Origin of the sequence: Archangium sp., assembly GCF_036277355.1 — a bacterium.
Classification (GTDB): Bacteria; Myxococcota; Myxococcia; order Myxococcales; family Myxococcaceae; genus Archangium.
In genome coordinates this window covers 1-45,647 of sequence record NZ_DASUNC010000178.1, presented here as the reverse complement: position 1 = coordinate 45,647, position 45,647 = coordinate 1, and the positions used below count along the sequence as shown (strand labels likewise).

Sequence of the window (45,647 nt, the reverse complement as noted above, 5' to 3'; positions counted from 1 at the left end):
GGCTCGTGGCCATCCCATCAGCCAACGTGCCTCACCTTTCCAGTCTCGGTGATGGGATACCCCTGCTCACGGGGAGCCTGCCCATCACCCAGCTCGCTCATTCTGGCCCGCTTTTCCCTCATCCAGCGTGCTCGGTAACAGTACTCGGCATCTCCGGTCTTGAGGGTGCGCTTGCCTCTAACACGAAGGTTCACCCGCCCACCTGAGGACTCCAGCACGTTTTTGACCTGCCCCTCGTACTCTTCCCAAGGAAGCTTCGGGTTCCCTCGTAGGTAGTTCTTCGGGGCTCTCGGCATTGCGTGCCCTCTGCGTCGCTCGCGATTGGCGCATTATATCCGGGCTCCCCCTTGCTGCCCCTCCAGACTCTCCCAGGCGCCCCGCTGGGCCTCTTTCGGGGCCCCGGGGGTGGGGGGGTAGCGGGTCGGCCCTTCAGAGGCTCCTGGGGCCGTAGCAGTTGACACGGGTTTGAAGCCGATCAACAGTGAATCCTACGGGCGTCGCATCCACGCCTAACCCTTATTGGCTCCCCGTGCGGAGCCTACTCAAAGGGCTAAGGGGACTCTGTCCTCGGATGGTTGTTGCGGCCCCTGACGGGCGGCAGGCGCGGTGCACGGACCTCTGGCCTTGCCATGCCCGAAGGAGTCCAACTGTGAACGGAAATAAGAAAGCGAAGAAGCTGGCTCGTGAGCGTAAGGCTCGCAACGGTGGGTCGTACCACGATGCGCTGATGCACGTCCGCGCCAAGTCCACCCATTGTGAGGAGGCCCCCGCGAGTCCTCCACCACCTGGAACGAACCAGCTTCGGCCAAAGGAACTGCGCCATTTGAGCCCATCGCTCTCGGAAGCCATCGAGAGCATGACTGCGGTGTTTGAGTCCCCCGCCATGAAGCTGGTGAACCAGCTGGCGGAGTCCCCCGCCATGAAGCTGGCGAACCAGCTGGCGGAGTCCCCCGCCATGAAGCTGATGAACCAGCTGGCGGAGTCCCCCGCCATGAAGCTGATGAACCAGCTGGCGGAGTCCCCCGCCATGAAGCTGATGAACCGGATGGAGAAGCTCGCGGGTGGCCGTAACGGGCTCTGGTAGTTCGCCCATCAAGGCCCCTCCGGTGCCCCGGGGGAGCCCTTCACGGCTTCCCCTGGGGGAACGAAAAACCGGCCTCACCATGCCCACCCCACAAAGGGGAAGGGAGGGTGTAGGCCGGTCAGGGACTCCGGGTGATGCCCTATGAACTCGCCAGGGCCGCTGGAGAGAAACTAACGAGCTTCAGGGAATGAGGTGAATGCCCCCGGCCATGGCGAACGATCCTCTGCCGTTAGTCCTCCACCACACTACTCGTCCAAGCCATGCCGTGGTCAGCCCCCGTCCAGCGAACCTCTCTGGCGTCTTGGAGCGGTTCGAAGCGGAAGACGAACCGAACGGAGCGGGCATCGTCGGTGACCACGGGGCGGGCCATCTTGATCCTGCCGCCAAAGTAGGAACGCTCGGACTTCGTGTTGTGCAGGTAAATCATCCCTCCGATGAGCTTCTCGGCATCGGCTGCCGTGACACCCCAGTTCCCGCTTTCGTATTCGCCGTCATCGGAAACGCGGTGGAGGTTGAGTCGATCACGACAGATGAAATGGATGGAAGGCATGGCTCCATCTTCGGAAGTTTGACGGTCGGGTGGAAGTCCCCTCCAGTGGAGCCGACGCGGATGTACCGGGCGGATACCAGAGGGGAACCCGCGCCCTCCTCTACCGGCCCAGGAGTCCCGCCAGCACCTCGACGCCGCGCAGCACCACCTCGGGCGGCGAGCACGTGAAGCACAGCCGGATGTGGTGCGGAAACGGTCCGAAGCTGGGCCCCGGAGACACCAGCAGGTTGCGCTCGACGCACCGCTCCAGGAACCCCGGCAGGCCCTTCTCGTCCAGGTGCGCGGAGACGTCCAGGAAGAGGAAGGTGCTGCCCTGCGGAGGCGCAACCCCCAGGCGCGCGGCCGCCTTCCTCCCCGTGTCGAGGTAGCGCGCGGAGGCCATGGCCACCCAGGCGTCTCCCGGCCCTCGCAGCACGCGCTCCCCGGCCAGCTGCGCGGCGGTGGGCGCACTGTAGAAGGAGTGCGTGCTCACCTTGCGCAGCTGCGCCACGGCCTCCTCGGGCCCCACCACGTAGCCGCACCGGTTGCCCGCCATGCCGTAGGCCTTGCTGAACGAGTACGAGGACAGCGTCCGCTCCGGCGCCAACGCACGCGCGTACGTGTGTTCGCCTTCGTACACATAGTCCTCGTACACCTCGTCCGAGAGCAGCCACAGCCCCTCGCGCCGCGCCAGCTCCGCCAGCGCCTCCACCCACGCCCGCGGTAACACCCGCCCCGACGGGTTGTTGGGGGTGTTGAGGTAGAGCGCCACGCCGCGCTCCGTGAGCCGCTCGCGCACCGCCGCCACCAGCGCCTCCGGGCTTTCACAGTCCAGGAAGGGCACCGGCACCGGCCTCCCATGGAACGCCGTGACGATGCCCGAAATCAGCGGCCAGTACGGCGCGAGGATGAGCACCTCCTCGCCCGGCGCCACCAGCCCGCCGATGATCGCCCCCAGCGCCCCCGTGGCCCCCGTGGTGACGAGCACCTGCGAGCGCTCCGTGGCCACCCCCGTCTTCGCGCGCACCCGCTCGACGATGGCCTCCAGCAGCCCCGGCATCCCCTGCACCGGCGCGTAGCGGTGCATCCCGGGGTGCTCCGCCACCCGGAAGTCCTCCATCCGGCAGCCCTCGGGCGGCTCCATCCACGTGTCCCCCACGTGCAGCGGGTACACCTCCCCGGACCTGCTCGCCAGCCGCTCCGCCAGCGCGGAGTACAGCGAGCTCGACATGCCCGACACCGACGGGGCGTAGCGCGGATGGTGGGGCATTTTTCCCTCGTTCCTTGAGAAATTCTTGAAGTCCAATTATTTCTCGTGATACCAGGAATACTGGTTCACGACATGGATCGCACATCTACCAAAGTCGGCGTCCTGCTGGGCGCCGTGCTGCTCATCATCTTCGGGGCGGCGCTGCTGTCGGGCCGGTCCTCCTCGCCGCGCGAGGAGTCCTCGGCGTCCGCGAGCGCCACGTCCGCGGCCTCTGGCGCCCGGAGCGGCGCACGTCCCTCCGGGAGCGCCCCCACGGGCTCCGAGGAGCCCCGTCCCCCCGCGAAGGAGCTGCTGCCCATGCCCCTGTGCTGGAAGGGGCTGGGGGAGTTGGACAGGACGCTCTCGTTCGACAACTTCCGCCAGGCCCTGGAGGCCGCCGTCGCGGGGCCGGATCGCTACCTCGCGGGCTACCTCCAGGAGCGCCTCACGGAGCTGATCGGCGGCGACGTGAACCGCGCGCTCCAGGTGGTGGCCTGGGCCGAGGGCGCCCCGGCGCCGTACCTCGGGGTCTACATCGAGGCGCTCAAGGCCTCGGACGCGGTGCACAACCCGAAGGTGGTGGATGCCCTGCTGAAGATTGGCGAGGACAAGGGCGCGCTGCTCATCAACCGGGGCGCCGTGCTGGACGCGCTGGACACGCAGAAGCGCCTGGGCCCGGCCCAGCTGCAGCGGGTGAAGGCCCTCGCGCTGGACGAGTCGCTGGACTCCACGTCCTGGCTGGCCACGCGCACCATCGGCCGGGTGATGAAGGAGGACTTCGAGCGCACCGGCACCTTCGCCCCGTATTGGAAGGAGCTGATGGACCTGAGCGAGAAGTCCGACGACATGGCCGTGCGCCTGCTCGCGCTGGAGATGCCCAGCTACTCCAACCCCATCCTCGACGGGGACTCCATCGACCGGCTCAGTAAGATCATGACCACGGACCGGGAGCGGGACGTGCGGGAGATGGCCGCCTTCCGGCTCGCCGTCACCGAGGAGCCGGAGAAGGCGCTGGAGGCCTACCGCAACGCCTTCCCCACCGAGCAGGACGAGTGCGTGCGCTGGGCCCTCTTCCGCTTCGCCGTCCGGGCCGCCGGCCCCAACGCCCTGCCGCTGCTGCGGCAGTTCGCCGCGCAAGACCCGCGCTTCGCCGCGGACCTCCAGAACTTCCAGCGGCTCTACGCCGAGGGCACGGTGGACTTCGCCCGCATCTGGCTGGGGGTGGAGGAGCGCCACGACTGCCTGATGGAAGAAGGGGCGCCCCACTGATGCGCCCCGTGCACTCTCGAGGAACGACGTCCATGGCTCACGGATACCGCACTCCCACCTGGCGCATGGCGCTGCTGGCCGCCGCCGCCTGGCTGCTGCCCGCCCCCGCGGGCGCCCAGGACAAGCTCCCCATCGAGCGGGTGACGTGCTCGTTCAGCAACATGTTGGAGGACTTGCGCGCGGGGCTGAAGACGGGCTCGCCCGCCTACCGCAAGTACCTGCTGCAGCACCTGAAGGAGGCGGCCCGGGCCATGCCGCCGGAGGAGCTGCGCGCGGCGGTGGAGCAGGAGAGGGACCCGGCCGTGCTGGAGGCGCTGGGCGCGGCCCTGGCCACCCACGCGGGCTTCACCGAGGACCCCACCGCGCTGCAGCCCCTGCTGAAGCGGGCGTCGCAGGACGCCGACCCGGCCACGCGCGCGGCGGCGGTGCGCGGGCTGCGCGGCACCGGCTCGGTGGAGACGCTGGCGAGGAACGGCAACACGGTGACGTACGCACAGCTCATCCGCGACGCCTCGCCCGAGGTGCGCGAGGCGGTGGTGGGCAACCTCGTGGCGGAGGACGCCACGGTGTACTCCGGCCATGACCGCACCGTGTCCGAGACGGCGGTGGAGACCGCGCTGGCCTCGCCGGACCCGGAGGTGGCGGCGAAGCTCTTGCGCGAGGTGTCCATGGAGCAGGTGGGCTCCGAGACGGTGCGCAAGCTCACCGGCCAGCTCAAGGCGGAGAGCCCCACCCTGCGCGCGGCCTCGGCCAGCGCGCTCGGCGGCGTGCCGGGCGCCGAGGCCCCGGGCGCCACCAGCTCCCTCGTCGAGCTGTACCGCAATGAGAAGGACCCCGCGGTGCGCAAGGCCGCGCTGCAGGGCATCGCCCGGCTCGGCCTGAGCGGCGCGCTGCCCACCCTCGGCTCGCTGCGCGGTGTGGCGCCCGCGCTCGACCCGGAGATCGACGCCTGGGAGACCGTGCTGCGGCGCGGGCTCCAGGAGTGGACGCTGGTGCTCCGGGAGAAGGAACGGATCCGCAAGTAGCGGTCCGAGAACGCCCTCAACGCAGTACCCCCCGCAGTGAATCCCCCAGGAGGAAGCATGAACGTGAAGAACATGATGTATGCCGCCGCGGCGCTCGTCGCGGGCTTCGCTGGCGTGGCCAGCGCCGCCACCGCCAACGGTGCCATCTGCGACACCGCCGCTCGCGTGGGCTCCACCACGTACTACTCGTGCTCGGGCAGCAGCCACACCGCGCTCGACATGAGCAACGGCACCTGCAGCGAGTGGAACCACCGCGCGATGATCGCCGGCAGCCGCTACTACGCCTACTACGGCGGCTGTGCGGCCAACTGCAGCGGCGGCACCACGTGCAACGGCGGCGCCGGCAACTACTACGTCGTCACGGGCGCCAGCGGCTGGGACTTCCGTCAGCTGCACCTCAACGCCAACGCCAGCTCCGGCTCCAAGACGTGCGACGGCTGCGCGCTGGGCCTGGTCGGCTCCACCGGTAACTCCACGGGCGCGCACGTGCACGCGGACAACCGTCAGTACGGCACCCGCAAGTCCGCCTGGTACACCAGCAAGGGCACCACCTGCGGCTCCAGCGCCTACTGCGGCAACGTCGTCGGCTACCCCACGCTGTAATCCGCGGTCCCCACCGCCCCGCCCCCTGTCCTGTGAGAGGCGGGGCGGGGCGGTTGTCTCCCCGGGCCGTGGCCCGCCCTCCCCTCGAGGGCCCGAGGCCCGCCTGGATGTCCGCACTCCGGACGGGCCCGTCCGCTCCGCTCCCCACCCGCTTCCCCGTGGCCGCGCCCGCTCCGGCTGCCCACCTTGGAAGCATCGGCTTTGGGACACGTGAGGAGCGAATGGCCATGCACAAGGACCTGGCGGACCAGGAAATCTACGGCACGGTGACGAAGACGGCCCCCGGCAGCATGACGGTGCGGGACCGGGGCGGCACCACGATGACGCTCGTGCTGGACGACGACACGCGCTTCCTCCGCCAGGGCCAGCAGGCGGCCCGCACGCAGCTGCGCGAGGGCATGCAGGTGCGCGCCGCCTATGACGAGGACGAGGGCCACTACGAGGCCACCACCGTGGAGCTGTTCCCGGGGGCCGCCGCGCCCCAGGGCAAGTGAGTCCTCCCGCCTTCCGCCGAGGTGCGCCATGCAGCACACGCGAGAGATTCCCCGGGAGGGGTGGGCCGACTACCTCCTCCTGTTGAGCACCATCGAGCGCGACCAGCAGGTCCGCATCCACGCCGAGGGGCCGGAGCCAGGCGACCACACGGTGGCCTGGAACCTGCCGCTGGTGGAGATCTCCGTCGAGGAGAAGGGCAGCGACGCGGGCGCCATCGAGGTGACGGTGGGCCCTCCCGGCGAGGAGCTCACCCATCGGATTCTGCGCCCGGTGCACGTCTGGGCCGAGGAGAGCGACAGCGGGGAGCTCGCGTGCCTCGACATCGAGGACGAGGACCACGTGAAGACGTTCATCCACTTCGAGTCGCACGAGCTGCGCGAGGAGTCCTCCGCGCCCGCGTGAAAAACGAAGAGGCCGGAGACGCCCCGCCCCACGTGGAGGCGTGCATCCCCGGCCCTTCGTCAGCTCATGAGAGCGGAGGGATTACGGGTACAGCGCGCGGGCGCCCGTCTTGTCCAGGCTGGTGAGGACGAGGTCGCCCGTCTGCGTGCCGTTGCACTGGGGGTAGTGCATGACGGAGGCCGAGTCGTAGGACGTCAGGGCGCGCCAGGCGGAGTCCTCGTAGCAGCCCGTGGAGCTCAGGCGGGTGTGCTCGTGGCGGAAGCCGAGCGTGTGGCCCAGCTCGTGGCGGAGGATGCCCGTGAGGGTCCAGGGCGAGATGCTGCCGAAGGCGCTGGTGCTGATGAGGATGTTGCGGGCCGAGCGGCTGGAGTTCGGGAAGAACGCGCGCGCCAGGTAGCTGGTGACGGTGGTCTGGCGCACGTCGAAGAGCACGCCCGTCTGGGACGCGGTGCAGTTGGAGTCGTAGCTGCTCGAGTGGATGAAGTTGACGTTGGCGGTGGCCTCCCAGGCCGCGGCCGCGCTGTTCATCGCGTTCACGACGGTGCTGTAGCGGGTGCCGAAGGAGGAGGAGCTCACGCAGTAGGTGAGGTTGCGCGCGGTGGTGCTGCTCCACTTGATGTCGCCGCCGCTGTAGTACACGGCCAGGCCGCCCTCGGTGGCGCCCACGTCGCCGTTGGCCACGTAGTTGTCATAGTACGCGCGCAGGCCCTCGACGCCCTCGACGGCCTCGTCGCCGTTGACGACGAACACGTCGCCCTCGTCCTGGATGGCGGAGGCCTGGAACTCCTCGAACGTGGGGAGCTTCTGCTCGGAGGCCTCGGGACCACCGCAGCCAACGAGAGCCACACCAGCCAGCAACGCCATGGAAAGCTTACGCATGGGGGTTTCCTCTTTCGGGAACGACGTGGGGGTTTGACGTGGCCGCCTGGGCTACCAGCCGCGGCCTCGCTCCCCTCCCTTGAGCACCCGCCGTGCCAGGAAGGCAGACTCTTGTCATTTCAAGGACCTGGCTGGACTCTCACGAATTGAGTTGGTGCGGAAACACTCCAGGTGCGGCCTCACGATTGCCAAGGCGCGTTACACTTCGCGCTCAAACATTAAGCATTTCAACCATTTACGCCGCAACCACTTCACTGTCCGGGAATCGGACACGCACTGTCGCGGGACAGGGCACCCCGTGGGAGGCGCCCGCTGGGGCGGAGGGGCGCTCAGCCGTTGGCGGCCTCGGGCAGCGGCAGGGGCGTGGGCGGGGAGGAGGCGTCGCCCCCGGCGAAGTAGATGCGCTCGAGCAGCTTGCGGTGGTGGATGAGGGGCTTGTCGTACTTGCCCAGCCGCATGCCCTTGAGGCTGTAGGGGGTGTGAGCCACCAGGGGAATGAAGCGGGCGTCGTCGCGAATCTCGTACCAGCTCAGGACGAGCGCGGCGCGGCGCACCAGGGGCAGTAGCGGGCGCAGGCGCGCGTCGTGGAGCTGGCCGAAGGAGAAGGTGTGCAGGCGCGTGGTGGCCGCCGTCTCCGGCACGAAGAAGATGATGGCGCGGTTGGTGAAGGGGCGCTGCTCGCCGGCGGGGCCCGTCCAGGTGATGGTGTAGTCGGTGCGCACCGGATCGAAGCGCGTCACCCAGTGGTTGTGGAAGAAGTCGCCGTTGCGCAGCAGCAGCAGGGGAATGAGGAAGGAGGGCCGCTGGGGCGCGCGGTAGCGCACCTCGGTGCGGTCCTCGTGGTTGTGGGCCTCGAAGGAGATGTCCTTCGCCTGGGAGCGGTTCCACCCGAGGCGGGTGTGGACGAAGGGGGTGTGCTCGTCCTCGCTGAAGTTGTCGAGCGTCACGTGCAGCGGCGCGCGGAAGAGCATGGAGAAGGCGCCGTTGAAGTCGAAGCCCTCGGGGGCGAAGTCGGGGAAGGCGGACAGGGGCGTGTCGCGCGCGGAGAGCCACAGGTAGCCGAAGCGCTCGACGAGCTGGAAGGCGCGCGCGTCACACTTCTTGAGGTCGGGCTGGCTGGGGCTGCGGCCGTGGCCGTCGGCGTCGAAGCGCCAGCCGTGGTAGGGGCACTCGAGCTGGCCCTCGCGGGTGACGCGGCCGGCGGACAGCGGGGCCATGCGGTGGGGGCAGGCATCCGCGAGCGCCGCGGGGCGGCCCTCGGCATCGCGGAAGAGGGCATAGGCCCGGCCCGCGAGCTCCACCCGCACCGGCTTGTCCTTCAGCTTCCGGGCGGGGAGGACGGGGTGGAAGAAGCGGGTGACGTCGGGAAGGGGCGCGTCGGGCAGGGGCTGCATGGGGTGCAGTCTATGACCTCCGGGGTCACTCTGAAGGATGCTGGACGGACAGCCCCCTTCCCCGCCCGCTTCCGGGCCCGGAGCATGCACATATTGACCTTCACGCCCGGCCCGAGGATCGGACGGAGGAAGGATGACGCTGGAATCGCTGCTCCTGCAGGCCTGGCCCCACGTGGCGGCGGCGTTCACGGTGATGGCCAACCTGCTGGCCACCGGGCACGCGGTGCTGCGCAAGCGGGACGTGCGCGCGGCGGTGGCCTGGGTGGGGCTGGTGTGGCTGGTGCCCCTGGTGGGGGTGGTGCTGTACCTGATGCTCGGCATCAACCGCATCCGCCGCCGGGCCCGCTCGCTGACCCTGCGCCAGGAGCACGGCCAGTTCCCCCCCAGGCCCCGGGTGGCCCCCTGCACCCCGGAGCAGCTCGCGGCGGAGGCGCCCCCGGCGGCGCACCTGGCCTCGCTCGTCCGCCTGGTGGACGAGGTGGTGCGCTACCGGCCGCTGTTGCCGGGCAACAAGCTGGTGCCCCTGGAGGCCCACGCGGGCGCCTACCCGGCCATGCTGGAGGCCATCGAGGCGGCGCGTACCTCCATCTCCCTGTGCAGCTACATCTTCGACAACGACGCGGCGGGCCGGCGGTTCGTGGAGGCGCTGGGGCGGGCGGTGGAGCGCGGGGTGCAGGTGCGCGTGCTCATCGACGCGCTGGGGGCACGCTATGACTGGCCGCCCATCACCGGCCGCCTGCGCCGCGCCGGGGTGCGGGTGGCGCGCTTCCTGCCCACGCTGCTGATACCGGCGCGCCTGCCCTTCATGAACCTGCGCAACCACCGCAAGCTGCTGGTGGTGGACGGCCGGGTGGGCTTCACCGGGGGGATGAACATCCGCGAGCACTTCCTGCCGGGCCACGGCGACGCGAGGGATTTGCACTTCCGCGTGGAGGGGCCGGTGGTGGGGCAGTTGCAGGAGACGTTCGCCGAGGACTGGGCCTTCACCACGAAGGAGCGCCTGCACGGAGAGACGTGGTTTCCCCCGCTGGAGCCCGCCGGGCCGGTGATGGCGCGGGGGATTCCGGATGGCCCGGACGAGGACTTCGAGACGCTGCGCCTGACGCTGCTGGGGGCACTGGCATGCGCGCGGAGCACGGTGCGCATCGTCACGCCGTACTTCCTGCCGGACTCGGCGCTCATCACCGCGCTGAACGTGGCGGCGCTGCGGGGCGTGCGGGTGGACCTGGTGCTGCCCGAGAAGCTCAACCTCCCGGTGGTGCAGTGGGCCTCCATCGCGCAGCTGTGGCAGGTGATGCGTTCCAACAGCCGCCTCTTCCTCACCGCGCCGCCGTTCGACCACACGAAGCTGATGGTGGTGGACGGGGTGTGGTCGCTCGTGGGCTCGGCGAACTGGGACCCGCGCTCGCTGCGGCTCAACTTCGAGTTCGACGTGGAGTGCTACGACGCGCAGCTGGCGGCGCAGCTGGACGCGCTCATCGAGGAGCGGCTGTCGCGCTCGCGGCTCGTCACGCTGGAGGAGCTGAATGCACGGCCGCTGCCCATCCGCCTGCGGGACGGCGTGGCCCGGCTGCTGTCGCCGTACCTGTAGGCCCGCGGCGACTCAGCCGTTGGCGGCCTGGGGGAGGGCCTCGCGCCAGCGGATGTCGAAGGTGCACGCGGTGCCATCGTAGGAGGCCACGTCCACGTGCACGCCGCGCGCGCCGGCCAGCTGCTGGGCCCGGAGGATGAAGCCCGCCGCGAAGGAGGGCACGTCGTCGAGGACGTCATTCATCCACAGCTCGCAGTGGCGCGGGGAGTGCCCCACCAGCTCGACCTCGCTGAAGTTGTTGCCGCTGCGCAGGTCCTGGCCGATGCGCTCCAGCATGCGCCGGGGGCCGAGCGCCGGGGCCAGCTCCGCCACCACGCGCCCCGTGAAGGTCTGCAGGTAGCCCTCCAGGAAGTGGATGCCCATCCACCAGTGCGCCTCGACGGGCTCCAGGTGCGGATAGAGGGCCCCGGAGGCCACGTGCACGAACGTCTTCCAGTCGTCGAGCGGATAGGAGACCGCCAACGGCTTCTCCAGGTCCAACCCCGCCTCGCGCAGCCGCCGCCGCGCGAGGCTCGACAGGTTGCCCCCGAGGGCCCGGACGAACAGGGCTTCGACGGCGGTGGCGAACACCACTTTCTCCGGCGGCATGACCGTCCCTTCGGCACCTCATCGGCGCCCTGCCAGGAAAGCGGCTCCGGAGGCGGAGCGCTGCCCTCGTCGGAAGACACTGCTCACTTTCTCATAAAGAAAAACACCTCCGCCACTCCCCCTCTTGAAAAGAGACACACGGCGGCGCTGTGCGACTCAGGACGACATGCGGCCGATGCATCCGCGCTGTCTCTCCCACGGCCCCAAACGCTGACCGGACCGAAACGTTGAGCCCGCGATCCGCCGCTGCCGCTGCTCAGGAGCAGGGCGCGAGGCACATCGGCAAGACCAGAAGACACCTCGCGCATTACGAGGATGGCTGGGACAGGACGCGCACCCGGCGGCAGTCCGCGCAGAGAAAGAAATAGAAAGCCATCTCCCCTACGAAGAGCACCTGCTCACCTTCAAGAAAAACCGAGGGTTCGCCAGATACTTCATACCCCAGGCTGGCAACATACCGCATGTGCCGCCCGCAGACGCAGACAGCCTCCAGCGGCTCCGCCAGCCAGACGGGCGCCCCCAGGACTCGCAGGAATCCCGCTCCCCCCAAAAAGTTGTCGCAAGCCGACCAGTAACGCTCTTCATCTCCGGGGAGTTCCTCCGGCTGCATGGGACGCAGGGATACGCACCGCTCTGGTAGTGGCTCAGGAATCCGATTCTCAAGGCCGAACGGATGCCCAGAGGAACAATCGCCAGCGAGCCAGTCGATCCGCCTTGTCCGCACGTCGAACTGGTACTCCTGCGTCTGCTTGCCCAGATCGCAGTTGAGGTAGAGGACCAAGGGTAGCTGGGAGACTCCAACAAGGGACGACTCCGGCAGCGCCTTCAGGTCCAGGGATAGCAGCAGACACGGCGCGGGAGGCGACTCCGCTCCTCCCAGGATCCGCCATGAACTGCCACCAAAGAGGTGCGGGGCGGCGGCATCGCCCGGAACAGCAATCCACCCGGATTGCTCCAGATGGGGTCCCCACTTTTCCACAACTCGCATCACGAAGTGCTCCTGTACCCTCTCACCGGGATATGGGGCTTGAGGCGATGCAACAGCCAGGTCCGTATCAAGCCCGGTTCTCCGCGAGGAGCCGGACGCGAATGAGGAATGACTTCCACCCTGGTCAGTCGAGCCGAAGCACCCTCATGTCCGTGCCTGTATTGGCGGAGACCTTCGGGAGCTTCCGCTTGGGCTCCAGCACGAATTCATAACCCGCTTGGACGAGCTGCCTCTTGCGCCCCTTCATCGCCATGTTCCTGAAGCCACGCACCGTCACGGCGTAGACTCCAGGGTCTATTCCCGTTTCCTTCCAGGACTCGAACTTGTTGCTCCACTCCTTGAGCACGAGCAGGTCCGCGACGACCAGGCGCGCAACCACCCGGAGGGCGTACTTGCCATTCTCCACCAACACCTCACCTGGTGGCGCATAGGACTCCGAGGCCAAGCGGACAGCAATATCGTAGCCAGCGTCATCGATCGCCAGCACCGGGACGATGAGGCCCTTGGAGAGCACCTCATCGCCCTCATCAGTGGAGACATAGCGGGTGAAGAGATCCGTCCCCTCGCGGATCCTGCCCCCATGGTGCTGGCGCAGCGCGGAGGGATCGAACAACACGAGCCCATTGAAATCGGTGTCGACCCTTCCCAAGTACATTGGGAGCCCTCTTACTCTCCCCTCTCGAATGAAAGAGGAGCACGCGCATCAACCGCGCAGGACGCGCTCGGTCCAGGGCAGCTGCCCGTCGTGGTCCCACGCATAGCGCAGGTCCGCCACTTGATCCGAGAACCATTGGTGCAAGGGGGCATCTGGACCGTAGACGATCTCATCACGCCCCAGACCACGCACATGTCCCCGTGCATCCACTGCCCAGAGAACCTGCCCTCCCGCCGCCTCGGCGAACACCACCCAACCCGGCTCACGGCGATACCATGGGTATTGCACCAGTTCCTCGTTGCTGCTCACCAGGGAGCCCTGTGCGCCCACCCCATGAAGCACGAGGGCGCCCTGGAAGAGGCGGGCGCCGTTATGCCGGGCGAGCAATCGGTGTAAGGGTTCGGGAGGGGTCAATCCCAACCGGCCGAAGTCCTGAGCGATTTCCGCATCACTGGCCCCCGCGGAGAACGTGTGCTGGTAACGCTCCGCCTCGCCCTCCACGCGCGCGAGCACCTCCTCCAGGCCGGGCGCTTCGGGCGGTGGCTCTTGCGGCCCCTGCCGGTGGCCGGGCTGCACTGGCCGAGCATGCGCCTCCCCTTCCCAGCTCACCCGATCGATGCGCAGCACCAGGGTCTCGAGATGTTTCTGGAGGGCCAGGAAGACATCTCCCCGGACGAGAAGGGCTCGCCACCAGCTTCGCGGCCCGTTGAACCACGGAGACCAGCAGACGGAGTGCCCGGACCACCCTCGCGCATCGAAGCGGACGGGCGTCAGCGGAATGCCGTTGAGCCGCTCGTCCGTGCCTCGGGGATGGAAGGTCTGTGGGTTGAGCTTGTTGAGGCGGAGCTGCGTGTCCACCAGCGGCCCGGTATGGCCCTCGGTATCCAGCCGGTAGAGCCGGTGGCCCGCGACACGGTTGGGGGTCACATGCGGCACGAGCGTGGCCGTCCACCCAGTGGCGCCAGAGGACTCCAACGCCCGCACGAGCCGTTCCGAGCACACCAGGTCCGGGCCTGCCCCAGGCTGCATCAGGTCATGCAAAGGCGTCAGCTTGCGATCGATGGGGCGCTCGCGTGCGTGCAGGGGAACTCCATCCGCGTCCAGGGGGACGGGTTTCGCCGGTCCGAGCTCGGCCAGTTCAGGTCCCACCACGGGAACCAACCGCACCCAATCCTCCGATCTCACGTCCTCGCGCCGCTCCAGGGGACTCCAATCGCGGGCCACCTGCTTCCAGGGCATTTCATTCGCCATGGTCACCCTCTCCTCTGTGCCTTCACGACCACCTGCTCATGAGCACGCTTTGATCTTCGCCGCATCGTGATCGAACCCCTTCTTGAATTCATCAAGCTTCTTCGCGTCCACCAATCCCTTCGTTTCCAGGTGTCTGTGATAGAAGTCCTCCAGGTCTCCCAGGATGGTACTGCGACTGAGCTTGCCCTCGTTTTCGATGCGGTTGAGGTACTCATTCCAGTCAGAGCCATGCTGGTAGCCATTGCGCATTTCCAGCCCGGGGTAGCGCTCCTTGAGGAAGCCGGACAGCGCCCCATGGACATTGCTGTGGGTTGTGCGATCGAGCATGACGGTCCCCGTACGTCGAGTAGGATCCAACGCATTGCGCACATCTTCGGTCAGCAGGCCCTTATCCTCCATTATCTCCATCAGCCTGCGGGGAACGGTGTGGTGCCCGTCATCCAGACCGAAGGGGTCGATGCAGGTGAGAGGGTCATCCGTGTAGGCGTACGGGTCCAGACCCCCGAGCAGGCCAATGGGATCCTGGCTGATGTATTGCCCGGTCGAGGGGTCATAGTAACGGAAGCGGTTGTAATGGAGCCCCGTCTCCTCGTCCTCGTACTGGCCGGGCCAGCGCCAGGGGCAGCGGGTCTGAGCCACCTCGGCCCGCAGCGCGCCATTGATGTCGAGCCGTCCCTTCCAGGCCAGGTGGCCCCCCTCGTCGTAGAGGGCCGAGGGAGTGCCCAGATGATCGGTGAGGATGCCGTAGCGCTTGTCTCCCTGGAGCTTGGCGAGAGGAGCCGGGCGCCCGGGCTCGAAAAGCCAGGTGGTCATCGGCTCCTGCCGTCCGAGCTCATGGACAGGGTTGTCACCATCCCAGAGCCAACGCACCTCGCCCCGGGTTCCACTCTTCAGCACTCGCCGGCCCAGCGCGTCGTAGGCAAAGCTCACGACGGCGCCATCCGGCCGGACGACCTCCCTGAGCAGCCCCGCGGCATCGTACTCGTAGCGCCAGCGCGAGCCATCCGCGTCGCGTCTCTCCACGAGATTGCCCAGGTCATCATACTGGAACCGGGGGCCATCACCCGGGAGCGGCTCATCACCCGGGGAGGGCGTTGGACCCGGTCGCGCCAGGGTCCGCAACAGCGCGTCCAGTGGCGGAGCGGCGCGGTGCTGGAGGGTGCCATCCGGCCGTCTTGCGGCCACCAGCCGCGAGCGCGCGTCGTACTGGAAGGACGTCAGCCCCTCGAGCGCATCCACCAGGCCGACCAGCTGCTGGCCCTGCCAGCGGTAGCCCACCTGGGAGACCTCCTGCTCTCCTACGTGGATGCGCTGACGCAAGGGGAGCCCAAACGCATCACGCTCCCAGCTGGACACCACGCCTCCGGGCAGTCTGCGCTCCACCTCACGCCCGGCCACATCGCGCCGGAAACGAGTCTGCCAGCTCCCGAACTCTCCCTGGGCCTGGACGGCATGGACGTGCCCGAAAGGATCGCGCACCCACTCCTGCCTCACGCCCAATGAGGAACTCACGGATGTCCGGTGGCCGAGCTCGTCATACTCGGAGGCCACCCAATCATCTCCCTGCCACTCCTTGAGCAGGCGTCTCAGAGGATCGAATTCGCGCCGCACACTCACTGTGGCATTACGTGCCTCGATGAGCACACCATCCGCGCGGTAGGCGAACTCGTCGACGCTGCGATCCGGGTACTGGATGCTCAACACACGGCCCGCCGCATCCCTCACGAGCTCGCGGCAACCGCCACCAGGCAGCTCCACGCGGACCGTCCGGCCAATCGCATCCCTGGTGAAGCGACGGCTCCGGCCATCAAAGCCCCGCTCCTCCACGACACGGCCACACGCGTCCCTCAGCAGGGAATGGACCTGGCCGGTGGGCGCGATGACCTGGAGGAGCCGCCCCTCCGTGTCATGGTGGAAGCGGATCGTCTCCCCGGAATCCTCCTGGCTCGCGAGCTTTCGGAAACCGGAGTAGGCGAAGCGTGACAGGCGCCCGTTCTCCCGCAGCTCCAGGAGTTGCCCTTCCTCATCGTAGGAGAAACGCGTGATGTTCGAGGTACCGGGCACTTCGGCCTGATACAGCCGCCCCGCCGCATCACGCTTCAGCAGCCAGGTGCGCTGCTCGCGGTCCACCATCTGGCTGGGGCGGCCCAACCGGTCGTTGGTGCAAGAAAAGAGGACGCGGCCTGCGACCCTGGCCTGGGAGATGAGCCACTGGGAATCGCGTACGACGTCGACGCGCAGCCTGGCGGAGAAGATGAGCGCGGACAACAAACCTTCACGGTACTCGTACCGGGTCTTGCCACCGAGCGGGTCCGTGCGCTCGATGGGCAGACCCCGCCCGTCATAGCGGGTGTGCCAGACATTGCCGCAGGCATCGTGGAGCTCCGCGGGGAGACCCAGCTCGTTGTATTTGGCGGAAAGCTTCGAGCCATCCGGCTTGGCCATGCTGGTGAGGTTGCCGCGCTCGTCATACTCATACACGGTGGCCTTGCCGAGCGGGTCCACCTCCTTCACCAGGCGCAGGGCATCATCGAACTCGCGTTGCCAGCAATTGCCCAGCGGGTCCGCCTCCTTCACCACCACCCCGCGCCCATCGGAGTAGTACGTGGTGGTGTGGCCCAGGGAGTTGGTGACCTCGGTGACCCCCCTCTCCTTGTTGTAGAAGAGCCGGTGGTCGAAGATGCCGCCGTCGCCCCAGGTGTGCACGCACCAGGCCTCGGCGCCCTGGCCGTCGTACTCGAAATAGAAGCTCAGGCCCGTGCGGTCGGTCTCGCGCACCAGCAGGTGGCCGCTGTATTCATAACGGGCGGCGTGCCCCAGCGCATCGTAGGCCTCCACGAGGTCACCCGCCTCCGAGTACCCATAGCGGTTGTAGGGCACCAGGCCCGGCTGCGTGGGGTGTGGCAGCCAGGTCCTCACCAGCCGCCCCCGGACATCATGCTCGAAACGCAGCCGCCGCCGGGCGCTGTCCACCACCCACTCCAACCGCCCGTGCCCGTCATACTCGTAATGAATGGCGTGCCCGGCCCGGTTGCGCGTGCGCGTCACCCGGCACAGCCCCGGGTCCTCGCCCCCGACGAAGCGCAGCTCGTGCACCAGCCCGTTCGCCTGCTCCACGCTCCATTGCAGTTCCCCCATGCGCCGCAGGGTCAGCCGGTCCATCGGCTCATACACCGCCTCGCCCAGGGGCGCCCGCTGCCGGGGGAACTGGCTCACATCGAACTCGATCTCCCGCCCATCCTCCGCCCGGAACACCACCTTCCCCTGCTCCTCCCACACCGCCAGGTCCAGCGAGTGGCTCCAGCCATGGCCCACCGCCGAATCGCGTCCGCAAAGGCTCGAGGAGTAGTGACGCTCGAACTTGAGCGGAACGGGCCCCGGCAACTCCCAATCCACCGCCTCCGTCACCGCCCGCCCCGTCACCACGTCCACCGGGTGTCCTGTCAGCGTGCAGATGGCCTTGTGGATCCGATCACGCGCCCGTTCGCCCAGCCCCACCTTGTCCATGACCTTGTTCGCCGCCTTGTGGATGCGGTCGGACACGTCACTCATCTTCCGGCTGGCCTTCTGCAGGCCGCGCAGCTTCTTCAAGCCCTTCAGCAATGCGCCCAGGGCCAGCTTCATCATCAGCCCTGACAAGGAAATCGTCGGAGGCCCGCCGACCACCACCGGGGGTCCCGCTGGAATGGACAGGGCAATCGAGGTGGGAAGCAGCAGCGTCTTGGCCCCAGGCCCCTTCTTGCGCGGCGGCGACGGCATGCCGATGTCCTGACAGCTCAGCACCGGCAGCGTCATGTAGGTGAAGGGCTCGTCGTCCACCATGACGGTGGAGCTGCCCATGAAGGTCTCGTTCTCGTTGCCGGGCGGCTTGGCGAAGGCGCCTCCAATGGGGAAGTGGGGAGGCAGTGTCACCCCGCCCGTGCCCGCTTGCGCCCGCGGCAAGCCGTTGACCAACACCGTGGCGCCGATGATGGGGATGTAGTCGAACGGATCGAAGACAATGCCGATATGCGGGTGGGGAATGGGCACCACCGCCCCCGGGGGGGTGATGATGAAATGGATGTCGATTCCCAACACCGGATCCAGGTGCTTGACCGCGGGCATCATGCCGCCTGACCTCCCGCGGCCTGGACATCCGGCCGCCAATCGTTGCCCAGGAGCGACTCGGCCTCGGACTCCAGCCGCCGCGCGGCGGCCTCCCCCTGGCGCGCCCGGCCCAGCCGCACCCGGGCCTCCGCCACATAGGGCAACGTCGAGGAGGCGCGTGCCTCGGGCTCGAGCGCCAGCCCTAGGCTCCAGGCCTGTTCACTGCTCTCCCAGGCCTTGTCCATTTCCTGGATGGACTCCCGGCAAAAGCTCGCCATGCGCCAGCACTCCAGCTCCAGGCGCGCATCCGCCAGCTTTCGCGCCAGGGGCGCCGTTTCCTCATAGAGCACGGCCGCCTCCGCCCACTCCTGCCTCGTGACCAGCACAGCCCCCATCGCCATGCGGGATTTCAGCCGCAACTCGGCTCCCTGGGCCTCGCCCCTGGTCTCGGCCTCCATCGCGACTGCCTCCGCCTTGCGGTAATGCTCCAACGCCTCCGTGGGCTTGCTGGCCACCAGGAGTGCCGCTCCCATGGCCCAACGCGCCGCCACCACCAGCGCCGACCAGCCCTGTCCGGCCGCCAACGCCACCGCTTCCTCCCCCAGCCGCGTCACCTGATGGAGCTCGCCGCGTCCCGCCGCAGCGCCCAGCCGCACCAGCAACTCCCGGTAGCGCCCGCCCGCCGGATCCATACCCGCCGCTCCACGCGCTACCTCCTCCATGGCCCCTGGCATGTCCAGGTCCGCCACCATCGTCTTGATCCGCGTCGGCTCCGCCTGCGCCAGCGGCTCCAACACCCTCACCCGCACGTCATCCAGCACCACCACCCGCACCTTCGGCGAGTGCGGGGACGCCAGCGCCTTCTGCAGCCATTGCCGCCACGCCTTCACCTCCGACACCTGGCCCGGAACCAGCACCACCGCCAGCACCTCGCACACGGACGCGTAATGGCGTTGCAGCGCCTCACAGGCGCTGAAGAAGACCTCCGCCCCCGACTGCCCGGGTGCCACCCGCCCCAGGTCTACTTCCTCCTGGCTCTCCGCCACCATCGCGACCAGCATCTCGCGCAGCTCGAGCCCATACGCTTCCGGCTGCACGAAAGGGATGTCGAAGCGCAGGAAGAGATCAGGACATTCCCCCGTACGCTCATCGCCCTCCTTCTTCAGCCACGCCTCCACCATGCGCGCCTCGCTCGGCTCCACCAACCAGCGCAACAACCGCGCCTCAGGCGCCTGCGCGAATTCCACCCACTGGTTGTGCAGCCAGCCCAGCCGCTTCTCCACCGCGTTCTTCATGTGGCCTCCGTCCGTTCCTGCCGCCCCTCTCATCGGCCCACTTGGATTCCCGAAGCGCTCATTATTGTTTGGCAAACGGCGCAAGGAAACGAGCCAAGACATGCCCTCGGCGCGGAGCCTCCCGACGGCAGGTGAAGGCACTCCCGTCTGGAAAACTGTTCTGTCGGCGGAAAACCGAATCCCCCCCTGGCGGAGGGCGATTCAGGACGACATGCGGCCGACGAGGCCGAGGATGGCCTCGCCGTAGCGCTCGGCCAGCTTGGGGCCGACGCCGTGGATGCGCTGCAGCGCCAGGCCGTCCCGAGGACGCGCGGTGGCGATGGCCCCGAGCACCTTGTCGGTGAGGATGCGGAAGGCGGGGACGCGCCGGCGGCGGGCCTCGGCGAGCCGCCATGCCTTCAGGGCCTCCACGAGTTGGGGCGAGGGCGTACCCACGCCCAACGTCTCCCCGCTGCGCCGCGAGCGCTCCAGGGCCCGCGTCAGCGCCTCCCGGCCACGAGGGGCCGGAGAGGGGCGTGCCTCGTCCTGCGCCTCGTACGCGTAGTAGGCGGGCTCGGCCCGCGCCAGGGCCTGGCGCTTCTTCCTGCCTCCGGAGGCGGACTCCTTGCGGCGCGAGGCCTTCTTGCGGCCGCCTTCCGCCCGGGTGCCCTTGGCCCGCGAGCCCCGGCGCTTGCGCGCGGGGGCCTCGTCCGGCGGCCGGGGCAGCTGCACCTGGCCGGGAGCGGGCTCGCGCGTGCGCCGGCCCTCGGGCGTGAGCGACACGCGCTGGAAGGTGATGCTCTGGCCGTCCTTCTCGAAGGTGTCCTCGGACAGGCGCACCAGCCCGGCACGCACCAGCCCCCCGAGGAGCCGCTCGAAGTCGCGCCGGGGCAGCGCCTCGCCGAACAGCTCGCGGTGGAGCCGGCCGGTGGCCTGCGCGTCGCGCTCGTGGAGCGCCTCGAGGATGCGCCCGAGCGCGTGCAGCTCGCTGGCGGTGGGCTCGCCGAAGCGCAGGGTCGCGCAGGAGTCGGGCGCGCAGACGTCACACAGGCCGCACTCGGCGCCCGTGTCCTGCAGGTCGCCGAAGTGGTCCACCAGGTGCTTCATCCGGCACCCGTGCGACTCGGCATAGCGCGCCATGTGCTCCAGCTGGGAGTGCTTGTGCTCGCGCTGCGCCGCGTACGAGGCCGCCCAGCCCGGCTTGCCCCGGCGCACCGACTCGTCCGGGCTGATCTCCACGCCGCCGTGAATCCAGAGCTGCTCGAGCGCCTTGTCGAAGGTGTCCACCGCCACGCGCGCCCGCGCCGCCAGCGACTCCTTCGGCTCCGCCTCCTCGCGCGACGCCCGGTAGATGCGCTCGAGCACCGAGGGCTCCGGGTAGTCTCGCTCGTGGAAGAACTCGTGCGTGCGCCGGTCGATGAAGGAGTGCAGCAGCACCGCGCGCGAGGGTTTCCCATCCCGGCCCGCGCGGCCCAGCTCCTGGTAGTAGCCCTCCAGGCTCGCTGGCAGCGCCGCGTGCACCACCGTGCGCACGTCCGCCTTGTCGATGCCCATGCCAAAGGCCGTCGTCGCCACGATGACCTCCAGCCGGCCCCCGAGGAACGCCGTCTGCACCTCGTCCCGATCCGACGCGCTCATGCCCGCGTGGTACATGCCCGTGCGGAAGTCCGCTCCGAGCTCCTCCGAGTACCGCTCCGCGTGCTTGCGCGTGGACGCGTAGACGATCGCCGGCCGGTGCGAGGGGTCCGCCAGCAGCTCACGGATGGCGTCGGAGCGCTGGCTCGGGTTGAGCTCGCGCACCTCGATGGCGATGTTCGTGCGCCGGAAGCCGTGGATGAAGGTGCGCGCGGGGGCGTTTCCCGCTCCCTCGAGCCCGAGCTGCTGCACGATGTCGCGCTGGACGTCCGGTGTCGCCGTGGCTGTCAGCGCGATGACGGGCGAGGGACGCAGCATCGGCAGCCGCGCGCCCAACAGGCGGTAGTCCGGACGGAAGTCGTGACCCCACTGCGAGATGCAGTGCGCTTCGTCCACCGCGACGAGTGCCGGCGTGCGCCGGGCCAGCAGCTCCACGAAGCCCGGCACTCCGAGCCGCTCCGGCGCGATGAAGAGGAAATCCAGCAGCCCCTCGAGGTAATCCGCGCACACCTGGCGCGAGGTGGCTCTGTCTCGCCCCGAGTGGATGCGATCCGCCGCCAGGCCGAGCGACTGGAGCCTCGCCACCTGGTCCTCCATCAGTGCGATGAGCGGGCTGATGACCAGCGTCGTCCCCGCTCGCGCCAGGCCCGGGAGCTGGTAACAGAGCGACTTGCCCGCTCCCGTCGGCATCACCAGCAACAGGTCCTTGCCCTCCGTCGCCGCACGGCACACCGCCTCCTGGTACGGCCGGAAGTCCTCGAAGCCGAAGACCTGCTTGAGCAGGCCACGCAGCTCGGAGGGCCTCGTGGGCTGGCGCTGGGTGCGCTCGGGACGACCAGTGGGTCCGGGGGACATGCGCGTCAGGGCCGGGCGCGCGGTGTTCCTCGGTGGGGACTGGGGCTCGGTGGCGACCTGGTTGCGATGGGGACGGGGTTGACCCTCACCCTGACCCTCTCCCAGAGGGAGAGGGGATTCACGCGGGCTCAACCTGGGAGCCGAGATACCCTCACCCCGTCCCTCTCCCGAAGGGAGAGGGGTTGTTGGCCCTCTTGGGGTTGTTGGCCCTCTTGGGGGGGTGGGTGTCCTGGGGGTTGTCGCCGCCACCATCGGCATGGGGAGGTTCGGCGGGACATTGCCCACCACCTCGATGACGTACGCCTCGATTCCCTTCAGGAACGACTCCAGGTCCCCGCTGCCCTGCTCGATGCGATGCAGCCACGCCTCCCACTGCCCCGTCATCGCCGGACTCTTCACGTCCGGATGCACCACCCGGATCAGCCCGATTCCCTTCTCCGTCGCCTCGAACGACTTCCCCTTCCTCACCAGATAGCCGCGATCCAGCAACGTCTCGATGATCGCCGCCCGCGTGGCCGGTGTCCCCAGCCCCGACTCCCTCATCGCGTCCGCCAGCTCCTTGTCGTCCAGCGTCCGCCCCGCCGTCTCCATCGCCGTCAGCAGGCTCGCGTCCGTCAGCCGCGGCGGCGGCCTCGTCCGCTTCGTCACCGGCTTCACGTCCCGCACCACCCTCGCCTGCCCCTTCGCCAGCCCCGGCGGCAACTCCTGCTCGTCCTCCGGCTCCTCCGCCTCCGCCTCGCTCCCCTTCTTCCCCGCCTCCCTCGGCTTCGGCGCCTTCTGCCCTCCCCCCACGTCCAGCACCTTCCAGCCCTCGCGCACCACCATCGTGCCCGCGCTGTGGAACCGGTCCACCTCCGGCGCCGACGTCACCGCCGTGATGACCGTCGTCACCGACCAGACGAAGTCCTCGTGCCACGCCGCCAGCAGCCGCCGGCACACCAGCTCGTAGATGTTCCGCTCTTCCCGCGTCAGCCTCGCGCTCTCCGGCGACGTCGTCGTGGGGATGATGGCGTGGTGGTCCGCGACCTTCGCGTCGTCCACGAAGCGCCGTCCCAACGGGCGCACTCCCGTCTCCGGCGCCAGCAGCGCCTCCCACGGCCCGCGAATCGCGCGCACCACCTCCGGCAACGTGTCGGCGATCTGCCTGGTCAGGTGCCGGCTCGACGTACGCGGATAGCTCAACAGCTTGTGTTTCTCGTACAGCGCCTGCGCCAGCTCCAACGTCCGCTGGGCGCTGTAGCCATACAGCCGGTTCGCGTGACGCTGCAGCTCCGTCAAATCGTAGAGCAACGGCGCCGCCATCCGCTTCGTCTCGGCGGTGACGGACTCCACCGCCGCGCGGCCCGTCTTCACCCGCTCGACGATGCGCCCCGCCTCCTCGCCGTCCGCGGACAGGCGCCGGGCTTCACGCGCGTCCCACTCCTTCTCCTTCCCCGGCTCCGCGGGACGGAACCACGTGCCCTGATAGCTCCCCCGCGGCCCCTCCGCGCCCGCAGGCCCGAAGGTGGCCACAATCTCCAGGTAGTCCTTGGGCACGAAGTCGCGGATGGCCAGCTCGCGCTCCACCACCATCGCCAACGTGGGCGTCTGCACCCGCCCCACCGAGAGCATGTCCCCGCCGCACGCCAGCGTGTACAGGCGCGTCAGGTTCATCCCCACCAGCCAGTCCGCCCGGCTCCGCCCCTTCGCCGCGTCCGCCAACGGCTCGTACTCGCGCCCCGGCTTCAACGCGCGGAAGCCATCCCGGATGGCCCCCTCCGTCAGCGACGACACCCACAGCCGCTTCACCGGCTTGCGGCACCCCGCCGCCTCGTAGATGTAGCGGAAGATGAGCTCGCCCTCGCGCCCGGCGTCCGTGGCGCACACCACGGCGTCCACCTCGGGCGCGTTCATCACCCGCTTCACCACCTTGAACTGGCTCGCCGTCTTGTCCTGCACCACCAGCGGCCAGTCGCCCGGCAGCATCGGCAGCAGCTCGCGCTGCCAGCGCTTCCACTCGGGCCGCATCTCGTCCGGCTGCGCCAGCCCCACCAGGTGGCCAATGGCCCACGTCACCACGTAGCCATTGCCGCGCAGAAACCCGTCGCCCTGCTCGCGAGCGCCCAGCGCCCGAGCGATGTCGCGCGCCATGGCCGGCTTCTCCGCCACCACGGCCAGCACGCCCCGTCCTCCTCCGTCACCCATGTTCATTCCATCCTCATCGCGGCCTACATCGTTCCATACCCCGCCGCCCCCACCCACCTGCAAGGCCGTTCAGCACTCCGCCCCTTCGCTCGGAGAGCAGGCAGGCAGACACGCAGGGTGAGATTGATCGCCCTCCGGCCCGCCCACGAGGCGCTTCCGCCCCGGGTTGGCGCCCTGACGCAACCGGTTGGCGTCCGCGAAGAAAACTCCCGGGCGCACCTTGGCCATTATCCCCGCCTGTCACCGATCTCGCTCACGGGCGTGCCACACGGAGGGGAGCCCATGCAGCGCGAGCTGGAGAACAGCATGAAGGCGACGCGTCATCAGGTCCACGGAATGCGGCGGGGCAACGGCAAGGCGGGGGTGGTGCTGCACGTGGGGGGGGAGCAGAACGCGCCGGTGATGAAGACTCTGGTCCGGCTATCTCCGATGGCCGGACAGTCCGAGCGCGATGGGGGCAACCGGCTGACGGTACCCCGGCTGGCGTCCTTCGCGGGGGCGAAGCGCGCCCAGTTGGTGGTGCTGGCAGAGGCAGGGGTGACGGACGGGTTGCGCGAGGTGGTCACGGGGGTGACGTGCCTCGCGGCGGTCCGGCCACTCTCACCCCGGCTGGCGGTGGCCCCCATCGTGCTCAGCAGAGAGCAGCACTTCGAGCCCGCCTACGCCCACGAGCTCGACCTGGGCGTGGATGTGGGTGGCATCTACAGCTGGTAGCACCTCGCGGCTCCGAGGTGGACGGCCCGGCGACTCCTGCCCCGGCGGAGGGGGAGGGCAGAGCAGTCGAGGCCGGAGTGATGGGGGATGCCCCGGTTCAACCCGGGCATCCCCTGTTTTTTGTCCGCTCCCCGCCCTCAGGGCGCGTGGGCCGCGCCGACGCCGGACTGCTGCTGGTGCCAGGCGGCGAGCACCTCGCGCTCACGCTTGGGAGGGAGGCCGGCCCGCTTCCGCAGCTCCGCCTGCCGCTCCGGGGGCAGCCCGTTGAACCAGGTGAGCGTGTCGCGTGCCGTGTCCACCGCCGGGCGGAACTTCAGGCCGCGCGCCACCGCCCGGGCGTTGCTGACGGCGCTCATGCCCGCCATCTCCCCTCCGGGCGTCACCCACACCGGCATGTCCATCCACGCCCGCACGCCGTGCTTCTCCAGGAAGGCGGCGTCCACCCAGGTGAAGGTGGCGTCGCCGCCGCTGGCCTGTTTACAGGCCTCCAGCAGCCCCTTCATGGTGAGCGGCTTCGCCGGGCCCGTGGCGTTGAAGGTGCCCAGCTCCCGGTTCTCGAGGGTGAGGATCGTCCACTCGGCCAGGTCGCGCACGTCGATGAACTGCGCCGAATCCGAGCCGCTGCCGGGAGCGAGCACCTCGCCCCCCTGGGCCACGCGCACCGGCCAGTAGGTGAAACGCTGCGTGGGGTCATCCGGGCCCACGATGAGGCCCGGGCGGATGTTGGTGGTGCGCCCGGGAAAGGCCGCCTCGACCGCCTTCTCGCAGAGCGCCTTGAGGGCACCGTAGTTCTCACGGACGTTCTCGTTGGCGGGGTCGTCCACGGTGGCCAGCGGCGAGTCCTCGTCCATGCCCGGCCGCGGCAGCTCCTTGTACACGGAGATGGTGGAGATGAAGACGTAGTGGCCCACGTGGGGCGCCAGCAGCTCCGCCGAGGCGCGCACCACGCGCGGCACGTACCCGGAGGTGTCCACGACGGCGTCCCAGGTGCGGCCCTCGAGCGCCTTCAGGCCCTCGCCGTTCTGGGGATCCCGGTCCCCATGCAGCTTCTCCACGTCCGGGAAGAGGTGGGGCCGCGTCTTGCCGCGGTTGAAGAGCGTGACGGTGTGGCCCCGCGCGCGCGCCGCCTCCACCAGCTGGGGCCCGAGGAAGCCCGTGCCACCGAGGATGAGGATGCGCTTGCTCCCGCCCTTCGGCGCGGACGCCCTCGCCGCCTCACTCCCCTCCTTCTTCGTGGAAGCACACCCCACGGCCCAGAGCGACCCGAGCGCGGCGGCGCCCTGCAATACCCCTCTGCGAGACAACTTCATGCGTGACCCCCTCTTCGAATGAAACGGAGTCAGCGGGCCGCGTCCACGGGGGAGGCCAGCGCGGGCGTCGCGGCGGGAGCGGAGTCCCGCGGTTGCCGGGCGAGCCGGGCGAGCCACAGGGACACCGCGAGCCACAGGCCCGCCAGCGGAATCGTGGCCAGGGACAGCGCCGAGGTGCTCATCCCCAGCTTGTCCAGGCCCGTGTACAGCCAGGAGCTCACCGAGTCGCTGCCGCGGTACACCACCGTGTCGATGAAGCCCTTGGACTTGTACTTCGCCTCACGGTCCACGCTGGTGAAGAGCACCTCGCGCGCGGGCCGCTCGAGGGAGTAGTGCGTGGCGCCGCGCAGCGACTTGAAGGCGATGAGCACCAGCATGGAGGGCACCAGCGCCAGCCAGAGCGAGCCGATGGCGGTGACCAGCGGCGCCACCGCCAGCACCAGCCCCAGGCCGAAGCGCGACATGAGGCGCCCCGCCACCACCATCTGCAGTACGAGCGTGAGCGCCTGCACCCAGAAGTCGATGTTGGCGAAGGCCGCGGTGCGCGCGTCGGCGCCCGAGGCCACCGAGGCCACGATGTGGGCCTGCTGGTTGTAGAGGAACGTGGACGTCGCGGCATACAGGAGGATCTGCAACCCCAACCCCAGCAGCAGGGGCGAGGAGAACAGCAGCCGCAAGCCGTCGAAGATGCCACCACCCACGGGCGCCTCGGCCGCGGTCTCCCGGGGCCGCACGACGACGGACCGGTGCGACAACCGCCGCACGCTCTGGGCGCTCACCTCCAGCAGCACCGCGGTGAGGAGCATCAGGTTGACGGCCCCCAGCGACTCGGCCAGGAGGTTGACGAGGAACGGCCCCACCAACATCCCCACCGTCCCCCCCGAGGCAATGAAGCCGAAGAGCCGCCGGCCCTGCTCGCTCTCGAACAGGTCCGCCATGAAGCTCCAGAAGATGGAGACGACGAAGAGGTTGTAGACGCTCACCCAGACGAAGAAGACGCGCGCCACCAGCGCCCGCTCCACCGCGCCCAGCTTCAGCACCACGAAGAAGCCCAGCAGGTTGAGCAGGAAGAAGCGGTAGACGAGCGGGATGACCCGCTGCCTCGGCCAGCGCGCCACCAGCGCCGAGAACGCCGGCACCGCCACCAGCATCACCCCGAACGTGGCCGTGAAGACCCACGCCACGTTCTTCACGCCCCCCGCCGTCGCCATCTCGTCCCGCAGCGGCTTCAGGATGGCGTAGCCACACATCAGCGTGAAGAAGTACACGAAGGACAGCAGGACCGAGCCCACCTCCTCGTCCTTCACGTTCACGAATCTCTTGAGCATGGGTGCTGGTGCCGTGTCGGAAGTGCTCGGGGAGGGCTCGGCTACCCTCCGAGCGTGCCGCCATGAACCTCGGCACGCCGGCACTATTCCCGAGGTGCCCGGGACACGCCAGCACAGGGCACCCGGACGGATGCCCGGCACCCTCACCCCGGGGGGCTTGCCCCCCCTTTGAACGACGGGGGGCTCCTCTCCCGAGGGGAGAGGGAGGGCATGAGGGAGGGCCTGGACCGCTACCTGCCCACCACCTCGCGCAGCACCGCCTCCACCCTCGGCAGTGCCGATTTGATCTCCTCCATCGACACGGCGCCCACCGACAGGCGGAACCACCCCGTGTCCGCCTTCAACCCGAAGGCCTGGAAGGGCACCAGCGCGAAGCCCGCCTTGTCCAACAGCAGCTTGCGGATGTCGTCGTTCGTCTTCAGCCCCGCCTTGTCGATCAGCTCGAACTGCGCCGACAGGTAGATGGCCCCCTGCGGCGCGATGGAGCGCACCGGCAGCCCCGCCGCCTTCATCGCCGAGAAGCCCTGGTGCAGCGCCACCAGCCGCTCGTCCACCCGCCGCTTCATCGTCTCCAGGTAGCTCGCCACCGCCGGCACGTCATCCAGGAACCGCGCCACCGCCACCTGCTCGGCCTTGGGCGCCCACGCCCCCACGTGCCCCAGCACGTCCTTCATCCGCGAGATGATCGACGGCGGCCCCACCGCCCACCCCACGCGCACGCCCGTCGCCGCGAACGCCTTCGAGATGCCATCCACGAACACCGTGTACGGCGCCAGCTCCGGCACCAGCTCCAGCGGCGTCACGTGCTTCGCCTGCCCGAACGTCAGCGTCCAGTAAATCTGGTCGTACATCACGATGAGCGGCTTGCGCCCCTGCGCCTCGCGCTTGCGGTTCTCCTCCACCACCCGCTGGCCGATGTCCTTCAGCGCCTCGGGAGAAATCATCGTCCCCGTGGGGTTGAGCGGGCTGCACAGGCATAGCAGCCGCGCCTCGGACAGGTGCGGCGCGAGTTGCTCCACCGTGGGCATGAAGCCGTGCTCGGGGCTCGTCACCACCTCCACGGCCCTGGCCCCCACCATGTACGAGTAGTGGTTGTTGTTCCACGAGGGCACCGGGTAGATGACCGTCTCGCCCGCGTCCACCACCGCCCGGAAGATGGCGTAGATGACCGGCCGCGCGCCTCCGGCGATCAACACGCTCTCCAGCGGATACTTCAGGCCCAGCGCCCGCTCGTAGAAGCGCACCACCGCCTGCCGCAACGTCAGCACACCGTCCGAGGGCGGATAGTTCGTCTCGCCCGCCTTCAACGCCGCGGCGATGGCCTCACCCATCTGCGCGGGAATGGGGAACTCGCGAGGGCTGAAGTCCCCCACGGTGAGGTTGCACACCTGTTTCCCCTGCGCCACCAGTTCGCGGATCTCCCCCGCGATGCGGAGGATTTCGCTGCCGATCAGGCCACGCACCATCGTACCAACGGTGTCGTCCCGTCGAGCGCCAAGCAGGGAAGTGAGGTCGAGAGCCATGGGTGCTTCACTCCAAAGGGGGGGAACGCGTCCGGCCGAACGATATACGCGGCGGGGGACATCCTCCCAGGCGGTCCGTGGGATTTTCCACGCCCCCTGAAGGGACAACTCCCGGACCCACGCCTTTCTTGCAAGGCCAAGGGACTGCCCGATACCGGGCACTCCCTCTTCCCGTGGCGCGATCGTGACGCGGAAGTCCTCTAGACACGGGGACGGCCGCCAGGCGCCAGACCCACCCCGGGTCCCCCACGAGCCCTGGCGGACAGACAGGAGAGACGGATGCACACGCGTGACACGAAGCGCTGGACGGTGCTGGGAGTGCTGGGAGCCGGGCTGCTCGCGCTGGCCGGCTGCGGTTCGAATTCCTGGGTGGCCACCACCCAGCTCTCGGGCACCAACGAGGTCCCTCCCACCTCGGTGCCCACCACCACCATGGGAATCGCCACCGCCAAGCTCGAGGGAGACAAGCTCACCATCAACGGCACCTTCAGCGGACTGCAGAGCGACCTGCAGGTGGCCACCGGCACCGAGAGCGCGGCCCACGTCCACCAGGCCGCCCAGGGGGTCAATGGCCCCGTCGTGCTCGACCTCAGCATCACCACCACGGATCAGCGCAACGGCAGCTACACCGGCACCAAGGACCTCTCCGACGCCGAGCAGAAGGCCTTCAAGGACGGGCTCTTCTACATCAACGTCCACACCACCGGACACCCGGCCGGGGAGATCCGCGGCCAGCTCATTCCCAAGGAGGAAGAGGACTGACGCACCCCGCGTCCTTCCCCATCACCAATCGTGCTGGCACTCGGACGCCGCTCGTGCCACATGGGGCGCCGTCCGGCCCGACCCGTGGGCCGCCAGGAGACGATGATGAAGGTGCTTGGACGCTGGATGCCGACGCTGGGACTCGCCGCCTGCCTCACCACCGCGGCCTGCAAGAAGGAGGAGGCCACCCCCACCCCGCCCCCTCCCGCCGCGGAGCCCTCCACGCCCGCGAAGCCCACTCCTCCCGCCGCGCAGCCCCCCGACGCGGGCCCCGGGATGGACACCGATGCCGGGACCTCCGCCGGGACCCCGCCCGGCACCACCCCGCCGGGCTCGCAGGCCGCCCAGCCCGAGGACCCGAAGAACCGCGAGTGGACCGCCGGCCTCGTGGACGTCAAGCGCTCCGGCTTCGCCCCCATCACGCTGCGCGAGGTGCGCACCGCCCGCAACGAGGGCTTCGACCGGCTCGTGCTCCAGTTCGACGGCGACCAGCTGCCCGGCTACCACATCGAGTACGTGGACAAGCCCGTCATCAAGTGCGGCTCGGGAGACCCCACCGAGATCGCCGGCCAGGGCTGGCTCCAGGTCCGCGTCCAGCCCGCCCAGGCCCACGAGGGCACCACGGTCACCGTCGCCGAGCGCGAGCGCAAGCCCGGCCTGCCCATCATCCAGGAGCTGGAGCTGACGTGTGACTTCGAGGGCGAGGTCACCTGGGTGCTCGGCATGAAGCACCCCAACAAGTACCGGGTGATGGAGCTGCGCGAGCCCACCCGCCTCGTGGTGGACGTGCAGTACTGAGCCACCGCCCCTCTCGGGACACCTGAAGTTCCGGCGACGTCTCCAACCGCCGGGCCTTCACCCACGCCGCCCAGGCGGCCCGCGGCCGGCCCGCGGAGCACCCGGAGGTGGTAGCGTGAAGCCATGCAATGGCGGGTGGTGGTGCTGCTGCTGTGGTGGGCGTGGCCCGCCTCCGACGCGTGGGCCCGGGAGGCCTCCCCCCGGGGCGAGCTGCCCTTCGTCGGCGTGGAGCTGCCGGAGCCGGGACGGGTGGACGTCGTCACCCAGGACAGCGAGGGCTACCTCTGGGTGGCCACCCACGAGGGGCTGTACCGCTTCGACGGGCGCCACTTCCAACGCGTCCCCGGCGCCGAGGAGGCGTGCCTCTCCGGCATCCGCGAGCTGGTGGCCGGCCCCGGGGGCGACGTCTGGTGCCTGGCGGCGGACACGCTGTCGCGCTGGCGGCGGGGACACTGGCAACGCTTCGAGCTGCCCTCCCGCGTGGGGTGGCCGGGACAGGACTTCGCCCTGGATGGGCGGGGCCAGGCGTGGCTGCTCACCTCGCGCGGCCTCTTCCGGCTGCGCGAGGCGCCCGAGTGCTGCGAGCCGGTGTCCGAGTGGACGGGCGAGCTGCCGCGCGCGCTGTGGGTGGAGTCCTCGGGCGAGCTGTACGTCGCCGCCCTGGGCGCCCTGCACCAGCGCGGCACGGACGGCCAGTGGCGGACGTGGGGCGCCACCGAGGGGCTGCCCCGCGAGCAGCTCGCCGGCGTGGCGCGGGACGGAGAGGGCCGGGTGTGGACGTGGGGCTCGCGAGGCACCTGGGTGCTGCGGCCGGGCGCGCGCGCCTTCGAGCCGGGGCCTCCCGTGGGCAACGAGCTGCTGGGCGTCTCCACCGCGCTGGACGCGCGGGGCGCGCTCTGGTGGGCGGGCAACCAGGGCCTCTTCCACCAGGAGGGCGAGCACGTGCGCCGCGTGGAGGGCCTGCCTCCGGGGTGGTGGAGCCACGTCTTCGTGGACCGCGAGGGCTCGCCGTGGGTGGCGGGGAGCGCGGGACTCTTCCGGCTCGCGGGGCGGGGACTGTGGCACCGGCATGGACAGCGCCAGGGACTGCCCTCGGAGACACCGTGGGCCCTGGAGCGCGATACGAAGGGACGGCTGTGGGTGGGCACCCCGCGCGGCCTCGCGCGCGCCACCGCCGAGGGCTGGCAACTGGAGGCCCCGCTGCGTGACACCGCCGTGCGCCGCATCCTCCCCGCCGCCGGGGACGCGCTGTGGCTGGCCGCGGACCGCGAGGTGTGGCGCTACGAGCCGGGCACGGGCGAGGTGCTGCGCCTGGGACGAGCCCAGGGCCTACGGGACGCCGTGGTGCAGGCGCTCGCCTGGGAGCCGCCCTCCACCCTGTGGGTGGGCACCAGCGCGGGACTCTTCCGCGGCACCGTCACGGGCCGGGACGTGCGCTTCGCCCCCGTGGAGCTGCTGCCCCACGAGGAGCCCGCCCCGGTGAACGACCTCGCGCGCGATGGCCAGGGCCGGCTGTGGGCCGCCACCGTGCGCGGCCTCTTCCTCCTGGAGCCGGGCGGCGCGCGGCGCTTCACCTCGGCCCAGGGGCTGCGCGCCACGTGGGTGCGCCTGCTCGCCACGCGCCACTCCGGCGAGCTGTGTGTCTCCTACGAGGACGCGCTGGGCCTCTCGTGCTTCCGCCCCGAGGGCACCTCCCTCCAGGGCCTGCGCCACCTGGACCGGGCCTCGGGGCTGCGCGGCAATGCCGTGCACCTGCTGGGCGAGGACGCCCGGGGCCGGCTCTGGGTGGGAGGAGACCGGGGCGTGGACGTGCTGCCGCGCGAGGCCGACTCGCCCGAGGCCAGCCACACCCAGGCGGACGGACTGCCCGGGGACGACTGCGCCCCGCGCGCCTTCCTCGCCGAGCCGGACGGCACCGTCTGGGTGGGCACCCGCACGGGACTGGGCCAGTTCCTCGGACACCTGGAGACGGAGCCCGCGGCGCCCCCTCCCACGCTGCTCTCGCGCCTGGGCGCGGGGGATGCGCTGGAGCCCGCCCTCCCGGGGCTGGTGCTGCCCGCCGAGGCCGGCCCCCTGGAGCTGGAGGTGACGGCCCTCACCTTCTCCGGCCAGCACGAGGTGGAGCACCAGTCGCGGCTGGTGGGCCTGGAGCAGGACTTCCGTCCCCTCACCGGCTCGCGCCTGCGCCACGCGGGCCTCGTCCCGGGAAGCTACGAGCTCCAGGTGCGCTCGCGCCTGCGCCACGGCGCCTGGGGGCCGGTGGCCTCCCTGCCCTTCGTGGTGCGGCCGCCGTGGTGGCGCTCGCCCTGGGTGCCCGCCGGGAGCCTGCTGCTGCTGGGCCTGGCCGGCCTGTCCGGCTTCCGCCTGCGCCAGCGCGCCCTCCAGCGGCGCAACGCCGAGCTCAAGGAGCTCGTCTCCCAGCGCACCGCCGAGCTCTCCCGTGCCCAGGAGCGCGTGCTCGCCCTGGAGAAGGCCGCCCTCGAGCAGCGCATGGCCGGCGGCTTCGCCCACGAGATGCGCAACGCCCTCACCGGGGCCAAGATGCTCATCGGCCGGGCCTACCGCGGGCCCCAGGGCACCAGCCTCCCGGCGGACACCAGCGAGCAGCTCATGGCCCTCTACCTCCAGGTGCGCGACGTGCTGCCCCCGGACGTGCACGCCTCCGTGGCCCGGCGCCTCCAGGAGGTGAACACCCGGCAGGAGGAGCTGGACACGGTGCTGCACGACGTGGACTCGGCGCTCGGCCGGGGGCTGGCCATCACCCGGCAGATATTGGAATTCGCGCAGCTCGGCCGGCAGACGCCGGGCCAGGAGCCGGTGGCGCTCGGGCCCCTGGTGGAGGCGGTGCTCGGCGAGTCGCGCGAGGCCCTGGGGGACGTGGCCCTCGAGGTGCGCGTGCCCGACGGCTGCCAGTGGTGGGGCCGGCAGGAGCACGCCTACTCCATCGTGAAGAACCTGGTGCTCAACGCGCTGGACGCGCTGCGGGACAAGCCCGGCGGCGGCGAGCGGCGCCTGCGGGTGGAGGCGCGCTGGGAGCAGGAGACGTGCGTGCTGTGGGTGGAGGACTCGGGGGGGGGCATCGCCCCGGAGCACCGCGCCCACCTCTTCCAGCCCTTCTTCAGCACCAAGGCCCACTCGGGCACCGGGCTGGGGCTGGCCATGGTCGCGCGCCTGGTGTCCCTGTACGGCGGCCATATCGACGTCCAATCCGAGCCGGGGCGGGGCACTACCTTCTCCGTTTCCATGCCCCACGGAGCAGCATCCGCCCCCACGGCGGCTGGGTGAGGCCCCACCCCGGCTCGACTCACGTCCCCGAGAGCGCATGGAGTACACCCCCACCGTCAGCGCAGCGTCATCCCGCGCTCACCCCTCCTCGCGGCGCGCGCGCAGCAGCCCGTCCACCAGCTTCTTGTTGTAGAGCGTCATCCGGTGCATGCGCACCGCGGACTCCAGCATGTCCAGCAGCCGCGCCGTGTCCCCGTCCTTCGTCAGGTAGCCGAAGGGGTGGTGCTCGTTGATGACGGCGTAGGGGTCCTTCAAGTCCTGCCAGGCCGAGTAGAAGATGATGGGCACGTCCGGGTACTTCTTGCGGATCTCCGTGCTGGCCCAGAAGCCGTCATACCCCTTCATCTTGATGTCGAGCACCACGGCGCACGTGTCGCCATCCACGGCGGCCACGCCCTCGGTGGCGCTGCTGGCGAGGACCACCTGGTAGAGGCCGCGCAGCAACGTCTCCAGCGAGCGGCGCATGCCTGGATCATCGTCCACGACGACGATGCGCGGGTGCTCGGCCTGCTCGCGCTGGGCGGCGACCACCTGTTGCAGAAGCGCATCCAGCTGTTTGAAGGGCATGGGGCTCTTTTATTAATCCATCCCCACCGCCGCCAGCACGTCCGCCACCAGCTGGGGCAGCGGGGGCCGGGAGAAGTCGGCGACGGGCGGCAGCTCCTGGGGAGGAAGGAGGGCCGCGGCGCGCTGCCGCGTGGCATGGGAGGTGAGCGGGTGGACGAGCAGGGCGCGGGCGGCGCGGTGCAGCCGCTCCCCGCCGCTGGAGGGAGCCAGCCCGGCGAGCGTACCGAGCACATCGAGGATGAGGGGCTGGGAGCCCACCTCGGTGGCGGCCTGGAGGGCGGCGCGCAGGCGGGCGCGGGCGCGGGGCAGGTCCCCCTGGGACAGCTCCAGCCGGCCCAGGGCCAGCAGGGACTCGGCGTAGGCGCGGCGGGCGCTCAGCTGCCCGCGCAGGGCGAGCGCCTCCTCCAGCAGCTCCCGGGCGGAGGCCCCCTGCTGCTGGTGCACGGCCACGAGCCCCAGCCCGTGGAGGGACTGGGCCACCGTCTCCAGATGGCCCAGCGAGCGCCCCAGGTGCAGGTCCGCCTCGAGCAGCTGGCGGGCCTCCTGCACGGCGCCCAGCGGCAACAGCACCTCGGCGAGCTGGGCGCGCAGCGGAGCGGCCTGCAGGCGCAGCCCGGCGGCCTCCAGCAGGCGCAGGCCCTGACGCAGGGTGGAGGCGGCCTGCGCCAGCTCGCCGCGCGTGTGCAGGAAGGTGGCGAGCCGGCCCAGGCAGGTGGCCACGTGGCGCTCGTCGCCGAGCGCCCGGAAGGTGGCCAGGCCCCGGGCCAGCAGGCGCTGGGCCTGCGCGGGCTGGCCCCGGAGGGAGGCCACCCCGGACAACTCACTCAGGGCCAGGGCGGCGGCGCGCTTGTCCCCATTGGCCCGCGCCAGGGAGAGGCTGCCGTGGAAGCACCAGCGCGCGGTGGGCACGTTGCCCTGCCGCAGCGCCAGCTGGCCCGCGGTGAGCAGGCCCGCGGGGACGAGCTCCCGGGCCCCTTCCGCGCCCAGCAGCAGCAGGCCCTCCTCCACCCGGGCCAGCGCCATGCCGTTCGGACAGTCCGCGCCATTCAGGGCGAAGCGGGCCTGCCACACCAGCACCCGGCCCAGCAGCCGCCGCAGCGGCCCGGGCGCCTTCACGTCCACCACCGGCCGCAGGAAGCCCGTCAGCTCCACCAGCCCGAGGAAGGCCTGGTGGGGTTGCCCGCGCAGCTCCCGCGCCAGGCAGAAGGCCTCCAGGCCCCGGTCCATCAGCTCCCACTGGCCATTCTGGAAGGCCCAGCGTGCCGCGGCTCGCACGTCCTCCTGCTCCGTGCCGAAGGCGGCCATGGCCTCGGCCTGCCGGGCCATGCCGCCCAGCAGCAGGGGGTGGAGCCGCTCCAGCAGTCCGAGGAAGTGCCGGGCATGGCGCTGATGCGTCTGATGGTGCTCCTCGGGCGCGGCCAGCAACTGCTCCGCGGCGTACTGGCGCAGCAGGCCGTGCAGCTCCACCCGGCCCGAGGCCGCGCGCCGCACCAGGCTCTTGTGCACCAGCGAGGTGAGCGTGGCCAGGGACGCGCCGGCCACCTCCGCGGCGGCCTCCAGCGCGATGCCTCCGCGGAAGACGGACAGCCGCCGCAATACCCCCTGCTCCTCGGCGGACAGCAGCCGCCAGGAGTGGAGGAAGGTGTTGCGCAGGCTCTGGTGGCGCTCGGGGGCGTCCCGGGGCGCGGCCAGGAAGTCCAGGCTCTGCTCCAGGCGGGAGACGAGCTCCGCCGGGGAGAAGAAGGGCACCCAGGCCGCCGCCAGCTCCAGGCCCAGCGGAGAGCCCTCGACGAGCTGGCAGATGCGCGCCACGGCCGCCTCGGTGTCCGGACCGAGCTGGAAGGACGCCGACACGCGCCCGGCCAGCAGCGCGAAGAGCTCCAGCGACTCGCGCTCACCTGGCCGCGCGGGGCCCTGCGGGCTGGGGAAGGGCAGGCCATCCAGCGGCTGCAGCCACTCGCCGCGCAGGTTGAGCCGCTCGCGCGAGGTGACGAGCAGCTCGAGTCCCGGCGCGTGCGCCAGCAGCTCCGCCAGCAGCGGCGTGGCCTCCAACAGGTGCTCCATGCTGTCGAGGATGAGCAGCATCCGCCGCGAGCGCAGGTGCTCGCGCAGCTGCACCTCCGGCGGGGCCTGGGAGGGGGACAGCTCCAGCGCCTCCAGCAGCGCGTTGGACAGCCGCCTCGGCTCGTCCACCGCCGCCAGCGGGATGAAGCGCACCCCATCGCGCCACGTCCCGGCCAGCTGGTGGGCGGCCTCCAGCGCCAGCCGCGTCTTCCCGATACCGCCGGGCCCGGTGAGCGTGAGCAGCCGGCACGCCGGATCCTCCAGGCGTTTCACCAGCGCCGCCAGCTCGCTGGCACGCCCGTACAGCGGCGTGGCCGGAGAGGGCAGCACCACGGACGGCCGCGCCTCCACCTCCTGCTTCACGGCCACGCTCGCGCCCGCGGCCTCCATGCCCGGGGGCGGCGCCAGCTCGCGCGCCTTGAGCGCCTCCAGCAGCCGGCTCGTCTCCGCCTGCGGCGCCACGTCCAGCTCCTGCCGCAGCACCTCCATGCACAGCTGGTGCTGCCGGAGCGCGTCGGACCAACGGCCCAGCCACGCGTACAGTTTTATCAACGAGCGGTGCGCCTCCTCATTGGTCGGGTCCAACGCGACGAGGCGCTGGGCGTGGGGCAGCGCCTCCTCCAACTGCCCGCGCGCGACGAGGGTGGTGGACAGCCGCACCAGCGCCTGCGTCACCATCAGGTGGTGGCGCTCCGTGGTCAGCGACAACCACTCGTCGAAGACGGAGCAGTCCGGCAGGGTGAGCCCCGCCAGCATGCGGCCCCGGTAGAGCTCCACCGCCTGGGCGAGCACCTCCAGCTGGGGCTCCGCCCCCCGGCCTCCGGCTCCCGCGTCCTTGAGGAGGCGCTGGAATTGCGCCACGTCCACCCAGACCGCCGGCTCGGGGGACAGCTGCACTCCGGTACGATCCGTCTGCAACCAGCCGTTGCCCAGAATCCGTTGCAGCTCCCAGAGGGTATTGCGCAGCGACGCCAGCCCGCGCGCCTCCTCCACCTCGGGCCACAACAGCCCCACCAGGTGGCTGCGCGTATGCCGATGCGGGTTGCTCGCCAGATAGGCGACGAGCGCACTGGCCTTGGTGCGTTTGACTTCCACCGCGCCACCATTTTGCTCGATGACGAGGGGGCCCAGGAGGCGGAAGATCAGGGGAGCCATGAGGGATGCGCGAGGACGGAATCCGTACGGGGAAGGAGTAGCCCTTTGCCGTCCCCACACTACCTCGATTCCGGTTCGTCACATCTCTCCCGCTTTCAACGGAGATGTAGGTTTCTCTCACGCATGGTGAGCGGGCCCGAGAAGACGCGCGTCTGACGAGGGATTGACACAACGCACATCTTTGGAGCCGCGGCGGCGACGGAGCGCTGACGGCGGGTCTGTACTGTTTTTCTCGACGCCCGGCCCTCGGCCGCCCAGGCCAGCATCCCCGCGGGCTGGAGGGTGGACCAAGTGAAGAGCCAGGCCTCTGGCCGCCTCCGGTAGTCCGCCCCCTCGGCGCTGTCTACCCGGGCGGCTGGCTCAGCTGCATGGCCAGCCGCTCCAGGGCCGCGATGAGCGGCGCGTGCCGGGTACGAGCCGCCTCGCCGCCCGCGCGCAGGGCCAGGGCCAGCGCCTTCGGCAGGTTGAGCGCCGCATCGCCCGCGAGCTTCTCCCCGTACTCGCGCCGGTAGTCCCGGGGGACGCGCAGGCTCCAGTTCTCCTCGCTCACCGTGCCGGGCGCGTTGTACGTCTCCTTCATGCCCAACAGGTCCGCGAAGAACACCATCACGTTCTCCGCCCGGCTGGCGAAGAGGTCCGCGAACTTCGCCTGCACCAGCATCCCCGGCTCCTCCAGCAGCCGCCGCGCGAAGTCCTCGCGCCCCGCGTCCTCCGGGTGCAGCCGCCACGCCAGGTAGTCCGCCTGGGCCCGCGCCTCGCCCTCCTGGCGCCACCGCTCCGCCAGCGCCCAGATGGGCTTCGTGTCGTGGTTGCCCACCATGATCCAATCCTGGGGCGCGGCGTTCTCACCGCGGTACACGTCCCGCGGATTCTTCAGGTCCGCCTTCTGCGTCACGCGGAAGCGCCCCAGCCCATACTGCTCCAGCACCCGCTGCAACGGATGGGGCATGGTGCTCAACACCTCGCACAGCAGGTCCGACACCTTGCGCCCGTGCGCGTGCGCCGCGGCGATGATGGCGTCGAAGAGCGCGCTGTAGCGGTTCACCTGCTCCGGGCTCAGCTCGCGCACCCAGCCATCCGCGTAGCGCGGCACCGAGCGGTCCAGCTGTCCTGGCGCCACGAGGGCCCAGCGCGCCAGCTCCGGATGGTCCGGCAGGTCCGGCGAGGAGAACAGCCGCGCCCCGTTCTGCACCGCGTGCAGCGCGTTCAGCTCCCCGGACCGGTACACCCACGGACACACGAGGCCATGCGGATGGTCGATGCGCAGCCCGTCATACTCGGAGAGCATCTTGTTCACCCGCGAGCCCATGAACCACAACACCGGCCCGGGCTGCCGCACACCGGGGTACGGGCCCTTGGGGTCGGGAGGCGCGTGGTACTGCCCTGGGTCCAACACCGGGTAGTTCCACGGCTGGCCCTCGGGGTTGGTGCGGCTGGGCGGCGCCCCCATCAGGTACGAGCCCACGAAGAGCCCCTGGTACGCCCAGGCATCCCGCGGCGAGAAACCAATCTGCAGATCTCCATACAGCTTCAGGCCCCACGCCGCCGTGCGCTCCCGGAGCGCCGCGTGCTGCGAGTGCACGAGGAACTGCTGGAAGGCATAGGCCTCCGCCCGCGCCGCGTACTTCGCCAGCAGCAGCTGCCGGCGCTTGGCGAACGAGGCCTCCTCGCCGGGACGCGGGCTCCACAGCCGCCGGTCCCACTCGCTCGGCCACTCCTTCCAGTAGGGACGGCCATGCTCCAGGCAGAGCACGTCGTAGAGCACGTCCCGCTCCAGCCATGCGTGGTGCTGGCGCCGGAAGGTGTCGAAGTGCTCGGAGAGCCACGCGACGGCACTGCCGGGCGCCGCCCGCGGCCGCTTGTGCCGGAAGGCCTCCCAGGCCGCCTCCAGCGCCTCGGACCAGGCCCGGAAGGCGTAGCGGTGCGTCACCCGCGCGTCCCCCCCCGGCCGCGCCGAGACGAGGGACTGCAACCGCTCGGGCCGCACCAGCCCGCCCCACGTCTCCTCGTGCGTGAGCGGCGCGAGCGCCACGTTCAACACGTTGCGCGAGAAGAGCGTCCCATCGTACGGCGAGGCGTTGTCCTCCGACGTCTGCCCCTGCGGGCCGAGCTGGATGCCGTTGAAGCCCAGCTCCCGCGCGAACTCGAGGAAGCCCATGCCCCCTTCCGAGTAGGGCGTGCCCCGGCCGGTGTCCTCGCCCGGAGCGCTCGGGAAGCTCGGGTCGTGGATGCTCAGCACCAGGTTGCGCACATCGAGCGCGGCCAGGGCCGCCGTCACGTGTCGCCGGTAGTCTTCGGGCAGGTTTCCTCGGGGCATCGGCACCTGTCGGGGGGGAGACGCCTCACCCTAGGAGATAGCGGCGGAACCGTGAACCCCTTCGTCCACGGCTCCCACCAGTGAACAGTGGCCGGGCATGTGGATGGACGTCCTGGCGTTCCATTGGGAGCTTTCGAGCCCCCTCGGGAGACTGTCTTCTTCGACCTGGAGTTCCTGATGAGCACGGCGGCCCTTCCCCCCTCGCCCCCTCTCCTGCCCGAGGAGCGTCCCGGAGGGCAGGCGCAGGACCTCTCGCTCTCCTTCGCCAACCCCGCCGCCGCGCGCATCCTCGGCGCCGCCTCCCCGGAGGAGCTGTTGCGCACGGGCAGCGGCGGGGTGTTCGAGCGCTACGACGTGCTGGATGCCGGGGGCCATCCGTTGAGCCTCGGCCAGCTGCCCGGCCGTCAGGTCATCACCCACGGCAGTGCCCCCGAGCGGGTGCTGCGCTTCCGCGACAAGCGCACGGGCCAGGAGCACTGGAGCCGGGCGTCCGCGGCGCCGGTGCGCGACGCACGGGGCCAGGTGGTGTACGCCATCAACGTCTTCCGGGATGTCACCGAGGTGATGCGCACCCAGGAGCGGCTGAGCCTGCTGGCCGAGGCCGGGGAGCTGCTCTCCGCCTCGCTCGACCTGGAGGGCACGCTGACCGCCACCGCGCGCCTGCTGGTGCCGCGGCTGGCGGACTGGTGCGCGGTGCACCTGGCGGGAGACAGCACCCCGTCGCGGCAGGTGGCCTCCATCCACATGGACCCCGCCAAGGTGGAGCTGGCCCAGCGGCTGGCCGAGCTCTACCCGAAGGACCCCGAGGCCACGAGCGGCATCCACCACGTGATGCGCACGGGCCAGCCGGAGCTCACCTCCGACATCACCGACGCGATGCTGGTGGCCGCCGCGCGCAGCGAGGAGCACCTGTGCATCCTCCGCGAGCTGGGCCTGCGCTCGCTGATGGTGGTGCCGCTCAACGCCCGGGGGCGCACGCTGGGCACGCTCACGGTGGCCACCGCCGAGTCCTTGCGGAGGCTGGGGCCGGAGGAGCTGAAGCTGGTGGAGGAGCTGGCGCGCCGGGCCGCGCTCGCGGTGGACAACGCCCGGCTCTACACGGAGGCCAGGCGCGCCCAGGCGCGGCAGGCGGTGGCGCTCGAGGCGGGCCGGATGGGCGCCTGGGAGTGGGACATCCAGGCCCAGCGCGTCCTCTGGTCGCCCGAGCTGGAGCGCATCCACGGCATCCCCGAGGGCAGCTTCGGCGGCGGCTTCGAGGACTACCAGAGCGACATGCACCCGGAGGACCGGGAGCGCGTGCTCACCAGCATCCAGCGGGTGGTGGCCGAGCAGCAGCCGGAGCACCACGTGCAGTACCGCATCGTCCTGCCGGACGGGCGGGTGCGCCACGTGGAGGCCCATGGCCGGCTCACGCTGGACGAGCAGGGCCGGCCCTCGCGGCTGACGGGCGTGTGCACGGACATCACCGAGCGGCTGGCCCTGGAGGAGGACGCACGCCGGTTGGTGCGCGAGCAGGCGGCGCGCGCCGAGGCCGAGCGGGCCCGTCAACACACCGCCGGGCTGCTGGCGAGCCTGGAGAAGGCCCAGGCCGAGCTGGCCTGCCGCGCGCAGGAGCTGACGCGCTCCAACGCGGACCTGGAGCAGTTCGCCTACGTGGCCTCGCATGACCTGCAGGAGCCGCTGCGCATGGTGGCGAGCTACGTGCAGCTGCTGTCCCGGCGCTACAAGGGCAAGCTGGACGCGGACGCGGACGCGTTCATCCGCTACGCGGTGGACGGGGCCACGCGCATGCAGGCGCTCATCAATGACCTGCTGGCCTACTCGCGCGTGGGAACGCGGGGCAAGGAGCTGGTGCCCGTGCCACTGGAGCGGAGCGTGGAGCGGGCGCTGTCACACCTGCGCCTGGCGCTGCAGGAGGCGGGCGCGGAGATGAAGGTGGAGCCCCTGCCGTGGGTGAAGGGAGACGAGACCCAGCTGGCGCAGCTGCTGCAGAACCTGGTGGGCAACGCGGTGAAGTTCCTGGGCGAGCGGCCCCCGCGCATCCGCGTGTCCGCGGCGCGGGAGGGCGACACGGTGACGGTGCCGGTGGAGGACAACGGCATCGGCATCGAGCCGCAGTACTACGAGCGCATCTTCGCCATCTTCCAGCGGCTGCACGGCAAGGAGGAGTACCCGGGCACGGGCATCGGCCTGTCCATCTGCAAGAAGATCGTCGAGCGCCACGGCGGGCGCATCTGGGTGGAGTCCACCCCGGGGCAGGGCAGCACGTTCCGCTTCACGCTCGGCGCGGCGGAGGCGCCTCGGGCCTGAACGCTCTTCAGGCGCGGTGGCGCTCGGCGACGCGGTAGAGGCGCGTGAGGGAGTAGTCCAGGAGCGCCTGGCATGAGCTCATGTAGTGACGGGCACGGACAAAGGGAAACCAGACGCGCCGGCCCACGAGCACCTGGGCTTCCTCGAGCTTCTGGCGCGGTATCCACCGGCCCCCGAGGTTGCGCACCAGCACCTCTCCCAGGTACGCGCCGATGGCGGGCACCGCGTACGCCTCGATGTTCTCCCGCAGGCGGCTCTTGGGGAAGTCCTCGCGCCAGAAGTAGAAGTCCACGTCCGTGAGGGACTCGGGCGTTTCCTCGAAGACGGAGGGGACCTGCGTGTGCAGCAGGGCCACGAGGTGCTCGGCCAGGTCGCTGTAGTGCTCGAGGGCGCGCTCGGGTCTGTCCACGTCCGGGGACAGGGCGGAGGAAGCGGGGCGCCACTCCTCGGGTTCGGGCGGCTGCCAGGCGTTGAGCTCGGCGATTCTCCGCTGGCGCTGGTGGCTGGCGGTGCGGTCCACCACGCGAGAAAGGAGCGGGGCCACGTCCGGGTGGAAGCGGGGCTCCACGGGGGCGAGCGTGGCGCTGCGCTCGCGCAGGGTATGCAGGAGGGTGTCGAAGTCCAGATCCGGGCGGAGGTGGGCGTGGGCGCGGGCTTGTGCCAGACGCGCCTCGTCGCTGGCGAAGTCCGCGGCGGTGGGCCACGTCACCAGCAGCACGCAGCCGTTGGGTAGCGTGCTGGTGGGGCCTGAGGGCGGGCCGGTGCTGGTGGACTTCGGGGCGAGCACCTGGCGTGGGGCGCCCCGGCGCACGGTGGGCCTCCCCCCGGGCAGCTGGTACTACCGCGGCCCGGAGGTGTGGCGCTTCGTGCGTGAGCGCCAGCCGGGCGCCCACTACGAGGCCCGTGTGGGCGACGACGTGTGGGCGCTGGGCGTCGTCCTCTACCACCTGCTCACGGGCCGCTACCCCTTCGACGGCGAGGACGAGCTGGCGCTGCAGGACGCGGTGCTCACCCACAGCCCCCCGCCGCCGCACGAGCTCAACCCGCGCGTGCCCCAGGCATTGAGCGGGTTGTGCCTGCGCCTGCTGGAGAAGGAGCCCGGGGCCCGGCCGCCGCACGCCGAGGCGCTGGAGACAGCCCTGGCGCAGGTACTGGAGACGGCGGATGCCACGTGGGACGTGCCGCTGTACGCCCAGGCCCTGGCACCGCCGCCCGAGGAGAGTGCCACGCTCCAGCCGCCCACGCGCGAGGCGCCGCTGGAGGAGGACGAGGCCGCACACGCCGCGCCCGTGGACACGCCGCCTTCGGCGCGACGGCAAGGGCCGGGGTGGGCCACGTGGGCGCTGGGCGGCCTCGTGCTGCTGCTGGCCATGGGCGCCCTCCTCGCGCTCATGCGGAGGACTCCGCCTCCTCCTGCTCCGGTGAGCGCCGGGCCAGGAAGTGGCGTCCGGGCGCGTGGCGCCGGGTGAGCCTGGATGAGGAGGGCCGCGTCCTCCCCCTCGTGCTCTCCCGTGAGGAAAAGCCAGGGAAGCGACTGCGGCTCCGGGTGTCCTTCGCGGATGGGGGCGTGCCCGCGAGCGCGGAATTCACCCTCGTGACGCAGTGGGCCCAGGCCGAGACGCACGTCCAGGTGTACCGCCAGCCACGCTCCGCCGAGGCCTGCTGCCAGGAGGCCGAGGCGGAGCGGCGCAAGCGCCAGCTGTGTCAGGAGGAGTTGGCACGTACCCAGGCGGGCTGTCTCGCGGCCGGGCCACGGGGCCTCACCGGTCTGCGCGCCGACGGTATGATGGGCGGACCGGACGAGGCACCAGAAGGCGTTCACGCCCAGAGCATCATCAGGAAGCTCACCCTCGCCCGCGACAACGCCCTCGAACTGAGTGACGCCGTCGCATTACGGACCGCCGCCCCGAGTTCTGAAGCAGGAGACAAGCGCGTGCGGGTGGCGGTGCAGTTGACGCTGGAGAGTCCAGACGCGCGAGACTGGAGGGCCGAAGGCGCGCAGCTGACGGCGCCGGGTGGGGTGCGGCCGAACGTCACGCTGTGGCAGTCCCCTCCTCTCAAGCCAGGAAGATGGGAGGTGATGGTGGAAGCGGAACTGACGGAGGAGCAGGCCCGGGGCCGCTTCACCCTCAAGCCATGGGATGAGAGTGGGGCGCGGACGTTCAGCGTCGGTGGAGTGACGTTCCCATGAGGGGCTCCCACCATTTGCTCCTGCCACCCCTTCCTTGAACATCACCCTGGAGTGAGTCCCCTGGAAAGGGGGCCAGCGGCACCCCACTGCTGGCTTCCAGGCAGACAGCTGCTCGGCTCGATGATCGGTGGGCGACTGAGGGGCCATACAACCTCCTGGGAATCATGACGGTATTCCAACGTTCATGGTTGGCTGCGTACCCGTGTGCGGGAGCAGCAAGCCGTCATCTTCCACAGGAGTACGTTCATGTTCTTCGGCAGGAGGAAGGAGCCCTCGGCCTCCGCGTCGCCACGCCGCGTGGGACGTCGGCCCGGCCAGAGTGCCAGAGAGCGGCAGGAGTCCCTCAGGAGAGAGGCGCCCATCCGGACGCTCATCACCCGTCTCTTCAACATCCCGACGGAGGAATCCGCCTGGGGAAAGGGCGCGGAAGGCGAGGAGCACGTCGCCGGGCTCTTGCAGCAGCTCCAGCCTCACGGGTGGGCCATCGAGCATGATGTGAAGATCGGTGCCCGGGGGGCGAACATCGACCACCTGCTCGTGGGTCCCCCGGGCGTCTTCGTCATCAACACGAAGAACATGGGCGGCAAGGTCTGGGTGGCGGGGCCCCATCTCCAAGTGAACGGCCAGCCCACCCACCACATCGAGAAACTCGAGGCCGAGGCGAAGCGCGTACGCGAGAAGCTCACGAGCGCAACACGGCGGCAGACCCTCTGGGTGCACGGCCTGCTCGTCTTCGTCAAGCCCGCCCTCACGGTGAAGAAGCAGCCGCAGTACGTGTCGGTACTCGCCGACGACATGCTGCTCTCGTTCCTGCTTCAGCGGCCCGCGAAACTCGGTGAGCACGAGGTGGAGGAGCTCGTCCGGGCAGCACGGCGCGAGGAGACGTGGCAATAATAGGAGAGGGGTAGCAACGCTGGAGTTGATGAGGTTTCTGCTAGCCTTGGCGCCTGCTGTTGGAGGCGCCGATGACTTCCGCACTGCTGGTGCTGTTGCTGCTGTCCCAGGCGGAGCGGCCCGCTACGGCCATGCCATCGCCGCTCGCGGCGTCCATGACGGGAGGGTGGCGCTACCTGACCCGCCTGGAGATCACCGGGCTGGCGCTGCTGCCAGACGGCGGCGTGGGCGGAGTGGAGAGCTACGCCCAGCTGACACCCATGCTGATCTTCCACGCACGCTGCTCTCCTTGTCACAGCTCTTTATGTGTGAGCCGTGGGGCTCGGGTTCCAGGCCATTAGTGCCTCAGCGCGGTCCGAAGCGCCGCAAGTCTCGCCAGTTCCTTGGCGTCCG

Annotated in this window: 33 protein-coding genes and 1 pseudogene; 16 read left to right on the top strand and 18 right to left on the bottom strand. The window is 70.3% G+C overall.

Translation table 11 applies throughout. The features are described 5' to 3' along the window. Nucleotides 1-856 precede the first annotated feature (856 nt). Nucleotides 857-1,084, top strand: coding sequence for a hypothetical protein (locus VFZ09_RS44905; protein ID WP_329733993.1), 228 nt, complete (start codon nt 857-859; stop codon nt 1,082-1,084). A gap of 229 nt (nt 1,085-1,313) precedes the next feature. Here VFZ09_RS44905 and VFZ09_RS44900 read toward each other — a convergent pair whose 3' ends face one another. Both VFZ09_RS44900 and VFZ09_RS44895 read right to left on the bottom strand, forming a co-directional pair. Then, nucleotides 1,314-1,634: a hypothetical protein gene (locus VFZ09_RS44900; RefSeq protein WP_329733992.1), complete on the bottom strand. Its 321-nt coding sequence runs from the start codon at nt 1,632-1,634 to the stop codon at nt 1,314-1,316. 100 nt (nt 1,635-1,734) lie between these two features. Continuing rightward, the gene (locus VFZ09_RS44895; protein ID WP_329733991.1) at nt 1,735-2,883 is read right to left on the bottom strand and encodes a pyridoxal phosphate-dependent aminotransferase; all 1,149 of its coding nucleotides are present in this window, start codon (nt 2,881-2,883) and stop codon (nt 1,735-1,737) included. A 72-nt stretch (nt 2,884-2,955) separates the two neighbouring features. Here VFZ09_RS44895 and VFZ09_RS44890 point away from each other — a divergent pair, with 72 nt between their 5' ends. The 5 genes from VFZ09_RS44890 (at nt 2,956) to VFZ09_RS44870 (ending at nt 6,656) form a co-directional block, all read left to right on the top strand. Continuing rightward, the gene (locus VFZ09_RS44890; protein ID WP_329733990.1) at nt 2,956-4,131 is read left to right on the top strand and encodes a HEAT repeat domain-containing protein; all 1,176 of its coding nucleotides are present in this window, start codon (nt 2,956-2,958) and stop codon (nt 4,129-4,131) included. A 32-nt stretch (nt 4,132-4,163) separates the two neighbouring features. Beyond that, nucleotides 4,164-5,156: a HEAT repeat domain-containing protein gene (locus VFZ09_RS44885; RefSeq protein WP_329733989.1), complete on the top strand. Its 993-nt coding sequence runs from the start codon at nt 4,164-4,166 to the stop codon at nt 5,154-5,156. Nucleotides 5,157-5,213: 57 nt separating this feature from the next. Then, nucleotides 5,214-5,759 carry a peptidase M23 gene (locus tag VFZ09_RS44880; RefSeq protein ID WP_329733988.1) on the top strand — a complete coding sequence of 182 codons (546 nt, stop codon included), beginning with the start codon at nt 5,214-5,216 and terminating at the stop codon, nt 5,757-5,759. Nucleotides 5,760-5,980: 221 nt separating this feature from the next. Beyond that, on the top strand, nt 5,981-6,253 hold the full coding sequence (locus tag VFZ09_RS44875; RefSeq protein WP_329733987.1) for a DUF5666 domain-containing protein: 273 nt from the start codon (nt 5,981-5,983) through the stop codon (nt 6,251-6,253). Nucleotides 6,254-6,281: 28 nt separating this feature from the next. After that, nucleotides 6,282-6,656 (top strand): DUF5335 family protein, encoded by a 375-nt coding sequence (locus VFZ09_RS44870; RefSeq protein ID WP_329733986.1) that lies wholly within the window; start codon nt 6,282-6,284, stop codon nt 6,654-6,656. 81 nt (nt 6,657-6,737) lie between these two features. On the opposite strand, the gene VFZ09_RS44865 is transcribed toward VFZ09_RS44870, so the two are convergent. Next, nucleotides 6,738-7,535 (bottom strand): M57 family metalloprotease, encoded by a 798-nt coding sequence (locus VFZ09_RS44865; RefSeq protein WP_329733985.1) that lies wholly within the window; start codon nt 7,533-7,535, stop codon nt 6,738-6,740. Between the two features lie 329 nt (nt 7,536-7,864). Then, complete coding sequence (locus tag VFZ09_RS44860) at nt 7,865-8,929, bottom strand: Rieske 2Fe-2S domain-containing protein (protein WP_329733984.1); 1,065 nt, start codon at nt 8,927-8,929, stop codon at nt 7,865-7,867. Between the two features lie 133 nt (nt 8,930-9,062). Here VFZ09_RS44860 and VFZ09_RS44855 point away from each other — a divergent pair, with 133 nt between their 5' ends. Beyond that, entirely contained in the window at nt 9,063-10,520 is a 1,458-nt protein-coding gene (locus tag VFZ09_RS44855) for a phospholipase D-like domain-containing protein (RefSeq protein WP_329733983.1), read from the top strand. Nucleotides 10,521-10,532: 12 nt separating this feature from the next. On the opposite strand, the gene VFZ09_RS44850 is transcribed toward VFZ09_RS44855, so the two are convergent. The 7 genes from VFZ09_RS44850 to VFZ09_RS44820 all read right to left on the bottom strand — a co-directional run bounded on the left by VFZ09_RS44850 (nt 10,533) and on the right by VFZ09_RS44820 (nt 24,036). Further along, nucleotides 10,533-11,108, bottom strand: coding sequence for a DUF2378 family protein (locus VFZ09_RS44850; RefSeq protein ID WP_329733982.1), 576 nt, complete (start codon nt 11,106-11,108; stop codon nt 10,533-10,535). 307 nt (nt 11,109-11,415) lie between these two features. Beyond that, on the bottom strand, nt 11,416-12,099 hold the full coding sequence (locus tag VFZ09_RS44845; protein WP_329733981.1) for a hypothetical protein: 684 nt from the start codon (nt 12,097-12,099) through the stop codon (nt 11,416-11,418). A gap of 121 nt (nt 12,100-12,220) precedes the next feature. Further along, nucleotides 12,221-12,751 carry a hypothetical protein gene (locus tag VFZ09_RS44840; protein WP_329733980.1) on the bottom strand — a complete coding sequence of 177 codons (531 nt, stop codon included), beginning with the start codon at nt 12,749-12,751 and terminating at the stop codon, nt 12,221-12,223. 48 nt (nt 12,752-12,799) lie between these two features. Next, on the bottom strand, nt 12,800-14,002 hold the full coding sequence (locus tag VFZ09_RS44835; RefSeq protein WP_329733979.1) for a hypothetical protein: 1,203 nt from the start codon (nt 14,000-14,002) through the stop codon (nt 12,800-12,802). A 36-nt stretch (nt 14,003-14,038) separates the two neighbouring features. Then, entirely contained in the window at nt 14,039-18,109 is a 4,071-nt protein-coding gene (locus VFZ09_RS44830; RefSeq protein WP_329733978.1) for a DUF6531 domain-containing protein, read from the bottom strand. Further along, nucleotides 18,106-19,383, bottom strand: a complete 1,278-nt coding sequence (locus VFZ09_RS44825; RefSeq protein WP_329733977.1) for a hypothetical protein — start codon at nt 19,381-19,383, stop codon at nt 18,106-18,108. Before VFZ09_RS44825 ends, VFZ09_RS44830 begins: the two co-directional genes overlap by 4 nt. 201 nt (nt 19,384-19,584) lie before the next feature. Further along, nucleotides 19,585-24,036 carry a DNA topoisomerase 3 gene (locus tag VFZ09_RS44820; protein WP_329733976.1) on the bottom strand — a complete coding sequence of 1,484 codons (4,452 nt, stop codon included), beginning with the start codon at nt 24,034-24,036 and terminating at the stop codon, nt 19,585-19,587. Nucleotides 24,037-24,318: 282 nt separating this feature from the next. Between VFZ09_RS44820 and VFZ09_RS44815 the strand changes: the two genes are divergently transcribed. Further along, on the top strand, nt 24,319-24,750 hold the full coding sequence (locus tag VFZ09_RS44815; RefSeq protein ID WP_329733975.1) for a hypothetical protein: 432 nt from the start codon (nt 24,319-24,321) through the stop codon (nt 24,748-24,750). A 137-nt stretch (nt 24,751-24,887) separates the two neighbouring features. Here VFZ09_RS44815 and VFZ09_RS44810 read toward each other — a convergent pair whose 3' ends face one another. From VFZ09_RS44810 to VFZ09_RS44800, 3 genes are all read right to left on the bottom strand, one after another. Continuing rightward, nucleotides 24,888-26,060: an SDR family oxidoreductase gene (locus tag VFZ09_RS44810; protein WP_329733974.1), complete on the bottom strand. Its 1,173-nt coding sequence runs from the start codon at nt 26,058-26,060 to the stop codon at nt 24,888-24,890. A gap of 29 nt (nt 26,061-26,089) precedes the next feature. Beyond that, nucleotides 26,090-27,388 (bottom strand): MFS transporter, encoded by a 1,299-nt coding sequence (locus VFZ09_RS44805; protein WP_329733973.1) that lies wholly within the window; start codon nt 27,386-27,388, stop codon nt 26,090-26,092. A gap of 230 nt (nt 27,389-27,618) precedes the next feature. Then, entirely contained in the window at nt 27,619-28,911 is a 1,293-nt protein-coding gene (locus VFZ09_RS44800; protein ID WP_329733972.1) for a pyridoxal phosphate-dependent aminotransferase, read from the bottom strand. Nucleotides 28,912-29,190: 279 nt separating this feature from the next. Between VFZ09_RS44800 and VFZ09_RS44795 the strand changes: the two genes are divergently transcribed. The 3 genes from VFZ09_RS44795 to VFZ09_RS44785 all read left to right on the top strand — a co-directional run bounded on the left by VFZ09_RS44795 (nt 29,191) and on the right by VFZ09_RS44785 (nt 33,756). Further along, entirely contained in the window at nt 29,191-29,673 is a 483-nt protein-coding gene (locus tag VFZ09_RS44795; RefSeq protein ID WP_329733971.1) for a CHRD domain-containing protein, read from the top strand. Nucleotides 29,674-29,775: 102 nt separating this feature from the next. Continuing rightward, nucleotides 29,776-30,471: an AMIN-like domain-containing (lipo)protein gene (locus VFZ09_RS44790; protein ID WP_329733970.1), complete on the top strand. Its 696-nt coding sequence runs from the start codon at nt 29,776-29,778 to the stop codon at nt 30,469-30,471. Nucleotides 30,472-30,594: 123 nt separating this feature from the next. Then, nucleotides 30,595-33,756, top strand: a complete 3,162-nt coding sequence (locus VFZ09_RS44785) for a sensor histidine kinase (protein ID WP_329733969.1) — start codon at nt 30,595-30,597, stop codon at nt 33,754-33,756. Between the two features lie 78 nt (nt 33,757-33,834). Here VFZ09_RS44785 and VFZ09_RS44780 read toward each other — a convergent pair whose 3' ends face one another. The 3 genes from VFZ09_RS44780 to VFZ09_RS44770 all read right to left on the bottom strand — a co-directional run bounded on the left by VFZ09_RS44780 (nt 33,835) and on the right by VFZ09_RS44770 (nt 39,859). Beyond that, on the bottom strand, nt 33,835-34,323 hold the full coding sequence (locus VFZ09_RS44780; protein WP_329733968.1) for a response regulator: 489 nt from the start codon (nt 34,321-34,323) through the stop codon (nt 33,835-33,837). Between the two features lie 12 nt (nt 34,324-34,335). After that, a complete protein-coding gene (locus VFZ09_RS44775; protein ID WP_329733967.1) occupies nt 34,336-37,542 on the bottom strand; it encodes an ATP-binding protein in 3,207 nt (1,068 codons plus the stop codon). A gap of 343 nt (nt 37,543-37,885) precedes the next feature. Further along, a complete protein-coding gene (locus VFZ09_RS44770) occupies nt 37,886-39,859 on the bottom strand; it encodes a 4-alpha-glucanotransferase (protein ID WP_329733966.1) in 1,974 nt (657 codons plus the stop codon). Nucleotides 39,860-40,036: 177 nt separating this feature from the next. Here VFZ09_RS44770 and VFZ09_RS44765 point away from each other — a divergent pair, with 177 nt between their 5' ends. Continuing rightward, nucleotides 40,037-42,169, top strand: a complete 2,133-nt coding sequence (locus tag VFZ09_RS44765) for an ATP-binding protein (RefSeq protein WP_329733965.1) — start codon at nt 40,037-40,039, stop codon at nt 42,167-42,169. Between the two features lie 7 nt (nt 42,170-42,176). Here the strand turns inward: VFZ09_RS44765 and VFZ09_RS44760 are convergent. Next, a pseudogene (locus tag VFZ09_RS44760) lies at nt 42,177-42,905 on the bottom strand (hypothetical protein); the annotation flags it as partial. Nucleotides 42,906-42,981: 76 nt separating this feature from the next. On the opposite strand from VFZ09_RS44760, the gene VFZ09_RS44755 reads away from it, so the two are divergent. The 4 genes from VFZ09_RS44755 (at nt 42,982) to VFZ09_RS44740 (ending at nt 45,595) form a co-directional block, all read left to right on the top strand. Further along, complete coding sequence (locus VFZ09_RS44755) at nt 42,982-43,638, top strand: hypothetical protein (protein WP_329733964.1); 657 nt, start codon at nt 42,982-42,984, stop codon at nt 43,636-43,638. Continuing rightward, nucleotides 43,635-44,360 carry a DUF2381 family protein gene (locus VFZ09_RS44750; RefSeq protein WP_329733963.1) on the top strand — a complete coding sequence of 242 codons (726 nt, stop codon included), beginning with the start codon at nt 43,635-43,637 and terminating at the stop codon, nt 44,358-44,360. The genes VFZ09_RS44755 and VFZ09_RS44750 overlap by 4 nt, the downstream gene beginning before the upstream one ends. A 246-nt stretch (nt 44,361-44,606) precedes the next feature. Continuing rightward, the gene (locus tag VFZ09_RS44745; RefSeq protein WP_329733962.1) at nt 44,607-45,254 is read left to right on the top strand and encodes a nuclease-related domain-containing protein; all 648 of its coding nucleotides are present in this window, start codon (nt 44,607-44,609) and stop codon (nt 45,252-45,254) included. Nucleotides 45,255-45,325: 71 nt separating this feature from the next. Continuing rightward, a complete protein-coding gene (locus VFZ09_RS44740) occupies nt 45,326-45,595 on the top strand; it encodes a hypothetical protein (RefSeq protein WP_329733961.1) in 270 nt (89 codons plus the stop codon). Nucleotides 45,596-45,647 lie beyond the last annotated feature (52 nt).

Coding starts and splice junctions, on each gene's coding strand:
- VFZ09_RS44905 (WP_329733993.1), top strand. CDS start 857: ATGACTGCGGTGTTTGAGTCCCCCGCCATGAAGCTGGTGAACCAGCTG.
- VFZ09_RS44900 (WP_329733992.1), bottom strand. CDS start 1,634: ATGCCTTCCATCCATTTCATCTGTCGTGATCGACTCAACCTCCACCGC.
- VFZ09_RS44895 (WP_329733991.1), bottom strand. CDS start 2,883: ATGCCCCACCATCCGCGCTACGCCCCGTCGGTGTCGGGCATGTCGAGC.
- VFZ09_RS44890 (WP_329733990.1), top strand. CDS start 2,956: ATGGATCGCACATCTACCAAAGTCGGCGTCCTGCTGGGCGCCGTGCTG.
- VFZ09_RS44885 (WP_329733989.1), top strand. CDS start 4,164: ATGGCTCACGGATACCGCACTCCCACCTGGCGCATGGCGCTGCTGGCC.
- VFZ09_RS44880 (WP_329733988.1), top strand. CDS start 5,214: ATGAACGTGAAGAACATGATGTATGCCGCCGCGGCGCTCGTCGCGGGC.
- VFZ09_RS44875 (WP_329733987.1), top strand. CDS start 5,981: ATGGCCATGCACAAGGACCTGGCGGACCAGGAAATCTACGGCACGGTG.
- VFZ09_RS44870 (WP_329733986.1), top strand. CDS start 6,282: ATGCAGCACACGCGAGAGATTCCCCGGGAGGGGTGGGCCGACTACCTC.
- VFZ09_RS44865 (WP_329733985.1), bottom strand. CDS start 7,535: ATGCGTAAGCTTTCCATGGCGTTGCTGGCTGGTGTGGCTCTCGTTGGC.
- VFZ09_RS44860 (WP_329733984.1), bottom strand. CDS start 8,929: ATGCAGCCCCTGCCCGACGCGCCCCTTCCCGACGTCACCCGCTTCTTC.
- VFZ09_RS44855 (WP_329733983.1), top strand. CDS start 9,063: ATGACGCTGGAATCGCTGCTCCTGCAGGCCTGGCCCCACGTGGCGGCG.
- VFZ09_RS44850 (WP_329733982.1), bottom strand. CDS start 11,108: ATGCCGCCGGAGAAAGTGGTGTTCGCCACCGCCGTCGAAGCCCTGTTC.
- VFZ09_RS44840 (WP_329733980.1), bottom strand. CDS start 12,751: ATGTACTTGGGAAGGGTCGACACCGATTTCAATGGGCTCGTGTTGTTC.
- VFZ09_RS44835 (WP_329733979.1), bottom strand. CDS start 14,002: ATGGCGAATGAAATGCCCTGGAAGCAGGTGGCCCGCGATTGGAGTCCC.
- VFZ09_RS44830 (WP_329733978.1), bottom strand. CDS start 18,109: ATGATGCCCGCGGTCAAGCACCTGGATCCGGTGTTGGGAATCGACATC.
- VFZ09_RS44825 (WP_329733977.1), bottom strand. CDS start 19,383: ATGAAGAACGCGGTGGAGAAGCGGCTGGGCTGGCTGCACAACCAGTGG.
- VFZ09_RS44820 (WP_329733976.1), bottom strand. CDS start 24,036: ATGGGTGACGGAGGAGGACGGGGCGTGCTGGCCGTGGTGGCGGAGAAG.
- VFZ09_RS44815 (WP_329733975.1), top strand. CDS start 24,319: ATGCAGCGCGAGCTGGAGAACAGCATGAAGGCGACGCGTCATCAGGTC.
- VFZ09_RS44810 (WP_329733974.1), bottom strand. CDS start 26,060: ATGAAGTTGTCTCGCAGAGGGGTATTGCAGGGCGCCGCCGCGCTCGGG.
- VFZ09_RS44805 (WP_329733973.1), bottom strand. CDS start 27,388: ATGCTCAAGAGATTCGTGAACGTGAAGGACGAGGAGGTGGGCTCGGTC.
- VFZ09_RS44800 (WP_329733972.1), bottom strand. CDS start 28,911: ATGGCTCTCGACCTCACTTCCCTGCTTGGCGCTCGACGGGACGACACC.
- VFZ09_RS44795 (WP_329733971.1), top strand. CDS start 29,191: ATGCACACGCGTGACACGAAGCGCTGGACGGTGCTGGGAGTGCTGGGA.
- VFZ09_RS44790 (WP_329733970.1), top strand. CDS start 29,776: ATGATGAAGGTGCTTGGACGCTGGATGCCGACGCTGGGACTCGCCGCC.
- VFZ09_RS44785 (WP_329733969.1), top strand. CDS start 30,595: ATGCAATGGCGGGTGGTGGTGCTGCTGCTGTGGTGGGCGTGGCCCGCC.
- VFZ09_RS44780 (WP_329733968.1), bottom strand. CDS start 34,323: ATGCCCTTCAAACAGCTGGATGCGCTTCTGCAACAGGTGGTCGCCGCC.
- VFZ09_RS44775 (WP_329733967.1), bottom strand. CDS start 37,542: ATGGCTCCCCTGATCTTCCGCCTCCTGGGCCCCCTCGTCATCGAGCAA.
- VFZ09_RS44770 (WP_329733966.1), bottom strand. CDS start 39,859: ATGCCCCGAGGAAACCTGCCCGAAGACTACCGGCGACACGTGACGGCG.
- VFZ09_RS44765 (WP_329733965.1), top strand. CDS start 40,037: ATGAGCACGGCGGCCCTTCCCCCCTCGCCCCCTCTCCTGCCCGAGGAG.
- VFZ09_RS44745 (WP_329733962.1), top strand. CDS start 44,607: ATGTTCTTCGGCAGGAGGAAGGAGCCCTCGGCCTCCGCGTCGCCACGC.
- VFZ09_RS44740 (WP_329733961.1), top strand. CDS start 45,326: ATGACTTCCGCACTGCTGGTGCTGTTGCTGCTGTCCCAGGCGGAGCGG.